Below are 57,671 nucleotides of genomic sequence, written 5' to 3' on the forward strand. Positions count from 1 at the left end.
TCAAATACGGTGTTTCAGTGACCGATGCCTGTATCGATTGGGCCACGACAGAGAACAGCCTACGAAAAATGCGCGACACTATCAAAGAAGCCTTGGTAAAAAGAGCGCAGGTATAGTATTGCCCTCTTACAAACCACAAAAAGCGGCCTTTCATGGCCGCTTTTTTGTTTACAGGCATACCGGATAAAAGTTAGCTTGCTCACAGATTGTTAAATTTATCGACACAAATACCGTTCGTCTCTGGTCTTTTCAGGGGCCGACTGTTAGATTCCACGCCGCAATGACTCTCAGGATGCAACCTCATCTCAATTTAATCCGGTCACCTTGAAAGGCTCACTATGGCACCCAGTCAACCACTCAAAACTGCAATTACCAACATCCACTCAGCGCACCATACCCTTGGCACAACCGCGGTCGTAAAAGCGGTGGAACTGGGTGAGCTGGCGTTGAGCGTGAGTACCATGTTGGGCTGCGACTATATTTTCGTCAGCCATTTTGGCCCCCATGTACTGCTAAGCCCACAGCACCTACATCGCACCATCCGCGAGCTACTCGATATGCTCGACACCTCACCCCGACAAAGCCTGATAGTTAGCGCCGATGAATTGCCCGAAGGGCAAATCACTTTCACTCGTTACGATTACGTCTGGGAAAACCGGAAAGTGGTTAGAGTAAACCCCAATCACATAACCGACCAAGAGCAGATCGATTTTATCCAAATGATGTTTGATTGCAGCTCAACCTGCTAACGCCTCTCACTGCTAGCACAGCCCGGCTTCTTGACCTACACTCTCAAAAATTAAAATAAACAGGCACTCATAAGAGCGTCTGTACTTATCGGCAATTATTCAGTCAACCTGTTGTACAACGGTGAATGCGAACAGAAATGGCGCAATCTTGCGCTGTCCCCTATCGCACATAATTATCAGTCAACTCTTGACGAGTAGTATTTATGCCCAGCTTCATCAAAAAAATTCCCAGTGTTTTCTTAGGGCTCTTTTTCTCTCTAAGCATTTCCCATTGCGCAACAGCAGAACAAAAAACAGTAGTCACCAACATGAAATCCAACGTGCAAACGGATTACATGAACGGGCTCCTAAAGTTGGCACTTTCCTACGCCAATACAAACTATGCCTATACCTCCACACCCGAAGTTTACTCGCGCCCAAGGGTAATGGAGTCAGTCAAATCTGGCAGTATTTCAGTGATGTGGGGGGGAACCTCGGAAGAGATGGAGCGCGATTTTATCCCCATCAGAATCGATGCCTACAGAGGCCTAATGAATCACCGACTCTTTTTCATACGTCAGGGTGATCAGGCGCGCTTCGACAATATCCAAACGCTGGATGATCTAAAAAAAATAAAAATGGGCCAAGGTCGCAGCTGGCAAGATGCGTCAATCCTCGAAAGTGCGGGTCTTGACGTTGTTAAAGCCACAAAAAAGCCCAGCCTCTATTATATGTTAGAGGGGGGGCGCTTTGACGCATTCCCACGTGGGGCCAACGAGGTCTGGACTGAACTCACCGCCTTTCCCAACTTGGCACTGACCGTAGAAAAGCGACTGGTCTTGATTTATCCACTGCCCACTTATTTTTTTGTAACTCCCAAAGACCCAGAGTTAGCCAGAGATATAGAAAACGGGCTCGAAGCAGCTATTAAAGACGGTGCTTTTGACCGATATTTTTATGGCAGCCCTGAAGTTCAGGAGGCACTGGAAAAGGCGGATCTACCTAATCGCCGAGCCATTCGCATCAACAACCCTTATCTCCCTAAAGCAACCCCACTGGATAGAAAAGAGCTATGGCTAGACCTGACACGCCAGGCACCAATCGAAAGCAACAATCAAGAAAATGGGATACAAAACGAGGAATTGCCCCAAGAGTAAAATCGCGCATTAGCCAAAAAGGAAACTTTTCGCGAAAAATATAATCCCATTCATGGTCGGCCCTAGGTTGTTTAGGGAGCCGATACTGCTTTTACCCCCCCATTTCCGCTATTATGAGAGCAACAAGTGGGGCATCCCCTCTAATCGTTCCTGCCACTTTCGCTCGTATGTATTTGACCTTTTGAGAAGCTCTTTATGCAAATTGCTGTTGTGAGATCGCTAAAATTTACACTACTCAGTGTTTTGATAAGCTTGTCGCTCCCAGGTTTAGCCGCTGTCGAAGAGCTCAAACCTAGCCCGGAGCAAAGTAAAGCCGTTACTGATCTGGTAGAAAAACTCAGCAAAGAGCATTACCGGGATCAAGAACTCAATGACGCCCTCTCCTCTCGTTATTTAGACGAATATTTGAAATCGCTGGACAATGCGAAAAATTTCTTTTTACAAGCGGATATTAACGAATTCGAAAAGTACCGCAAAACATTTGATGATGACTATAAAAAAGGTCAATTGGATAATAGCTTCGCCATATATAACCGCTTCAACAAGCGCATGGTTGAACGCTTGGAAAAAGTTATTAAAGAGCTGGACGATCCCAAAACAAAATTTGATTTTGATGTAGAAGAATCAATTGTAATTGATCGTGAAAAGGCGGCCTGGCCAGCTACTGCGGCCGAAGCAGACAAACTGTGGCACCAATACCTCAAGTCAAACCTGCTCAATTCAATGCTGTCAGAAAAGACGCTGGAGGAAAGCAAAACAACACTGCGCAAGCGTTACGCTAATCAACTGCGCCGCCTCAAGCAGCAAACTCCCGAAGAAGCATTTAGCGTGATGATGAACTCACTCACCACACTCTATGATCCACACACCAATTATTTATCGCCCGAAAATGCAGAGAACTTTGATATTAGTATGTCACTGGAACTACAGGGAATTGGCGCCGTATTGCAGAGCGATGAAGATTACACCAAAGTCAGTAGTTTAGTGGTGGGCGGCCCAGCGCAAAAACAAGGTCAACTAAAGCCCAACGATAAAATTGTTTCTATTGCACAGGGTATTGATGGCGAGTTTGTCGATGTAGTTGGCTGGCGCCTTGATGAAGTAGTCAAATTAATTCGCGGGCCCAAAGGCACTATTGTTCGCCTGGAAGTGATGCCTGCCGACCCAACCGCTACCGCGAACAAGCAGGTCACTATTAAACGTGAAACAGTAAAATTAGAGGATCAGGCTGCCAAAAAAGCGGTATTTGAAATTAAAAATGGTGACACCACCTTTAAACTGGGTGTTATTGATATTCCGACTTTTTATATGAATTTTGAGGCTTACCAAAAAGGCGACCCCAATTACAAAAGTACCACTCGCGACGTTTACAACTTACTTAATGAATTAAACAAAGAAAAAGTTGACGGGATTATTATCGACTTGCGCGACAATGGTGGCGGGTCTTTACCGGAAGCAGCAATGCTCACGGATCTGTTTGTTGACCCGGGCCCTGTTGTACAAATTCGCCAAAGCGATGACACAGTTTCGCGCAATTATCGCGCTTATCAGCCCGCTGTTTATCGCGCTCCTGTCGCCGTGCTGATCAACCGTTTAAGCGCCTCTGCATCGGAAATTTTTGCAGGGGCAATTCAAGATTACGGTCGTGGCATTGTGATTGGTTCAACCACCTTTGGTAAGGGTTCAGTGCAAAACCTGGTTGACTTAAAACATGGTCGCCTGAAGATAACTGAAGCCAAATTTTATCGCATCTCTGGTGACAGTACCCAGCATCGCGGCGTCATCCCTGATGTCTCACTACCGAGCCTTCTGGATCCGGATGAAATCGGCGAAAGCAGTTACGACAATGCACTGCCTTGGGATCGAATTCATCCAGCACCGCATCAAAACTATTACAACATTAGTAAATTTCTACCGCGGATTGAAACAGCGCATCAAGAGCGCTTGGCACGAGACCCTGAATTTATTTACTTGAACAAGCAAAGCGAAATATTTAAAGAAGCAGCGGCAAAAAAAGAAGTTTCTTTGCGCCTTGCAACACGTAAACAAGAACAGCAGCAGCTTGAAGAACGCATGCTGAAAATGGAGAACGAATTGCGCGCTGCGAAAGGAGAAAAACCTTACGCTGATTATGCAGCGCTCAAAGCAGACAAAGGTGGAGACGATCCGGATGCAGAACCTGAACAAGAAAATAATAAGGAAATTAATCCCAAAGAAGATCCTTACCTGATGGAAGCCGGTCACATCCTTGCCGACTTTATTGGCCAAGTTAAAGCGCCCGAATCAAAAGTCGCACAACAGTAGTATTTTTCCTAAAAAACCCCAAACACCTGAGCACTTGTGCTCGGGTGTTTTTTTAAAAGAGTTTAGTTATGAAGGCCATATCCTTTAACGTCAATAGTATTCGCATGCGTTTCCATCAGCTTGAAGCGGTGATTGCAAAGCACAATCCGGATTTCATTGGACTACAAGAAACTAAAGTTAACGACCCCGAGTTCCCATTGGAAACGATTCAATCGCTCGGCTATCACGTTGAATATTTCGGCCAGAAAACTCACTACGGTGTTGCTCTCCTTTCCAAATATCCATTCAAAGAAGTCATTAAAGGTTTTCCGGGCGGCGATCCGGATGCACAACGCCGTTTTATCGGTGGAGTATTCGACACGCCACTTGGTGAGATAACAATACTCAATGGTTATTTCCCTCAGGGGGAGAGCCGCGACCACGCCATAAAATTTCCAGCCAAACGAAAGTTTTATGGCGATTTGATCGATTACCTGAAAAATTTTGAAACACCGGATAAACAACTGATCGTCATGGGTGATATGAATATCTCGCATCAGGATATTGATATCGGGATTGGTGAAGTCAACCGCAAGCGTTGGTTAAAAACCGGTAAATGCAGTTTTTTACCTGAAGAACGTGAATGGCTGAATGAATTGCTGGCCTGGGGCTTAAAAGATAGTTTTCGCGAGCATAACCCGGAAATTTGTGACATTTTTAGCTGGTTTGATTATCGCAGCGGAGGCTTTGAGGATAACCCCAAACGCGGCCTGCGCATTGACTTGATTTTGATGACTCAAAGCCTGCTGGATAAATGTGGCGCCAGCGGAATTGATTACGATGTTCGAGGAATGGAAAAACCTTCAGATCACTGCCCTATCTGGGTTGAACTGAAGGTTTAAGCTTTAGAGCGATAAATCAAAAATTGTGGTTAGAACAAGCTATCAATAACACCGTGATGGCAAGAAATGACATTCACCGTGCAATAACCCTATGAATACCCGGTTTCATAACCACACATTGTTGGTAAATGAAGCTTCAATATTTCCGCCAGCCGGCGTGTTGCCGGTCCGGCGAAATCGCGATCCGCAAAGGTCAAGTAAGTGGTCACCTCGCGCACCGCACCTACCTCAACCGGTAAATACTTCAAGCGCCCAGCGGCAATATCCTCATAAGTGTAAGCATCGGGTAACCAGGCATAACCAAGCCCCAACCGAATGGCATCAAGTGAGGTTTTGATATGGCTCACCGTCCAGCGCTGATCAGCCTCCTGCCAACCTTCAGTCCTGCGGCGATACTGCCCCGAATCGCGCACGATAATTTGTCGATGCTGGCGCATATCTTCATAAGTAATAGGTCGACCAAGATGCTGTAACGGGTGGTCAGGACTAGACACACCATGCATCACAACCGTGACTAATTTTTCCCCCATAAACCCCGTAGGCACTCGTCCGCCAATCGCTAAGTCAACCTGGCGCTGCAGCAACGCATCCTCGGTACCACTGAGTACTGACTCAAACACTTCCACCCGTGTATCCGGAAAATCCTCTGCAAAAATGGCCAAACACTGCAACACCCGCGCCGGAGGGATGATGATATCGGCAGCGATTTTAACCAAAGGCTCGACTTGCACAGATAAACAGCCCGCCGACTTTTCCAAGCGCTCCGCTTGTTCCAATAGTTGTTTTGCCCGCCGATATAACAGCTCACCCGCTGCCGACGCTACCGCTTTACGTCCCTGCAATTGGAAAACCTTTACTCCCAGCGCCAATTCCAATTGCGATATGGCATAAGACACTGCCGATTGGCTTTTATTGAGCAACTCAGCTGCCTTTGCATAACCGCCCGCATCGATCACCGCCAATAACGCGCGCCATTGCTCCAGAGTTACTTTATTTTCCGTGCTGACCACCCGCGCCGGGGTTTGATCTTGTGCCATAGCGACGCTCCCACTCCAATGCCATCAAATTGATTAAATAATTAGATCATAAGCAACCAAATATCGCTATTTATCATTCGCTCGTCAAATCATTAAATGGATACATGGCAATCAAGCCACCCCAACGAGGAATATGACATGGCAACTCTTTTACAGATCAATAGCAGTTTGTTCGGCGAGAATGGTAATTCCAGCCAACTTTCCCAAGAATTTGTACAACGCTGGAAAGCCCTAAATCCAACTGGTGAGGTAATCCTGCGCGATTTCGCCAAGGAAACTATTCCTCATCTGGATGCAACTCGGGTACAAGCACTCTTTACCCCTGAAGCAGACCGCACGACGGAACAACAAGCAGTCGTCGACTACTCGGACAAAATTATTGCCGAGATTCAAGCGGCAGATGTGATTGTGATAGGTGTACCACTCTATAATTTTGGTGTGCCTTCAACGTTGAAAGCCTACTTCGACCACATAGCTCGTGCGGGCGTCACCTTCAAGTACACCGAAACCGGCCCCGTTGGCCTGTTAAATGACAAACCTGTTTACATCATTGCTGCTCGCGGTGGAGTTCATCAAGGTCTGCCCAGCGATACCCAAAGCCAGTTCCTGACCAACTTCCTGAGCTTTGTAGGGCTAAAAGATGTACGTTTCATTTACGCAGAGGGTCTGAACATGGGCCAAAAAGATCAAGCCTTTAGCGCCGCTAAAGCAGCAATTAGCGAAGAGGTTGCGGCTTAAGCCGCCCTCCCAAACCTTAACGAGGAAAATATTATGCAACGCCAGTTACAACAAATCCTTCAAGGGCGCGAGACCAGTGATGGTGCTGGTGTTCGCATTAAACGCAGCCTTGGGCAGCATCAACATGCGCGCTTTGATCCCTTCCTGATGCTCGATGAATTTGGTAGCAGCAGTGCAGATGATTACATCGCCGGGTTCCCTGCTCATCCACACCGCGGATTTGAGACAGTGACCTACATGCTTGAGGGCCACATGTTGCATGAAGACCACATGGGCAACAGAGGCCATTTACGCAGCGGTGATGTGCAATGGATGACCGCCGGGCGCGGCATTATCCACTCCGAAATGCCACAGCAGGAACATGGCTTGATGCGCGGTTTTCAGCTCTGGTTGAATTTACCCGCTGCGGAAAAAATGAAACCAGCACACTACCGTGATATTCCGGCCGCCGATATTCCACAAGCAAACTTACCGGGTGGCGGACGCATCAAGGTGATCGCCAACACAGCAGTGATCAATGACAAAATTGTCAGCGGCCCCATTCAAGGGTTAAGCACTGAAGCAATTTATTGGGATGTACATCTACCCCAGCATGCAGAGTTCAATCATGCCATTCCAAGCGAGCACAATACTTTCATCTACGTGTATGAAGGCGATGTTGCAATCGGTGAAGATAGACGTAAGCTCACGCAAGGCAATGCAGGTCTGTTAAGCAAAGGGGATGAACTGAAAGTACAAGCACTCGGCGCAGACACCCGCTTTTTGGTGATTTCAGGTAAACCCATCAAAGAGCCGATTGTGCAGTACGGCCCGTTTGTGATGAATACTACGGATGAAATTGAACAAGCTATTCAGGATTATCGCGCGGGAACCCTGGCTAGCTGAATGAAATAATGTATCGATAACGGCTATTGCAGGCGCTATCGATACAGCAAATTAATAATCTAAAACCATGGTTTGATAACGGCGACGCCCCAGTGGCCTCGCTTGATGCGCGGCTAACCTGGCTTGCGCATAATGTTCCGCCACGGCTATTGCCGCACAATTAATAATATCCAAATTACCTGCATAGGTTGGCAAATAGTCGCCAACGCCCTCCACAGTCAAATCGATTTGCACACCACCATCAATGCTTATGGGTTCGGACTGCAATTTATATCCGGGCACATAGGCCTGCACTTTTTTTTCCATGTCCAACAATGCACAACGCAAAGCGACCATATCAATCGCATCCGCATAGGCACACAAGGTATTTAACATAGGTTTTTGCGTATGCGCTTCGTCACTGATCAACTCAATATCAATCGTGTTAATACCAGTGTATTTATATAAACCAGCGCGGGTATTGCGATAATACTCATCGATATTGGCAAGAGTACCAGGGCCGATAGAATCAGGAGAGACAACAGACTTCAAGCTGAGGCGACTAATATTGGGAATCAAGCTGGCTAGCACATAGGCAAGAGGAATGGATGATTGGCCGCCACAGGAAATCATACTGATATTTTTATTTTCCAACGCTTCACTCATACCCAACGCAGGTACACAGCACTCACCTATTTGAGACGGCGTTAAATCGACAGCAAATATTCCCAACTGATCAAAAATTTGTGCGTGCTCTATATGGTGCGCGGCTGATGTGGCATCAAAAACAATATCACAGCGGCAAGACTGATCAAAAAAAACACTAACACCTTTATCGGAGACAGGTACACCTAACTTAACTGCATGTTGCATTCCTGCCGATTGTAAATTTCTGCCCGCAAATATTACACATTCCATATAGGGTGATCGCTGAACTTTTATCAGTAAATCTGTCCCGATCTTACCTGTTCCCAAAATACCTACCCGCAACCGACCACTCGGTTTAGCGACGGCAGCTTTTCCACCCGTAAAAAAATCGCCTTTTAATAATGATGTAATGAACTGCATAATCAAATCCTTAAGAATTATTGCATTAACCGACCAACTATCGGCGACCACTAAAGCGCAGCAAAGATTCCACAATAGCGTCATGTTGAGAACATCAAGGATTAATTTTCGCGAACCATCTCGCATTAATTTAAAAAGTAAATATAGAAAAATAAAATAGAGCTACGAATATAAATATTACAATTTGAAAAATACTTAATAGAAAACAGCATCAAAATCATAAAATAAATTAGAACACCAATTTAGATGCCACAATTTTTTTATCCCGCGCTAAAAACCTATCATCACACTCTGCAAATGTTCATAATCGCGCGCCCACTGATAAAGAGTGAAGCCACAATATTAATAACGAATTTAAGATAGCCTTAGCACTGCATTCGCACCTGTACTTTGACCTGAGGTATTGTCGAAGTGAAATATGTTTTTTGACAATTACGAACCAAAGGAGAATCAAGTGGTAAAACAGCCCAAGTATTATTTCGAGACCATTCTAGGAATTAATGCGCCATGGTCGATACAGGACGTAAGTATTGATGAGAAGAATAAAATAATTAAAATCGATATTGCCTATCAGCTGGAAAAATCAAAATTTTCTTTCTTTGCAAAACCCAGTGAAACAACATCACAAAAAATTCAACATACCAATAATGTTAAGCGTTGGACACATACCCGGCTAGGACAATATGGCTGCCAAATTAACTCTGCTTACTTTGACCCCACTATTACAACCTTGGGTGTAAGTAGAGATAGCCTGTTACAACCTGGATTTTTGGGGGATGCCAACCGGAACTATAGTCATCAGCTGCGGCAACAAATTGCGCTAGCTCATACCCGAGGTTTGGCTGCTGAAGCAATTTCACAAATGCTGCTGATTGAACCATCATTGGTTGATGAAGTGCTATCGGATATAGAGAAAACACCAGAATCCTATCGTATGGCAATGGTCTTACCCACCGAAGTAGATCCCATTTGGGAAAACATGGTCTACGATAAATTTCACCTAAAAACCCAGTCCTTTCCGCTGCGACTAATGCTATCAAAATTAAAGCTCAGTATTATCGACCCCAATACCCATGTTCAAATAAGCGATGCAGTGAACGAACTGCGCAAGTTTTTTATTGCGCATATAAATCACTTGGAATCTGAAGTTGGGCAAATATGCGCGCTATCCAATAAAAAACACACCATAGATGAAAGACAAACAACAACTACAAAATTGGTTTTGCCTTCACTGAAAAATAGCATTTGGCTGAAGTTGGTAAGCGGAAAGGTAGATCTAAAATCTACAAACATGCCATTGAATCTATTTTTGGTTCGGTTGCGACACGCGTTCACCCATATGGATGATAATAATAGTCGTATTACAGCACTTAATTCATTGCGGGAATTCTTTCGTAAGAACGCAAGAACATTGAAAAAAGAGTTGATATTAATGAATCAACTCATGAATACACCTGAGGAAAATCAGTTTACGCTACCGGATGAAAACAGTGGTATTTGGCAACGAATTCTTAAAGACGACACGTTTATTCCCAGCTCACACATAGCTTACAAATTATTGCTGGCTAATCTTCGCTCCCAGTTGCTGATGAACCCTGACCCGGTCGTTGAATTAACGGCTGCGCGCCGCGTAAGGGATTTCATCAAACACAACCAGCGCTTCATGCAACAAGAATTGCGCATGGTCATAAATAATAGCCACGCACATTAATTCGATTCCCAAGGAGATAGATATGGCACAAGAGGCCGACATCAGTATTCGCAGCGAGCTTATCGACCGCGTGCAACTTATCGAAAAAATTAACAAAGGGGAGTATTTGGTTATTGCAGCAGATGAATCAGTATTGACTGATCTTCCTTCGGGCAATTGGATTGCAGGGACTATTCCTTACTTCATGACCGCAGAGGGTGGCACTGCAGATCGCAACAATATGTTTGTGCATACCATAGACGGTGTGCAGTCCTCTAACGCGCCGCGCATTACCCTTTATGATGGCAATTCCATCTCACGCATAGCACAAGAGGCGCCGGAGCATGGCTTCACCATTGTGATATTGCCAGCCATGTCAGAAATACATTTAGCTTACGCACAAAATTCACCGGACTACACCAATATGTATTTTTCACCCATTATTGGTTGGATTTCTGGCGTGCACCTGGACGATATTGGCAGCCGTAACGCAAAGGTAGGGTTTGGCCCGGCGCGTGGCATGCTCTTTGATCAGCAAGCGGTTGCAATGCATATTCCATTGCCGGTTAATCAACTTGCCAACATTAATATTGTCAATCTGTTTACCCAGGGTAACGGCCCTGAAATCAAATTCAAACATACCGGTTTTAGCGCTACTGATTGCACCATCAACGGTGAGCCAGCAAATTTGGCCGATTACATCAAGCATGCAAAAATTGATACTCGCCTACCACTGGTAGCAAATTATTCCGGCGTGATGGTAAATGTCAGTATCCAACAGGTTAATGAAGCAAATAATAAAGTTGAGCTTTATGCACCGGTGTTTGCAGATATTAGCTATCGTTTTGCCAAGCCGGTGGATAATTACATTGAAAGTTTTAACAAAGAATTATCGGCATCTGCCAGTGAGGGAATTTCATTTTCCTGCAACTGTATTCTGAACTATCTTTACTCGGAACTGGAGGGAAAAAAGACCCGGGATTTAACTGGCCCGATTACCTTCGGTGAAGTTGCCTATCAATTGTTAAACCAAACTCTGGTGTATTTAAGTATAAGCGGCGGTTCACGCTAAGTAGATAAAAACAATAAAACCCAACAACCATTAACAATCAATAAATAACAGCCAATAAATAATAAAAAGAAAAATACACGAGCAATAAAAAAGGCGGGCACTCAGGTGCCCGCCTTTTCTTATACTCGGCAGCAACAATCATCGCCCGGCGCCATACGCCTGAATATATTGCTGTAAAGTTTTTTCATTGCGGCGAATAAAATCAATATCCGCCTGTGGAACTGCCAATACAGCAGGGTCAGCTTTTTCTTTTAATTGCTTGGCTTGATCTTCCGTCACTTTACCCAAATCGCCAAACAAAAAGTAAGCGGCAATTGCATTACCTAACTTGGTGCTTAACCGCATATATTCACCCACTGATTTCCAACCGTACTGTCGAACTATGCTATCAGCCTGCCCCAACAAATTCTCCTCACGCAGCACCAATTCAATGTACTGATCCTGCTCTATCGAAGAGAGAGCTTCAAATGTTTTAAATGATTCTGGAGTGAGGTGGCGAGCATCAATAGCCTGTATCAGTGGTGCCATATCGCGGTTGCTTTTCATCCAGCGATTAACCGATTGCACATTCAGGTTATTGTTGTCGGGCAACAATTGCGCATGGCTTGACATCGCCACCAATACTATTAAAAAAACACTCAGAAACTGAGTTATACATTTCATTGTGTTTACCGCCTTATCAAGAAACACGCAAGCTAATGGCGGCGGTCAGCGACCAAATCCAAAAGAAAAAGAATACTAAAAATGGGGTAAGAATACCCAATGACAAACCTGCCACCCCCTTCCCTTCATAAAAGGGAAAAAACACAAAGAGTGTGATCAGGGTAGGAATCAAGGCAATCACGAAGCTACGCGCAAATATACTGCTCGCATAAATCGGCAACAAAAACAAAAACCCCCACAAACCACCCCATACAATGCGTGGGTACATCCAATGCGGGGAGAGAGAACCTGCAAGCCGTACATTTAACGATTGGGTAATGCCGTAATAACTAAATAGCCACATAACCACACACATGACCAACCCACCCAAACAACCTGCCCCAAATACCGTTAATGTATTTCTCATAAAAGCTCACTCGCACAATGACTGATGTATAACGACAGCGAAGGTCCAAACCCGACATAACACCTGACAGGAATAGCCCCCTCTATTTAGTGGACGACAGTGTAGCACCGCAAATTAACACTTGGTTACACGAAGTCTGCAGTTTGAGCTGTTACAATAGCGGCTCAGTTTTTAGTCAGCTCTTCTTATTTATTACCGGCGATTGCATTATGTTTCGTTTTTTTGAAAGCCTGATAAAGCCCTTCCCTCCGCAAGAACCCACTAGCCCACCCAAAACGCTCTATGCATTTTGCCGGCACTACAGCCGGGGCGCGGAGTTTTATTTGATTGCCATGGCCGTATTTACCGGGCTCATTGCGATTTTAGAAGTCTCGCTGTTCGGCTTCCTTGGCAATTTAGTGGATTCGCTTAATCAGCACACACCGGCTGTTTTTTGGGCGGAATCCCGGCAGGAATTAATCTGGATGGCGGTTATCCTGTTAATCGGTTTACCCGTTTCAGTATTAATGCACTCATTAATCATGCACCAAACTTTGCTGGGTAATTTTCCCATGCGCATTCGTTGGCAAGCACACCGCTACCTGCTGGGACAGAGCTATCAGTTTTATCAAAATGAATTTGCGGGCCGTGTTGCAACCAAAGTGATGCAAACGGCGCTGGCAGTACGCGAAACTATTATGAAGCTACTGGATGTACTGCTTTATGTAATGGTGTACTTCAGCAGCATTCTGGTATTAGCCTTTTCGCTGGATTGGCGCCTAGCGCTCCCCTTAATTGTTTGGTTTTTTGCGTACTGTGGCCTGCTCTATTACTTTTTGCCACGCCTCTCTCAAATTTCTACTGCGCAAGCACATGCACGCTCGGATATGACAGGCCGCCTGGTGGATACCTATACCAATATTTCTACGGTGAAATTATTCTCCCACTCCAATCGCGAGGCCGATTACGCCAAAAAAGGCATGGAATATTTTTTAACAACAGTTCACCCACAAATGCGCCTTGCCACCCTACTCGGCACCAGCGTATGGGTTATTAGTGTGATCCTTATTTTCTCCATTGCTGCCACCTCGCTTTGGCTATGGTCAAACGCAGCGATTACAACCGGAGCCATTGCTGCGGCCATTGGTTTGGTATTGCGTTTAAACGGTATGGCGCAATGGATTATGTGGGAAGTGTCTGCACTATTTGAAAACATTGGCACCGCGCGCGATGGCTTAAACACCTTGTCCATTCCCCGCGAAGTGCAGGACAAACCCAATGCCAAGCCGTTACTTATCCAACACAGTGCAATTGACTTTAAATCGGTAAACTTTAACTACGGCAAACACGAAGGTTTGCTGAATAACTTTAACCTGCACATTAATGCCGGTGAAAAAATTGGCCTGGTTGGTCGCTCCGGCGCGGGCAAATCCACTCTGGTGAATTTATTGCTGCGGTTTTACGATGTGGACAGCGGCAGCATATTAATCGACCAACAAAATATCGCCGAAGTGAAACAAGAAAGTTTACGCGCACAAATTGGTATGGTGACGCAGGACACCTCGCTCCTGCACCGCTCTATTCGCGACAACCTGCTCTACGGTAAACCAGACGCTACCGAAGCAGAAATGGTTCAAGCAGCACAGCAAGCGGAAGCGCATGATTTTATTATGGGTCTCAGCGATAACGAAGGCCGCACCGGCTATGACGCCCATGTGGGCGAGCGCGGTGTAAAACTATCAGGTGGGCAGCGCCAGCGCATTGCTATAGCGCGGGTGCTCATTAAAAACGCACCCATTTTGATTATGGATGAAGCTACATCAGCACTCGACTCCGAGGTGGAAGCCGCCATCCAAACCAATTTAACCACGCTAATGCAAGGCAAGACTGTAATCGCAATCGCGCACCGTTTATCCACCATCGCGGCGCTGGATCGTTTAATCGTGTTGGATAAAGGCCAAATTATTGAACAGGGAACCCACAATGAATTGATTGCATTAGGCGGTGTGTATGCGCATTTGTGGGCACATCAGTCAGGCGGATTCCTGGGAGAGTTCTAGCACGTTTTTGAAATCATTTTCATTGTGATAAATGTGGCGGGTTGCTGCGCGAACCCGCCCTACTTACACACACAGCTACTTCTTGGCGAAATGTAAATCCCATATCACCAACAAAATTCCAATCAAAAAACCCACGTGGGCTAATACCGCACCCACCGCAAATAACCAACCCAAAAATACCGGGCCACCATCATCAGGGCCAAACAAACTGTACAGCATGATCGGCGCTGCACTTGCCAGCACCAACATCAAACTTAACGCAATTATTTTTATACCGCGCGGCGATTTACTATGCAGCACCATGCGGATGGGATTCCACATAGCCCTTACCACATCAAATCGTCAGGAATGACGTAGTCTTTATAGGGATCATCTTCATCCACTTTATTGTCTTGCTTGGTATTGGCAACCACCACAAATTTATCATCGCGCTGTGCTATTTTGTCAGCAACGATACGCGGCACCAGCTCGTAACCTTCACCCAATTTCACTACCGCTAATAAACCCCGCGCAATTTGCTCCAGCACCAAAGGCGATACCCGCATTTTCTTGATGAGTTTACCATCGGTAAAGTTGTACTCCACATCGCCATTACCCGCACCTTTAGATTGGCGATGATTTTCGATCAGCTGTTTAATTTGCGCAGCAATGGCTTTTTGTTGCAACTCCAAATCGCGCTGGCGATTTAATTCGCGGTCGCGCTCGATTTTTTCCAACCGCGCCTGCTCGGCCGATTGTTTTACTTCATCTACCACTTCTTCGCTGGAGCGGCGCGCCACATTGGTTTCTTTGCGTTTTTCTTTGTTGGCCTGTTTGGCTTTTTTGGCATCAATCAAACCGGCTTTTAATAGTTGGTCTTGCAAGGAGGCCATAATAAATTCTGCTCAAAAAGTTAAGTTGTTGGATAGACATTTGCCGGGTAATGCGCCCTCACCCACGCAGCACGTTTGGCAATCGCACGGCGTTTTTCATCGCTCTGCGCGTCCAGGTGTTTTACCTGTAACGCGAGGCGCGGATGCTTGACGAATTTTTCGCGATGCTTGGCGAGAAATTCCCAGTACAGCGTGGTAAAGGGGCAAGCATTTTCCGTTTCAGCAGCATCGGGCTGGTAAACACAGCCATCGCAATAATTGCTCATTTTGGCAATGTAGCGACCAGTGGCAATGTAGGGCTTGGACGCCATTATGCCACCATCGGCGTACTGGCTCATCCCCAATACATTGGGCAATTCCACCCATTCCACCGCATCCACATACATAGCGAGATACCAAGCGTGAATTTGCTGCGGTTGCACCTGCCACAGCTGGGCAAATAAACCGGTCACCATTAACCGCTGGATGTGGTGCCCATAGCCGTGATCCAATACTTGTTTGATGCTCTGCGCCAAGCAGTTCATGTCCACCGCACCGGTCCAGTAAAAATCCGGTAGGTTGTGCTGGGCGTCCAGCGCATTCATGGTTTGCCACTGCGGCATCAAGCTCCAATAAAGTCCGCGCACGTACTCGCGCCAGCCGAGAATCTGACGAATAAAACCCTCCACGGCATTTAAAGGCACAGCTCCTTTTTGATAGGCGCGCTCGGCGGCGGTGATCACCTCCAGAGGCGAGAGCAGTTTGAGATTAAGTGCCGCCGATAAGCGCGAGTGGTAGAGCCAGGGTTCGTTAGTCCACATGGCATCCTGATATTCACCAAACAGCGGCAGATTTTTGTCGATAAAAAAGTCCAACAATTGCAGCGCCTGGTTGCGATTAACCGGCCAGCCAAAACTGATTAAATTACCAGGATTATTGGGGAAGAATCGCTCAATTGTCGCGATGGCACTCTGGGTCACGGCATCAGCCGGAAATACTAATGCGGCATCCAGCAAGCCAGGGCCTTGCGCCGAAAAGGACCCGCGATTGTCTTTATCGTAATTCCACTCGCCGCCTTCGGGCTGATCACCGCGCATTAAAATGCCGGTGCGCTTGCGCAATTGGCGATACCAATATTCCATACGCCACTGTTTTTTACCTTTTTGCCAAGCGGTAAATTCGCCGGGTTGGGCGATGAAATGATTATCCGCCATCAGCTCCAACGGCAGATGGTGTTCGGCGCAAAAGCGCCGGAAGGCTTGCAGCACCCGATAATCCCCCGGCAACACCAAGCGCAGTTGTGCAGGCTGATAATGCGCCAGCGTTGCTGCAAGCGCAGCGGAAAAATCGCGTAGGCAAAGCTCATCCAGCGAAAGGTAATGCAGCGGTAATTTTTCATCACGCAGGCTTTGTGCAAAGTGCCGCATGGCCGCCAGAAACATCACACTGCGCTGTTTATTGGAGGGAACATGGGTACTTTCGCCCTGCACCTCTGCCATCCACAACAAATCATGTCCGGAATCAAAATCATCAAACAACGCGCTATCGCGATTGAGTTGGTCGCCCAAAATCACACACAGGCGGCGAATATTTGCAGGGGGTTTATCGCTTGTGGGCGCAGTTTTTGTAGCAGGCTTAGTCATTGATTGGTTTTGTCCTTGGTTTTTCGCGCGGAACTAGCGCAAGCTTTGGAACAATATTTAACCTCTTGCCACACCCGCTCCCATTTCTTGCGCCAGCTAAAAGGGCGCTGGCAGTGAACGCAGATTTTCTCGGGTAAATGTTGTTTTTTCATAATGTCATCTAAACGTGCCAGAGCGTTTTGCTAATACGAAAGCGCCGCCTGCTGGTATCATTCGCGCCTTATTTATCCTCGTGTAAACCTGACTATGCCAACCAACACCATCAAACGCTGGGACATATTTTGCCGTGTGATCGACAATTTTGGTGATATTGGCGTGTGCTGGCGCTTGGCGCGCCAGTTGGCGGCGGAGCATCAACAGCAGGTACGTTTATGGGTGGATGATATTGCATCGCTAAAGCGCATCTGGCCAGAGACCAATATGCAAGAACATCAGCAGCTGGAAGGTGTAGAAGTGCGCATCTGGCATGCGGCGTTTGATGCATCAACTCAGCCCGCCGACGTAGTAATTGAAGCCTTTGCCTGTGATATTCCAGACACTTACCTACAAACAATGGCGAAACTCAAGGCCAGCGGCAAAGCGCCGGTTTGGATCAATCTGGAATACCTGAGCGCTGAGCCTTGGGTAGCAGAATGCCATGGCATGGCCTCCGTTCACCCAGCCACAGGCTTGCGCAAAACCTTTTTCTTTCCTGGCTTCAGTGCGCCTACTGGCGGTTTGTTGCGGGAGCAAAACCTGCTTAGCCAGCGCGATGCATTTTTTCGGTCGCAGTGGCTTAATCAGATGAACATAGACCCAGCCCCCAACAGTCTGCTGATCTCCCTGTTTGCTTACGAGAATCCCGCCATTGGTGGTTTACTAGCCGCGTGGAAGCAGTCATCACAACCAATCCACTGCTTGGTACCAGAAGGGAAAATTCTCAGCAGTATTAATCAACACTTGGGTAAAACCCTGGTCTGTGGCGATATTTATCAATCCGGCAGCCTGACAGTGCAAGTCATCCCTTTTCTCACCCAGACCGAATACGACAAGTTGCTCTGGGCCTGCGACATTAACTTTGTCAGGGGTGAGGATTCTTTCATCCGCGCCCAGTGGGCCGGAAAACCGGTGGTATGGCATATCTATGTGCAAGATGACGATGCACATCTGGTCAAATTACAGGCATTTTTAGCCGTCTATGTACCCAAAGATCAGGCGCTCAGGTCGGCCATAACCCAATTCTGGCTCGATTGGAATGAAGCCGGACATACCGATAGCAGCTGGATCACCTTGATAAACCTGCTGCCCGCATGGCAGGAGCACTGCAAAACCTGGACTCAGGCACTGAGCGAAACACCGGATTTAGCACAACAACTATGCAACCATTGCCTGGCAATGCCGGGCTAAAAAAGCACTACAGAAAAACACCAAAGAACTGTATAGTAGCGCGCCGATTTCAAACCCGGGACCTCTGGGGGCTTAAGGCCCGCGCGCTCTGCGAACCAAGGCTTCCCTCCTATTCGTTAACCATTGCAAACTGGGATTTACCATGAAAAATGCTCAAGAATGCCGCGCAGGCAACGTTCTGATGATCGACGGCTCACCCTGGGTTGTTCAAAAAGCGGAATACAACAAATCCGGCCGTAACTCTGCCGTAGTTAAAATGAAATTGAAAAACCTGCTGAGCGGCATCAACACCGAAACAGTTTACCGTGCAGACGACAAATTCGACGACATTCAACTGGATCGTAAAGAGGTAACCTACTCCTACTACGCCGACCCAATGTACGTATTTATGGACCCAGAGTTCAATCAATACGAAGTAACTGCTGAAGAATTGGGCGACCTGTTGCCCTGGATGGAAGACGGCATGGAAGATGTATGTGATGCGGTGTTCTACGACGGTAAAGTAATCTCCGTAACTCCACCTAACGCCATCACTCGCGAAGTGGCTTACACCGAACCTGCAGTACGTGGCGACACCTCAGGTAAAGTGATGAAGACCGCCAAACTCAACAACGGCACCGAACTGCAAGTGGCGGCGTTTGTTGAAATCGGTCAAAAGATTATCATCGACACCCGTACTGGCGAATACAAGTCTCGCGCTTAATCGCAGAGCTGTATCGCAGTTAAAAAATGGCGCCCTTGTGGCGCCATTTTTATTGGTGTGTGGTATTGAACTATTTTTGTTGTTGAATCTCTATCCATTTGTGTTTTTACTGACATCGGGATTTTAGTGTTAACAACAATAGGAAATATCATGCACACAATATCTTCACTCAAACTTTTACTTTCCCTTTCCCTCGCCTCACTAATTTCGTCTGCCCATGCCGATAGCTTGCACGACCTGCAACAAGCACTAAAAAAGTTTGAACAAAATTCACCGTTCAGTGCACAAGTGACTGCCAACGTGAAAAACCAAAACAAAGAAGGCGACGATCACAATATCAAAGAAGGCCTTGCCCAATTTGCGGTAGAACAAAACCCAGCGGGGTTACACATCCGCTATTCACCGGAACTACTCAGCAATATCGACCGGGAAACTGAAGCCAAAAAACAAAACCCACAAGCATCAACCCCCACAACCGAAGCGATGAATCGTTTCAACTATTCGGAAATCAGCATACTACTCAACCCCGTACGCGATATCGGAGACGATTTAAGCAAAGCACAATTAGTGAAGGAAGAACACGTCATCTACAACGGAAAATCCGCGCGTTTACTTCACCTACAAATTCCGCTTGAAAACCTGAGCGAAGAAGAGCGCAAAAATCTCAAAAAATACCGTACCGACCTGCAGTTCTGGATTGACGAAAATGGCACCCCGCTCGCGAGCCGCTCAACCGGAAAAGGCTCTGGTCGTTTTGCGCTAGTCATCGGATTTGAATTTCATTTTGATGTTGAAAAAACCTATATCACCCAAGGCAACCGATTATTGGTTGCAAAGCTTTCATCGACATCCGGCAGCAGTGGTGCCGGTATGGATACTAACGAAGCGATCACGGCAAGTTTGAAATTGCTGAATTAACCCAAGTGCACGTGGAATTATTTTTAGATGATAGTGGTCAATTTTTTATTTTCGCAGCGCCCAAAAGAGTCGAGGCAACAACAACGCCAATAAAATCACCCCAAATAATACCGCCTCAAAATAACTGGAACGCACCTGCATAAACACATGCACCCAGGCAAGAATTGCAATTAAGTAAATACTTTTATGCAGTCGTATCCAGTTATTCCCCAAGCGTCGCATCATTGATTTAGTTGAAGTAATTCCCAACACAACCAACAAAATAACAGCAGGGATAGTAACCAGAATATAAGGCCGCTCGACCAATTCTTTTCCGAAGCGAGAAAAGTCCGACCCTAAAATAAAAACCAGAAAAGCAAGTACATGCAAAACGGCATAAAAAAGTGTAAATAGGCCCAACATACGCCGATGGGTTTGCAACCAGCGGAGGTGAAAATTTTTGAAATTGATAAAACGCCGCAGCGGGGTTACGGCAAGGGTGATAAACAAAAAATAGATTGTCCACTCACCCGTAAACAACACAATGGTTTTAGCTGGATCTGCACCCAGCTGATTTGTCAGTGTTTTATAAACAATAAATACCAGTGGAATCAATGAGAGGAAAAAAATCAGAACTCGTCGCCACAATACAGGCATAACAATCACTCTCAATAAAATTTACGCAAATCCATATCTTTATACAGATGCGCCACCTGCTCCGCGTAACCATTAAACAATTGCGTAGGAATAATGTTCGGGCGCAATAAACCGCTCGGCAAACGTCGCTCTTCCGCTTGACTCCAGCGTGGATGACTCACTGAAGGGTTTACGTTAGCGTAAAAACCGTACTCATCAGGCGCGAGCATACTCCAGGTGGTTTTAGGTTGCTTTTCGGTGAACTCGATTTTCACAATGGATTTGATGTATTTGAAACCATATTTCCACGGCACTACCAAACGCAGCGGCGCACCGTTTTGATTAGGCAACACCTTGCCATACAAACCCACCGCCAAGGTGGTTAAGGGGTGCATGGCTTCATCCATGCGTAAACCTTCGCGGTATGGCCAATCGATGGTGCTAAAACGGCTTTTTTGCCCGGGCATTTCTGAGGGACGCTCAAGCGTGGTGAACGCCACATATTTTGCTTTACTGGTTGGCTCAGCGCGCTTAATTAAATCGGCCAGAGAGAATCCAACCCAGGGAACCACCATCGACCAGGCCTCGACACAGCGCAAGCGATAAACCCGCTCTTCCAGTGCAATACCTTTTAATAAATCTTCCAGTGCAAAGGTGCCGGGCTTGCCAACCTCACCCGCTATTTCAACTGTCCAGGGATTTGTCGTTAACACATGGGCTTTTGCGGCGGGATCCGTTTTTTCGTAGCCGTACTCATAAAAATTGTTGTAACCAGTAATGTGCTCGTAAGGCGTAAGCGCATCAGTGATAACTTCCTTATTCGAACTTGCTCCAGCGATTTGTTGTTTTAGCCAATCAGGCCCTTTTACTTCTGCCTCAGTCACCTGACCAGGTGCCGCTAGAATACCCGGCGCGGCGGCCATACCAACACCCAGTGCAGCAACACTCATCGCACCGCGCATAAAATCGCGGCGCGCGTTATAGATTGCTTCAGGGGTAATTTCGGAAGATGGGATATCGCTTGGTCGCTTGATAATCATATTGACCTCGGTAATGCGGAAGGATTTGCTCTATAGACTCACGGCAGACACATTTGTTACTTGAGCAGCGCAAAAACATAATTTCTGCCGTTGTGGTCGCACACAAAATAGCGATCACCCAAGGTGTCACAGTCTGTGATGCTCAACGCCGGAGGCACACTAACTGACTCGCTGACGGCCATCGCTGCCTTATCTTTCTTAAGAAAGCCAAACATAGTTTCAAAACGTTGCGCGAAATCCAATCCTTTGGTTTGTAAATCTTGATAAAGATAGGCGAACTTTCGATAAGTCATGGTCACTGCACACAGGCCAATTTCACACATTTTGTCGATGTATTTTTCGTAGCTCGCCGCTAGCGTCACTGAACTACCTTTCACGTTCGGCAACGCCATAGTGTTATAGGCGTCTAGCGCACCAGCCGCGAGACGGTGATTGGCTTTATTCCCTAATAGTTCGTAGTTGGTGTCAACACAGCGAATGTGACGCCCTTGTAATTCACACGCTGACGAATTCATAGGGCTTGATTCGATCAAATTATTACGTGCAGAAACAACACGTGGTTCACCGATAGAAGAACGAACGGAAGTAGGCGCAAGGGTTGGGGCTAGATTGGCAGGCAATAGCGCTGGGGATAATTTTTTTACCGGTGCGGGTAACTTGATTGCATTGCGTTCTGCCGGGCGTTTTAACAGCGAAAACTGAACCTGTTCGTTATTCTTTTTAAATTGATGAAACGGCGGTAAATTTTTAAGTTGTGCTTTGGCTTGCAACTGACAATAGACTTGCTCGTAATAGGTTTCGGCCGAGGCAAAACAAAAGGTGTCCGCCTTGGCGCCACTAGTCAGTAACCATAAAAAAATGATACTGAAACAATAATGACGCATGGGCATTCACCTTTTTATCTATTAATGCGTAATCAACCAACATTGGTGGATTTTAGGGTTGCGTTTAAAATCCTCATCAATCGTTTGTGCGCTGATATCCTTAATAGTGAAACCGCTGAGTGCATCGGCATCCAATTTAAAACTGCGCAGATTGTTAGAGAAAATCAGCGTACCGCCCTCTGCGAGTGAACGCATGGCATTGTTGATCATACCCACATGATCGCGCTGCACATCCAAAACATCCTCCATCCGTTTTGAGTTGGAAAAACTGGGCGGGTCGAGCAGAATCAAATCAAATTGCTGATCGTTATCTTCCAGCCACTGCAAACAATCTGCCTGCTCCAAACGGTTGCGCGACTCACTTAAACCATTTAACGCATAATTCTTACGCGCCCAGTTCAAGTAAGTGTTAGACATATCCACACTCACGGTATAACGCGCGCCCGCCATGGCGGCGTGTACACTTGCGGTTGCGGTGTAGCAAAACAGGTTCAGGAAACGTTTGTCTTTAGCCATATTCGCAATCATCAAACGCACGGGGCGGTGATCGAGGAACAAACCGGTATCCAAATACTGCCACATATTGATGTGCAGTTTGGCCTGCCCTTCCTGCACACTAAACACATCACCTGTCGGGCGCTCACTGATTTTTTCGTACTGACTGGTGCCCTTATTGCGGCGGCGTTGTTTGTAGCTGATATTTGCGGCGGGAATATCCAGCACAAATGGTACGGCCATTTCAATTTCAGCAAAACGCTGTGCGGCGCGGTCTTCATCGACCGATTTGGGCGCCGCGTATTCCTGTACATGGGCGTAAAGTTGCGGCGCGTGATAGGGCTGGGTTTGACCGCGATAAATATCAATGGCAGCCGAATATTCCGGCATATCTGCATCATATAAACGGTAGCAACTGATATCGTTTTTCTTCGCCCACTTTTCCAATTGTTTGAGGTTTTTTTGCAGGCGATTCACCAGCATCTGCGCGCCATTAGACAAGGCAGCAGCTTGCTCTTTTTTGTTTTCGATTTTGACGCGCAGTTCTGCTTCTTTGCGCTCTGTATCATCTTTACTAAAACGCGCATCCTGTTCAACACGGCTTTGCACAAACGCCTCGCTGCTGATGCTAAACATCAACAGTTCGCTGGGGATGGTGCCATTAAAGAATTTGTATTTTTTATCGGCGCGCAAACCCATTTGTTTGCCCAGTTCAGGGTTACCGGTAAACACACCCGCACGCCAACCTTGGAATTCATTGCGCAACCGCTCGCCCAAGTGAGCATACAATAATTTTAGCGATTCAATTTCACCCAAGCGCTCACCGTAAGGCGGGTTGCTAAGCACCAAACCAAATTCCATTGTTTTATTGTGCGTCGGTTTAACAAAATCGGCCAATTCTTTGCGGCTCACACGCAACCAGTGATCCAACTCGGCGCTGACAATATTTTCTTCTGCCGCGCGAATCACTTTTATATCGGCGTCATAGCCGCGAATTTCCGGTAAATTTTCACGCGCGAGGCCGATTTTTTTGCGCTCGAACGCTTCATCTCGCAAAGTTAGCCAGATGTCATTGCGATGATTCAACCAGCGCTCAAAACCAAAACTGCCGCGCAACAAGCCGGGCGCAATATCCGCTGCTATTAACGCCGCTTCAATCAAAATTGTTCCAGAGCCACACATAGGGTCCAGCAGCGCACCACCTTGCGCGGCAATCTCTGGCCAACCGGCGCGAATCAAAATACCCGCCGCCAGGTTTTCCTTCATAGGCGCACTGCCCTGCTTAATGCGATAACCGCGGCGGTGCAGACTGTCGCCCGACAAATCGATACTGACAATTACTTTGCTCTTGGATAGACGCACATTTACCCGCAAATCCGGGTCGCGTTTGGCGACGGAGGGGCGCTCGCCGCTGAAATCGCGCAGACAATCGACAATCGCATCTTTTACTTTTACCGCGCCAAACTGGGTATTACGGATCGCATCGTTAGTGCCAATAAAATCCACTAACAGGCTACCACTCGGGCTTAAATGCTCCTCCCAGCGCAACTCACGTACACCGTCATAGAGTTCTTCCTGACTATTGGCCTCGAAACTTGCAAGCGGTAGTAACACCTTATTGGCCAAACGCGACCAGAGGCAGACCCGGTACGCCAGCTCTATATCGCCAGAAAAATAGATGCCCGCAACCGTCTCGCGCAGGTCTTCTGCGCCAAGGGTTTGCAGCTCGGTATAGAGCAAGCCTTCCAGCCCTTTGGGGCAGGTAGCGAAATATTGATATGTCATTAATGTTTCCAATATGAACTTTTCTGAACCACACCTGACTAAACAAAGGTGTTTGTCATTAAGTTGTCAAATACATTTGCTAGGCCGATATGCCATATAGAACGGCCTATGTATAAAAATTTAATCGTTCACGACGCAGGTTAAATCTGGTGTACTCACCCAACCTGTTAACGCTAAGGAGAATCCAAGAACCAGTCAGACCGGCAAGTGAAAGACCGCAACACCGCTTTCGTCGATAACTAAAACCTATCGATAATCCACAACTTAGAGGTGCTATAACTGATGAAACGTCAAAAACGTGACCAAACAGAACGCGCATTTGTAAAAGGGTATCAAGCAGGTATTGATGGGCGTTCAAAAAGTCTTTGCCCCCATGAAACAGGCCAAGCTCGCCAACAATGGCTTAATGGCTGGCGCGAGTCGCGCATTGATCAATGGGATGGCTACAGCCGTTTGGCACAGGTTCAAAAAGTTAACAACATTCAACCCATGGCCATGAGTGGCTAATGTTTAACTCGCCTTATTGGCATCGAACACAGTCCTACAAATTTTTTACCCAATCATGTTAAATGAATAAGCCCGCTATTGCGGGCTTTGTTCTATTCAGGGCATTAATTGTCGATTTATAACACAGCAGTTTGACCAGCCCTACCAACTTACAGACCTTTTTGATAACTGGCGATTCCTTGCGCGGCGCGTGCAATCAGCGCAGGGCCTTCGTAAATAAAGCCACTGTAAATTTGTACCAGGCTGGCTCCAGCGCGGATTTTATCGGCGGCACTCGCACCATCCAAAATCCCGCCTACGCCAATAATTGGCAACTTCCCGCCCAGGCAAGCATTGAGGGTTTTGATCACATAAGTGCTCTTATCGCGCACAGGCAAACCACTCAGACCACCGGCTTCATTGCCATTTTCATACTCTTCCACACCCACACGGGTGATGGTGGTATTAGTAGCGATAACGCCATCCATACCTTCTTGCAACAGAATACCAGCAACTTGGTGGATTTCGCCTTCATCCATATCCGGTGCGATTTTTACCGCGATAGGTACATAGCGACCAGTTGCCTTGTGCAATACGCTCTGTTCCGTTTTGAGTGGCGCTAACAATTGCGACAGCGAGTCGCCAAATTGCAAGTTGCGCAGACCGGGAGTATTGGGTGAAGAAATATTCACAGTGATGTAATCAGCGTAATCATAGACTTTACGCAGGCAGGTCAAATAATCATCTACCGCATTTTCAACGGGCGTTACCGCGTTTTTACCGATGTTAATGCCGAGGATCCCGTTATAACGGCGTTTTTTAACCTGCGCGACCAAGTGGTCAACGCCTTTATTGTTAAACCCCATGCGATTAATAATCGCTTGGGCTTCAGGAATGCGAAACAAACGCGGTTGCGGATTGCCGGGCTGCGGGCGCGGAGTAATAGTGCCAATCTCCACAAAACCAAAACCTAAAGCGCCAAGCGCATTGAAATAATCACCATTTTTATCCAAGCCTGCGGCAAGCCCAACCGGGTTGTCAAAGCTTAGCCCCATAACCTGCACCGGGTTGCTAGGCACCTTGCTGGTAAACAGGCTCAAGAGACGCAAGCGCTCAGCGGCACCGAGCATATCCAGGCTGAGTTCATGGGAGGTTTCGGCGTCGAAGCGGAATAATACATCGCGAATATGCTGATACATGGCAGGCTCTTGGCAGATCAATAAAGGGAGTCAAAACAGGGCGCAAGGATACTGGATTACAGCCCTCAAATCACCCCAAACCTTGAGTTTATCCACCCAGACGCTGGATGGATTGAAAGCGATTATCCTCATCAAAATTAATTTGAAATGTGCCGCGCACCCCATTGTGCAACACAAACGGCCGCAAAATACCCGCCGGAAAACGAATACTGCGGCCATCTATACTCTGGGCAAAAACGGTTTTGGCGCTGCCTTCATACAAGCGCTGAAATTCTTCGGCTGAAATAGCCAAGCTGACTACAATACTTTTCAAGAAAACCCCACAACAAAAAAACAAATACGACAAAACGAAAAGCCATTCTAATCAGATTTTAAATTGCAGGGTATTTTCCAATAGACGATCCGCCCCCTGACGCAGATTCAAACTGTAACCGAGGGTTTTCTGCACCTGATCCAATATATTTTCCGACGAATCGCCCAACTCACGGGTACTGCGCGACATTTGTTCTGCCACTGCCGCTTGTTGTTCGGCAGCGGTAGCGATTTGGGTATTTAAATCGCGCAACATTTCCACACTGTGCACTATTTGTTGCAGCGACTCACCGGCACTGGCGGCACTTTGCACCGAACTCTGGGCGCCGTCAAAACTCTGCAAAATAATATCCACCGCTTTACCCGCACGCTGCTGTAATTTCTCAATCACAGCGCGGATTTCCGCTGTTGATTCCTGGGTGCGTTTTGCCAGCGAACGCACCTCATCGGCCACCACTGCAAACCCTCTACCCTGCTCACCTGCGCGCGCCGCTTCTATCGCCGCATTCAGTGCAAGCAAATTCGTCTGCTCGGCAATACTGCGAATTACCTCCAGCACCGCACTGATGTCCGCCACATCGCGTTGTAATTCAGTGATGATTGTTTTGGCTTCACCCACATCACTTCCCAAACGGTTGATGACCGCTATAGCCTCATTCACGCGTGCGCGCCCTTCAATTGCCGTATCGCGTGCAATATCGGTAGCGGAGCTGGCCTCCACGCAGGTGCGGGCCACTTCGCGCACAGTAGCCGCCATTTCAGTGGCCGCCGACGCAGACTGTTGGGTCTGGTTGTTCTGCTGATCCAACTCACCTTTAGTGACGTCTGTTACGGCTTGTAGCTCAACCGATAGTTTATTAACTTGATCTGCCGACCCTTGGATATTATTGATCAAGCGCGATACCTGATTCACCATCGCGGCCAGATTATCAGCAACTTCACCGATGACATCCTTGCTGCTCACCTGCAAGGTCTCAGAAAAATTACCGTTTTTGAGGGATTGTGTCAGGCTGTTTACGGAGTGCACGCTGGCATTGAGTGCAGCAAGAATTCCCATCGCAACATAACACCCCAGAATCACGCTCCCCAAGGCGACTGCTAACAGCAGTAGCCGCGTATCGGCAGCCTGCGCACGTGCGGTTGTTGCACTGCGCATCAACTGCTCGCTGGCAAGCACGTCCACTGCGGCCAGCGCATCAATCACTGTTGTTGCCTGCGCAAAAAACACGCTATTAGTGACAACGGGCGATGCAGGTGCGAGCGCATCTTGTAGCAGCATAGAATCAAAAAGAGCAGCGGATTTATTGAATTTATCGACTGATGTTGAAAAATAATTGGCGAGGGTTTGATCCTGATTTAACAACTGGATTTGCTGCTCAAAACTGGTCAATGCGCGCTTTACGCCAAAATGCAACCCAACCAATGTTGCGCGCTCCTCAGATGTAATTACCTGATCGGTCAAGGCACCGGCACCACGCCCCCGCAACTGCCCGAGCAATTCCTGGAGTTCAGGAATTTGAAACAGGGTTAATTGCGATAGGTAATAATTGTCGCGCGTGGATTGCAGTTCAATATCAAAATAATCTACCAGTAATTTAATATCAGCCTGCACGCGCGCGACTAACTGCGTGTGCCCGATAAAACTTTTTGCAGCATCTTTCTCGATAGCCGCCAATTTTAGTGCGCGCCAGGATTGCTCTATTTCTGATAATGCAGAATTAAATGCGGTAGTTTCATCAATACGCTTGATTACCAGTGCAAAGTCCTGATCCAGCTTTTGCTCAAGCTGCTCCAGAACCGGTGCTTTATCGCTTGCGCCTGCCAGATACTGCGCCATAAGGCCGCGATGTTGCGCCAACCCAAGAGCGATAGGTTTTACCGCGAGTATCAATTCCACACCGGTTTGGGTGCGCTCCGCCGCCGCAACCGTACGATTATTTTGCAACCATTGCTGGCTTAACAACCACACAAATGGCAACAGAAAAATAAGCACAATGGTGAGCAATTTGCTGGAGAAAGACATTTTATTTGCCAGCTGAACGGCTGGCGCAAAGAGACTGGACATAGCTATTCCCTGATAACAGTTAACAATAAAATAAACAGCGGGCATACCGCACCGCCGAGTTAATCACGCACAATTATCCAGCGTCTCGCAGTGCTGGGTAGCTTGTGCCAAGTCCAACAGGTCACGCAGCGCGACTGCAATCATCGCAAAATCGGTTCCATTGGCGGCCTGTAATTCATTGACCATGGATTTCCAACGCGCAATTAATAATTGATGCTGCGCACTCCAGCGCTCAATAAGCTGCTCCAAATCCATCGTATCTTCCATCAACCTTACTAACGCCACACTCAGATTGCGCAACTGTGATTCCAGGTCGCCCAGGTAGGTTTCGCGTGCCATGGCCTGCCAAAAATTATCCACCGGCAAATTGGAAATCTGTGCAGAAAACCAAGGCAAACTTAAATAATTTCCCAATGCAAAATACACTTTAGCCAAACTTTCCACGGGCTGATTGGCAATGCGCGCGGCCTCTATCACACTTAAACCGGAATAGAGATCGGCTGGGTGCGCCACACGTTTAATAAGCGTTTCCGGTAAACCCAGCGCACGCAAATGGTCTGTAGCGGCCAACCATTCCTGCAATGTCTCACCATTAAGTAAATGCACTAAATTTTCATTGATATGCATCATACCCGGGGTAAATAGCTGCACTTCGGTTGCAGGGTTTAAATAACTGCGGCGATTGCGCAAAAACCAGCGTGTCGCGCGGCGAATTTTGCGCATCATGCCGTTAATCATTTGCAACTGCAGTGCAGATGAAATACTGATTGAAGTTCGCTCAAGCGCGATTAAAAACTCGGGCATAGCGTAAATATCACGAGCGATTACATAGGCTTTAGCAATATCGTCTACACTCGCACCTGTAGATTCCATCAAGCGCTGCGCAAAACTAATGCCCATGGTATTTACCATATCATTGGCAATTTGCGTGGCGACTATTTCATGGCGCAAACGGTGATTGCGCAACGCCATGGGAAATAACTGCGAGATTTTTTGTGGGAACGCCGTTTCAATAAATGCCGCCATGTAATCATCGTCGGCAATTGCGGCTTGCGCGAGATCCTCCTTTAATACGGCCTTGGCGTAAGAAATGAGGATCGCCAACTCGGGGCGGGTTAAGCCTTTACCTTGTGTTTGTCGTTCCAATAAATTCTCATCACTCGGCAAAAACTCCAATTTGCGATTTAACCGCCCCTGCTGTTGCAAAGCATTCATCATCCGGCGATATTCCGCGCTGCGCGCCAGTGCATCCGACTGCGCCACACTTATTGCTTGCGCTTGACGGCGATTGTTATAGAGCACTAGCTGGGCTACGTTATCGGTCATATCTACCAATAATTGGTTGCGCTGTTTTTGGGTGAGATCACCATTAACGACAATTTCATTTAATAAAATTTTGATATTGACCTCGTGGTCCGAACAATCCACACCACCGGCATTATCAATAAAATCCGTATTGCAGGCGCCACCCTGCAAACAGTATTCGATACGACCGCGCTGAGTCATACCCAAATTACCGCCTTCACCAAATACTTTGCAGCGCAATTGTTCGCCATTAACGCGCAAACTGTCATTGGCCTTATCACCCACCTCGGCATGGGTTTCAGCCGCTGCTTTGACATAAGTGCCTATGCCACCATTCCAAATTAAATCTACCGGCGCCTGCAATAACTGATGAATAAATTCGGTGGGTGTGAGGCTGGTCGCATCGATTGCAAAACGCGCGCGTATTTGCGGGGTGAGCACAATCACTTTTGCGCTACGCTCAAATACGCCACCGCCTTCGCTGATTAAATGTTTAGCGTAATCACTCCAGCTACTTTTAGGCAGTGCAAACAACCGTTGACGCTCGGCAAAACTGGCGGCAGGGTCAGGTTCGGGGTCGATAAAAATATGCTGATGGTTAAACGCGGCCACCAACTTCAAGGCTGATGAAAGCAACATACCATTGCCAAATACATCGCCCGCCATATCGCCAACACCTAACACCGTAATGGGTTGGCTTTGCACATCAATTTCTTTTTCCAAAAAGTGGCGCTGCACGGAAATCCACGCACCGCGTGCGGTAATACCCATACCTTTGTGGTCATAACCCTGACTGCCACCTGAGGCAAAGGCATCCCCCAACCAATGGTTATATTCCTGAGAAATTGCATTGGCGATATCAGAAAAACTGGCGGTACCTTTGTCCGCCGCTACCACCAGGTAAGGATCATTATCGTCGTAACGCACTACATTATTGGGCGTTACCACACTGCCATCAATTAAATTATCGGTAAGGTCTAATAAGCCGCGAATAAACCATTGGTAACACGCTATCGCTTCTTGTTGTTGCTGTTCGCGCGTGGCATTGGCAGGCATTTTTTTGCACACAAATCCGCCCTTGGCACCGCTCGGAACAATTACCGCATTTTTAACCTGCTGGGCTTTTACCAAGCCCAACACTTCGGTGCGATAATCCTGCAGGCGATCTGACCAGCGCAAACCACCGCGCGCTACTTTACTGGTGCGCAAATGCACACCTTCCATGCGGGTTGCGTACACAAAAATTTCAAACAATGGTCGCGGCTCGGGAACTTCTGCCAAACCTCGCGGCGAAAATTTAATGGAGAGATAAGGTTTATAAGCACCGAGTTCATCGCACTGATAAAAATTGGTGCGCAAACTATTATCGATTAGCGCCATAAAACGACGAATGATGCGATCGTCGTTCAGGTTTTGTACCTGATCCAAATCGCCAACAATGCGCGAGCGAACTGCGTCGATTTGTGCGGCTGTAGATTCACCCTGCACAAGCGGATCAAATTTGTGGTGAAACAATTCAACCAGCTGGCGCGTTAGATCGGCTTGATTCACCAGCGCCGTCGCCATGTAATTAATACTGAAAGGAAATAAGGTTTGATGCATATAATTGGCATAGGCGCGCAGCATCACCACTGAGCGCCAGTGCAAACCTACACTACCCACCAAGGTATTAAACGCATCGTTATCGGCATCGCCCTGCCAAATAGCAATAAAAGCATCGGCAAGTACGGTTTTTAGCGCTGAAAATTCCAGAGTAGATTCTGCTTGATGCGCGAGTTTGAAATCATGCACCCACACCACCTGACCAGAGGTGCTACGAATATCATGAGCACTTTCACTGATAACCCTGAAACCCAAATTCTCCAACACCGGAATAACATCGGACAGTGCCAATGTGGTTGTGGGGTGAAAAATTTTGAACTGTAAACTTGCGCCCTGCTCCTGACCACGCAGCTGGTAAATACTGAGCGCGATAGGTACAACATTTGTGCTGCTGCGCGGTATCTGCTCCAGCAAGGATTGAATTGTGTGAATATCCTGCACAGCGGTGCGCGCATCATATTGCTCCTGATACGCCGACGAAAAAGCATCGCGAAACTCGCGCAACAGTTGGGCACTGGCCTCTTCGCCATGAGCTTCCTGCAGTGCGCCCAGTAAAAAATCTTCCCAAGAGCGGGTGATATTCACAATGCCGGCTTGCAGTGCCGCGACATCCACCTGTAGCGGCACATTTTTATCCAATTTAAATACCAGATAAACCCGAGCCAAAATGGATTCAGAAAAATAGGTGGTAAATTCGCATTCGTGAGAGCCTATGGCCTTGCCAATAAGCTCCTGAATGGCCAAACGAATTTTGGTAGAAAAATAATCGCGCGGCACATAGATAATAAAGTTAATAAATTTGCCAAAGGGATCGCGTCGCATAAATAAGCGCACCATGGAGCGCTCATTAATTCGCGCGACACCCATCAAGGTTTCGTATAGCTCGGCACTGCTGCTCAAAAATATTTCGTTGCGCGGAAAGGTATCCAATAGCTGACGAAAATTTTTGCCATCGTGACTGGATTCCAATAACCCGCTGCGCGCAAACACCTGGGCAACCTTGGTGCTAATCAGTGGGATATTGGCCGGGTTCATCAAATACACTGCTGAAGTGTAGAGCCCGAGAAAACGCGCCTCGCCAATCACTTCACCCTGGGCATTGAAGCGTTTGATGATTACATAATCCGAATAGGCATAACGATGCACGCGTGCGCGCAACGAGGATTTGGAAAACACAATGGGCTGCGGCACCAAATGAAAGCGCGCCATACCTTCGTTGAATAAATCCATCGCGAGGGTTGATGGTGGTGTATCGCGCAGGGCAAAAATCCCCAGTCGCTGGGCGGGAATTTCGCGCAGTGTTTTTTTGCCCTCCAGCTCACAAAATTCGTACTCGGAATAGCCGAGAAACGTGAACTTATCCTCTGTGAGCCAGCGCAAGAAGGCTTTGGTTTCCTGTACATGGGCAACGCAGGCGGCATCCTGCATAAAGTTCAAATTCTGTTCTGCGGCCAATGCGGCGGCGCGCATGGGTTGGTAATCCCTGACCACCTGTTCCACCTCAGCTAATACACTGCGCAAACCGCTGGTGATGGCCGCCAGTTCTTGTGCGTCACTGTGCGCACTGATCTCCATCACTATCAATGCTTCATGATTTTCCGTGGCAGCTACACCATTGCGCGCCTGCACGCTGACTAACTGCTGGCCGTCGCGCTCTACTTTCAACACGGTGCTTTTGATGGTGTAAATGGGAATGCCACGGCGATTTACCTCAATTCGCAGCGAATCCACCAAAAACGGCATGTCGCGCTGTAAAACGACCAACACCGTATGGGAACTGACCCAGCCATCCTCGGCCAGGCTTGGGTTAAACAGCCGTATTTTGGGCTGGCGGCGATCGTACAGCGCCATAAACTGCCACCACTGGTACACGCTGCCAAACACATCGCTCAGTCGCTTGCCGAGCAATTCATCAAGCGGATAGTGGTTGAAAAACATGCTGGCAAAATCGCCAAATACTGGCTGTTCTGCGGCAGGTAGCTGCTCGTTGGCATAGCGCGTAAATTCATCCAAAAATTCGGCTGGCTTATGCTGGCTCACCAAAGTACTGTTCATGGCATATGCTCCTGTTTGTGCCGCGACTGAATTCTTTAAGCCTAGTCGAAAAATCACTGTAAACACTTGAAATTACAGGGAACCGACACCAGTAAGAGCAGTCTATTTAGCACTTTTGTGGCGCTGTCGCGCGTGCTCGTAACGCCCTCAGCAATGACTAACCCTTAATCGCCCTCTCGATTACAACACAAGGTCTTCAATTCCAATGCAGGCATATCAACAATTACAGTCTCTGAACACCTGGCTTAACGATCAAATCATCGGACAGGAACATTTGACCCAGCGCCTATTAATTGCGCTACTTGCCGATGGCCACTTGTTAGTTGAAGGCGCGCCCGGCCTTGCCAAAACCAAGGCGATTAAAACCCTGGCTCAGGCTATTGAAGGCAACTTTCATCGCATTCAGTTCACTCCGGATTTATTGCCGTCCGATGTTACCGGTACCGATATCTACCGCCCGGAGCAGCATCGCTTTGAATTCCAGCCCGGCCCGATTTTTCACAATTTAGTACTCGCCGATGAAATCAACCGCGCGCCCGCCAAGGTGCAATCGGCACTGTTGGAAGCTATGGCTGAGCGGCAAGTGAGTGTCGGCAGCAAAACCTACCCACTGCCCGGTTTGTTTATGGTGATGGCAACACAAAACCCCATCGAGCAAGAAGGCACCTATCCGCTACCCGAAGCACAACTCGACCGTTTCTTATTACATGTGGTGGTGGATTACCCCAGCATTGATGCCGAGCGCCGTATTTTAAAATTGGCCCGCAATGAAGCCGCCGCGGTAAGCAGTGAACAACCGACGCAAATTTCCCAGGCAACCATCGAAGCCGCACGCAAAGAAATTCTGGCGATTCACATGGCCGAAAGTGTTGAGGACTACATCGTCCATTTGATCAACGCCACCCGCCGCCCCGCACAATACTCGGCGGAATTGGCCGGGCTGATAGAATACGGTGCCAGCCCCCGTGCCACTATCGCGCTGGACCGCTGCGCCCGAGCACACGCCTGGCTGGAAGGCCGCGACTTTGTCAGCCCCGACGATGTGCAAGCCGTGGCCCACGATGTACTGCGCCATCGCCTGATTTTAAGTTTTGAAGCCGAGGCAACCGGCACCACACCCGATCAGGCTATCAACCAACTACTTGCTGCCGTACCTTTGAGCTAATTGTTATGCGCAACCAACAGCAAGTTAAAAATGAGCAGCAGGAATTGAATCCGCGCGGTGCTTACACCGAATTAGCATCGTTATTGCGCTGCCGTTTTTCCGCACAAGATCTAAAACTCTTCGCCCACAGGCCGGCACGCAGTTTATTGTCGGGCGGTGAACGCACCCGATTTCGCGGGCGCGGGATGGATTTTGAAGAAGTGCGCCTGTATCAACCGGGCGATGATATTCGCTCCATTGATTGGCGAGTCACCGCGCGTACCCAAGTCGCCCACACCAAAATTTTTCGCGAAGAGCGCGAGCGCCCGGTATTTATGCTGGTGGATCAACGCTCGCCACTTTTTTTTGGCAGCACGCGCTGTTTTAAATCCGTACTCGCGGCGCACATTGCCGCCCTGCTCGGTTGGGCGGCGCTGGCCAACGGTGATCGTTTAGGCGCGTTGGTATTTGGTGATTACGACCAGCGCGATGTACGCCCGCGCCGCAGCAAACATGCGGTGCTGGAATTATTGCATCAGCTGCAGGACTACAATCACCGCCTTGTATCGCCGCTCATGCCCGAACCTGGCACGCTAGCCAATGGCCAACCGCAACAAGCAAACCGCCTGCAAGACATGTTGGCCGATGCACGACGTATCGCCAAACCCGGTTGTGCACTGTTTATCATCAGCGACTTTCACGATATGAATGAAAGCGCCGAGCAACAGTTGTTTGAGCTGGCTCGCCATACCGATGTCACCCTGATTCATATTTACGATCAACTCGAACGACAATTGATCAGCAACTCAGCGCTCACCATTAGCAATGGCCGTGAACGGTTGCAATTAGCCGCAAACGAAAAAGCATTTCAGCAAGCCTATAAAAATCAATTTGATCAACACCTGAACTTGCTCACAACCATCTGCAAACGCCTGCGTATTCCACTGCTAAGTTTTGCTACGCAAGACGATGTTCAGGATGGCTTGCGCAAAGCATTCGGACGTAAAAAATAAATTCACTGAAAAAGAACAATAGTTACTTATGCAACCGCCACCTATGCAAGCAACACCTTCACCACTGGATCAATTAGCCGACATTCATTTGCCCGACAGCCTAAGCTGGTGGCCACTCGCACCCGGCTGGTGGGTTCTAATCGCATTATTCATCATTGCCATTATTGGCTTTTTTATCTGGCGCACGCGTAAACAACAAAACTATTACCGCACTGTTGCCCAGCAAGAACTCGCCGCCATTTATACGCAGCATCAGCAATCACAAGACACCGCTGCTTATTTGCACTCGCTCAGCGTATTGTTGCGCCGCACCGCAATCACCGCTTACCCACAGAGTTTTAACGCCAGCATTAAAGGTGCAGAGTGGTTGAGTTGGTTGGATGCGGTTTGCCCGGCGCTCAACCAAAAATTTTCCAGCGAGCTCGGGCAAAGTTTATTAACCAGTGCGTACCAGAAAAATCCGCAGGTGGATGCCACCGGCTTGTACCAGCTCAGTGAGCAGTGGATAAAACTGCATTGCAATCATCGTCAAAAACTTCCCAGCCTACAAAAAGCCACCACACAAAAAGCTAGCGCAACAGCGGAGGCCAACCATGTTTGAAATGCATTGGCCTTGGTTACTTTTGTTGGCTCCCCTGCCCTTGGTGATGGTATTTATACCCGCTAAAAAACGCATTGAAGCGGCGCTGCGGGTACCCTTTTATCAACACGCCAGCCAACTCGAACAACACAGTAAACTCGGTATTAATAAACGCCCGGCAAAATTATTGGCGCTGTGGCTGATTTGGATTTGTTGTTTATTTGCAGCGACCAATCCCCAGTGGGTTGGCGAGCCAACCAGCATGCCCTCTAGCGGACGCGATTTATTAATGGCGGTGGATATTTCCGGCAGTATGGAACAGACCGACATGGCCATTGCCGGTCGTCGCGTAACGCGCTTGATGGCGGTGAAAAAAGTAATTGGTGATTTTGTGGTGCGCCGCAATAGCGACCGCATGGGGTTAATTTTGTTTGGCGCCCAAGCTTATTTACAAGCGCCGCTAACTTATGATCGCAAAACCGTTAATCAATTATTGCAAGAGGCACAAATTGGTTTTGCCGGGCGCGAAACTGCGATTGGCGATGCAATTGGTCTCGCGGTAAAACGCCTGCGCGATCGCCCGGATGCCAGCCGTGTACTGGTGCTCTTAACCGATGGCGCCAATACTGCCGGACAACTTTCACCCGACAAAGCCACCGAACTGGCGCAGCAAGCAAAAATTAAAATTTACACCATCGCGTTTGGCGCTGAATCAATGGAGGTGCCAGGCATTTTCGGTTCGCGTACAGTTAATCCATCGCGGGACTTGGATGAGCCAACCATGGTTAACATCGCCGAAAAAACCGGCGGCAAATATTTCCGCGCTCGCAATTTAGAGGAGTTAGACAATATTCATCGCGAGCTGGACCGCCTTGAACCCATTGAAATGGAAACGGAAACATTTCGCCCGGTGCAAACCCTATTTTACTGGCCACTGGCTATCGCTTTTCTGCTGAGCCTCTTGCTCGCCTGCCTGCATATTTGGCAAGGCCGTGCAGCGCGTGTGGAGCATGCATAATGACTATTGAATCACTCCTTGCACAGTTTCATTTTTTGCGCCCTTGGTGGTTAGGTGCACTGCTGCCCGTGGTAATTATCGCCCTATTGCTCTGGTATCAAAAACACAACGCCAAACAATGGCAGCAAATAGTTGCACCTGAACTTTTACATTATTTATTGGATGGTCAAACCACGCGTATTAAACCCTGGCAATTATTGGCATTATTGTTTGCGTGGGTTGTAAGCTGTATTGCACTCGCGGGCCCCAGCTGGGAAAAGCGCCCGGTGGCAGTGGAACAAAATCAGCAAGCGCTGGTGATTATGTTAGATCTCTCCCCATCCATGATGAGCGAAGATTTAAAACCCTCGCGTTTGGTGCGCGCCCGTTTAAAAATTGCCGACATGTTACGCCAGCGGGAAGATGGTCAAACCGCCTTGTTAGTCTATGCGGGTGATGTGCATGTAGTGACGCCACTCACCGACGACACCGAAACCATTAACAATATTATTCCCGCACTGCACCCCAACATCATGCCAGCGCAAGGCAGCAATACCGAAGCGGCCGTCAACCGCGCACTGCAATTATTAAAAGACTCATCAATTACGCAAGGCGATTTATTGTTAATCACCGACGGCGTGGATGAGGATGCGCAATACACAGTGCGCGATATTATGAATCGCGAACCGCAATATCGTTTGTCGATTCTCGGTGTAGGTGGTGATACTCCCACACCCATTCCCAGCAGCAAAGGTGGTTTTGTGCGCGACAACGCACGCAACATAGTCACCACCAAGCTTAACAGCGACGAATTGCAACAATTGGCGAGTGATAGTCGTGGCCGCTATCGCACACTAGCGAATACCAGTCGTGATATTGATTACCTGCTCGATTTCCCCGCGCCGGCACAAGCAGAAACACAACGCGTTGAACGTGAGTTTGATAGCTGGTATGACCGTGGCCACTGGCTGGTATTACTGCTGCTCCCCATAGTGCTGTACAGTTTCCGACGCGGTGTGCTGTTGAGTTTATTGTTAGTTCCACTAATTGGCTTAACACCCAACACCAGTTATGCCATGAGCTGGGACGATTTATGGAAAAATAAAAACCAACAAGCCCGTGAACAATTACAACAAGAACAAGCCGCCGCCGCGGCACAAACCTTTACCGACCCGGAATGGAAAGCCAGCGCCCAATATAAAGCAGGCGATTACGCGGCAGCCGCCAAAACCTTTGCCGACTTTAATACTGACCGCGGGCATTACAACCGTGGCAATGCACTGGCAAAAGCAAATCAATTAGCCGAAGCATTAAAGGCTTATGACCAAGCACTGAAATTAAATCCCGATTTGGAAGATGCCAAAAAAAATCGTCAGCTAGTGGAAGAAGCACTGAAGCAACAACAAGAACAACAAGAACAACAAGAACAACAAGAACAACAAGAACAACAAGAACAAAATCAGGATCAAAATAAAGAGCAAAACAACGAGCAAAAGAAGGATCAGCAACAGCAGGAAAATAGCGATCAGCAGCAGGATCAACAAAATAATCAGCAGCAAAGTGATCAGCAACAGGATCAGTCGCAAGAAAACCAAGCGGACAATGAACAGCAAAATCAACAAAATCAACAAAATCAACAAAATCAACAAAATCAACAAAATCAACAAAATCAGCAGAACGAACAACAATCTTCAGCTGATCAGGACGAGCAACAAGAAAACGCTGAGCCTGAACAATCCGATGAAGAAAAATCTGACGAGCAAAAGGCCGCCGAGGCTGCTCAGCGTGAGCAAGAGGAACAGCAAGCAGCGGAAGCCCAGCAACAAATAGCTGAACCTACTGAGGATGATTTAACCGATGAAGAACGTCAGGCCATGGAGCAATGGTTGCGCCGTGTGCCGGATGATCCGGGCGGTTTGCTGCGCAACAAATTCAATTACGAACATTACAAACGCAATCAGGAAATTATGAATGGTGATTGGACACCGCCTGAAAACGGGGCTGAAAATCGCTGGTAATTTTTAACGTATCACTTTCCAGCCAGCAACCAAAATACAAAATGCGTATTGCTCTCCATAGCGACGGAACAGAATGATGAAAGAATCCAGCTTTAGCATGAAAAAATGTGCACGCCAATTAGTGGGCTTTATATTGATGATCACCGGACTCAATGTTTACGCAGGCAACCTCACCGCCAGCGTCGACCGCGATACACTAGGGCTGGAAGAAACCTTCACGCTGGTATTGCGCTACGACGAACAAATCAATGCCACGCCGGACTATGAGTTGCTGCAAAAAGATTTTGATATTCTCAATACCCAAAGCGGCACCCAGATGAGCATTATCAACGGCAATATGGAAGCCTCCACCGAATGGAAAATTGCACTTGCACCCAAACGCATCGGCACCCTACTTATTCCTTCGTTCACCATTGATGGTGCCATTAGCGATGCAATCCCCATCACCGTGGAAGGAAAAAGCCGTACACCCAAAAATAACGACAGCCAGGTCAATGTAGAAATTGAAACCAGTAAAGACAGCGCCTATGTGCAGGAGCAAATTATTGTCACCTTGCGCCTCTATACTACGGTGGGTTTGAGCGGAATCGATTTACAACCGCTGCAAGTAAAAGATGCACTGGTAATGCAACTGGATGAAAAACAATATCAAACCAAAATCAATGGCCGCCCTGGCGCCGTAGTAGAAACACGCTACGCAATTTTCCCGCAACAAAGCGGTGAACTGATAATTCCCGGGGTGCTTTATCAAGTATCGCTTGATTCAGGGCAGCGTGATTTGTGGGATAGATTCTATGGCAACAGTCAAAGTAATATCCTGCGTTTGCGCACCGAAGAACAACGCCTGACGATAAACCCCGCACCAGCCGCGTATAGCCAAAACTGGTTGCCGGCAACCAAGGTGGAATTAGTTGAACACTGGAGTGCCAGCATTGATTCACTCAAAGTGGGCGAACCAATTACGCGCACTATTACAATCAAAGCGGATGGTTTAACAGCCGGACAAATCGCACCGCTACAATTACCGAATGTGGATGGACTCACTTTTTACAGTGATCAGGCACAAACGGACGACCAAAAAAATGCTCAGGGAATGATAGGCTCGCGTATAGAAACCATTGCGATAGTTCCCACCAAAGCCGGCCGCTTTACGCTCCCGGAAACCACTGTGTCATGGTGGGACACCAATAAACAAACACAACAAACTGCAACGCTTCCAGCAGTAACACTCAATGTAGGCAGCGGCGCTATGTCACCCAACAATATGGCACCGCCTGTCGATACACAGGCTGAAGATGAACAAACAAACAGTATTCCGCTTAATACCGACCTGAGCAGTATTGCTGCCGAGAATCCAGTAGTCACAACAAAAACACCGGCTTGGCTTTATGCGTCTAATTTAATCACCTTGTTGGCTGCGTTATTTTTTGCGTGGCGTTTTTGGACCGCGAAGCGGGAATTAACACAACGGCAGGATAACAAGCAGCACCTACTGACGCGTGAACATGAATCGGAAGCCGCCGCTTGGGCAGACGTGAAACGCGCACTGGGTGATAAAAACCTGCCGTTATTGCGTAAAGCCATTCTTAGTTGGAGCCAGATTTATTGGAACGATAAAACTTTAACCAGTTTGCACGGTGTCGCCCTACGCGCCAAAACACAGCCACTCACCGACGTATTACAACAATTAGACAGCGCTATTTTTAGTAACACAGCCAGCACACTGGACAGTGAAAACCTGTTGCAGTTAATGGCCAACCTCCGCCGCCGCAAATACAAAAAAACGGCTACCGGTGAAACCCTGCAGCCGCTATATAAACATTAAAAAATGAAAGTGACGCTCCGGCGCTCACTTTCAATATCTATCCCCGATCATATTCAAGCCGCTCAATTTGTCGATCAAATTGGTTAAGCACATGCTCAATACAGCGGGTCGCCAATTTAAAATAATCTGCGGCCTGAATGCTGGGGCGATCTACCACCAGCTGGGTTTCAATGCAATGTAATAAATGGTGTATTTCGCTCCGCGATTGTTCCGGCCAGGTTGCATCAACACTGGAGGCAATTTTATTGCGCAGGTGATTCAACTGAATACGCAACACACTTGAGCACTGCCCTTTCGCTGCCACGCCTGTTCCCAACGCACGCGCCTGCCCGATGTATTCGGCAATGGATAACAGGTAGCGCCAATCGGTATCCATCGCATCACCGGTAACTTTAGTCAGGTGGTGCACGTCAGCAACGTCATCAATCAGATAGAGCAAGTTGGCGATAAGAATATTGTGCTGCTTAAAATTTTTATCCGCATCGCCCTGCATATAAAGCACACTCAGCCGCGACCAATGATCGACCAGACTGGACCATTTAACATTACTGCGCATCCATTCGCCGGACGAATCTACGTCAGACATAGTGCGTTTTATATTCTGCTCAAGGGATTCAATATCCTGCTGGGCCGCGGCATTACCATTGATAAACCCTGTGGTTAAACCCCGGTGTTGCTGAATGTAAGTAAGCAAACCACGCAACAGTTTTATGTAGGCAATACCCTGCACAAATAATTTACTAGCTTGATTACGCCTGTGCTGTAGGGAAACCATTAAAAATAATAAGAAACCTGCAGGAACCGCCAGTAGCACAATGGTGAGCAAGAGAGGAGTTTCCATTATTTTTACTCCGCTTGGTGGGTCAATTTATGTAAGTGGTCTGCAATCTCCGCCGCTTGACCGGCGCGAAAACTATTTTGATTGGCTAGGTCGGCAACAGTCTCTATATGTTTTGAAATTTCGCGCGCGGCAATACTCTGTTGACCGGCAGCAACTGCAATCTCATCAATTAAACTGAATACAACATCCGTGGTGGTAAGAATAGATTTTAATGAAGCATCGGCACTGGCAACTTCTTGCAACGAGTTATCGGTTTTTTCCACCACACTTTTCATACTGCCCAATACCTGCTGCATACTCTCTTGTACGCGGGCAATATTGGTTGCAATTTCTGCCGCAGAACCATGACTGCGAACTGCCAGTGCACGAACTTCATCGGCTACTACTGCAAAACCGCGCCCATGCTCACCTGCACGCGCCGCTTCAATCGCCGCATTCAATGCCAATAAATTGGTTTGCCCGGCAATATCACCAATGATTTTGGACATTGAGGTAACGTTTTGCATGAGCGCATCCAACTGACTCACACGCACTTCGGTTTCGCGCGCGAGGCTCGCTACGTCATTCACTTCACGGCTTGCACCCGCGAGGGACTGCCCTCCCTGCTTACTTAAATCGCAGGCGCTAGTTGCCGCATCACGCGCGGCAGAAATTCGGCTACTAATGTCATCAATACTGTGGCTGATCTCGGTAATTGCCGCCGCACTGGAGGTAGTGGCATTGGATTGATAGGCCGCACTTTTGGAAACTTCTTTTGCGTTAGTGGCGAGTTCCAACGAGGAGTGACCCATTTCTTTTACTGCATCTTTATATTCTGCATTGCGTCGTTGACGCGCTTTAAAAACCTCGATAAACGTATCGTGCAAACCGTGTAATGGGCCAGTCACTAATTGATTCCAGTCAACAGTTTGATCGCGATCGACAGCGGACAAATACTGTTTTATTCCCGCAATATCTTTGTTGACCCCACCCACAATACCCAGAATCAAAACCACGATGAGTAGTAGCGGCACAATCAACCAAAGGCTCACACTATTTAGCGCGATTGCTCCGGCTACCAACAGCAGATTGCCGAATATCGCCACCAATAAAACCCACGATTTAACTGAGGCAACCGCCTGCCCCAAGAAACGCACCATCACTTACCTCCACACCACAAAACCAACAACTCGTTAACCGAACCACAACCTATCGCCCAAAAGTAGTGCAAAGAGCTTTTTTAGAAAATTGAAATTACCGCCTGCACTCGCCCTCTAACGGGGCAACAAAACCACTTGCGCACCAAAAACTATACATTCGAAAGCTAGGTGCCAGAACCAAAGCCCTATTTCAAAATCATAAGATGCGTACTTCAACATTCATGCCATATCTGAGGTACAAGAAGATCAGGCAAAAAAATGGCCGCTCAGTGAGCGGCCATTTTTAGTTCAATAATTGAAAGGAGTTACTAGTGTTGTTTAGCGCACGCCGCTATACCAAGCTTTTGCTTACCACCTCAAATACATCCTTGGAGAGATTGGGTTCTGCCAAGATTCGCTCTAATTCTGCTTTCATCAGTGCCTGGCGAGCCCGGTTATATTTTTTCCACTTGGTTAAGGGGGTTAACAAGCGCGCTGCAATTTGTGGGTTTTGTTTATTCAGGTGGATAATTTGATCTGCCAAAAATTGATAACCCGCACCCTCGCCTGCATGAAAGTTAATCGCATTGGCATTACAGAAACTGGCAATTAACGCGCGAATTTTGTTCGGGTTTTTCCCATCAAACCCCGCGTGTGTTTGCAGGGCTTTGACTTTGGCAAGCGTGTTGGGCAATGCGCAACTGGCCTGCACACTCAACCACTGGTTAACCACTAAAGACTCGTGCTGCCAGCGCTGATAAAAATCGGCCAGCGCCTGTTCCGCCAACTGCTGCCCAAGCGGGGCCTCACTGTTGACCAATTGCGTCAATGCCGCCATCACATCGGTCATATTGTTGCTGGTGCGATACTGCAGCTCACAGGCGTGAATCAGATTTTCATCATTGAGCAACATTAAATAAGCCAGCGCGACATTTTTTAAACTCCGCGCCGCAATCGCATCGGCTGTTGCACTGTAGCTTTGCTGATGATCGTAGGCTTGATAAATACGTTCAAAATCTTCGCGCAATTCTCGCGCCAGTGCTTTGCGCACGGCGGCGCGACTGAAATGAATCGCCTCAACATCAACTACATCAGCCAACTCACTTAAATACGCTTCCGTTGGCAAGCTGAGCATATAAGCGACCATTGCCTGATCAAGACTTTCATCCTGTAATACGCTGCGATAAGCCGCGACCAAATCTGCATCTACCACCCAACCCGATAAATCACCGCCCTGCTGGTAGTGCTGCATAGCAGCATAAATGGCTTGCAAGCCCAACTGCTGACTCGCTTCCCAGCGATTAAAACCATCGCTGTCGCGGCTCATGAGTAATACCAAATCGGCACGGCTGTATTGGTAATGCATTTTTACCGGGGCGGAAAAACCACGCAGCAAACTGGGCACCGGTTTTTCCTGAACACGCTGAAATACAAACGTTTGTTCTGTATCCCTCAGCTCGATAACTTTGTGTGTATTATCGCCCGTTTCAAAATCTGGCTCGGCATCTTTTACATAAAGCGGTAAATCCCCCGCACTGCCCAATAAGCCCATTGCAATCGGGATATGGAACGGCAGCTTGTGTGCACACTCGGGCGTGGCAGGGCAAGATTGGGTGATGGTCAATGAGTATTCTTGCGCATCTTCGTCGTAATGATCGCGAATTTCCAAACGCGGTGTGCCCGCTTGTGAGTACCAGCGTTTGAATTGGGTTAAGTCGCGACCAGAAGCATCGGCGAGCGCCGCAACAAAATCTTCCGTAGTGACTGCCTGTCCATCGTGACGTTCAAAATATAAATCTGTGCCTTTGCGGAAATTTTCTTTGCCGAGCAAGGTGGCGAGCATACGGATAATTTCTGCGCCTTTTTCGTACACAGTCATGGTATAAAAATTAGAAATTTCGATATAGGACTCAGGGCGAATCGGATGCGCCATGGGGCCTGCATCTTCCGCAAATTGCAAGGTGCGCAATAGGCTAACGTCTTCGACACGTTTCACAGTACGCGAACCCATATCGGCGGAAAATTCCGAATCGCGATACACGGTAAAACCTTCTTTTAAACTCAATTGAAACCAGTCGCGACAGGTGACGCGGTTACCGCTCCAATTGTGGAAATATTCGTGGGCCACTACACCCTCTACGCGCTGAAAGCCGCCATCGGTCGTGGTTTCCGGTTTGGCGAGCACACAGGAGGTGTTGAAAATATTCAGACCTTTATTTTCCATCGCGCCCATATTGAAATCGTCCACCGCGACAATCATAAAAATATTCAGATCATATTCGCGGCCGTAAACTTCTTCATCCCAACGCATGGAATTTTTAAGCGAGGTCATGGCGTGGTCGCACTTGTCCAGGTCTTTGGGTTCTACAAATATTTTCAGTGCGACATTGCGCCCCGAACAAGTGGTGAAACCATCCTCGATATGCGCTAAATCACCTGCCACGAGTGCAAATAAATAAGCCGGTTTTTTAAAGGGATCATGCCAGGTGGCATAGTGTCGATTATTTTCCAGTTCGCCCTGATCGATTAAATTACCGTTGGATAACAGCACCGGAAATTTTTTATCCGCCACTACCGTAGTGGTGAATTCGCTCATTACATCGGGGCGATCGAGGTAATAGGTGATTTTGCGAAAACCCTCCGCTTCGCACTGGGTGCAATACATAGTGCGCGAGCGATACAAACCCTCCAGTGAGGTATTGGCCTCCGGTTTTATTTTGGTGATGGTTAATAATTTGAATTCGGCAGGCGTATTAAAAAGCGTGAGGCTCTCCTCGCCAAATTCATAATCACCCTCACCCAAGACTTTTCCATCCAGCGCGATAGAAACTAACTCCACATCAGCACCATGCAACTTGAGTTGAGTTGCAGGGGCAATTGCTGCAGGGTTGCGATACAAATCTAACATAGCGCTGACAATCGTTTCACCTTCATAAATTTCAAAACGCAGATCCGTCGTTCTGATTAAATAATCAGGTACCCGATAATCCTTGAGATAAATCGTTTTAGGTTGTTGGTTTTGAGCGGGAAGCGATTGTTCAACAGCAGTCATAATAAATTCCTGAGTCGCAGAAAGATGAAGGAGTTATTCAACCCACTTGATGGGTTTATCGGTGCGGGCATGATCGTGATCATGGTCGTCATCACCACAAAAGGTATGTGGCTCAGGTGGAATGTAACCCGTGTGCTGCTCTGGCGGTAAATTTTTGTGTTCGTAGGCAATCACTGCCTGCATACACAATTGTCTCTGCTCGGCAGAGAGGCGATTACCATCTGCCCATTTACCCAGCTCTACCGCGCGTTTTAAATTTTGATAAATTTCTGGCGTAAGGCTGGACAGTAATTGGTGTAAATCCATAAGAAGACTCGTACAAAAAATTAACGAAGAAAATAACGACCCGTGAATAGCGCATAAACCGCACCAGCAACCAAACCACCGAGATGCGCCGCATTAGCGACAGAACCGGCAATAAAATAATCAACCACGCCGGTCATGCACAACACCAGCCACACCAACATAAAACCAATCAATGCGGGCGATACAGCAACCAACGGATGAGGGTTTAAACGTTGGCGCACAGCAATAAAACCTACCAAGGCATAGACTACGCCAGACATTCCACCAAAATTGGAAGAACCGCTCCACATATACTGTGTAAGATTAGAGGCAATACCGGTAACTACCACAAATAATAAAAAGCCCCACTTCCCTTGGAGAATTTCCAGGCGACGCCCTAAATCCCACATCCATAAACTGTTAAACAAAAAATGAAAAATACCGAAATGTAAAAAGATCGGCGTTAATAATCGCCAGAGTTCGCCACCTGACAGTGACTCGCCGATAGGAATGTACTGCGTGTCAGTAAAATCCTGAAAACTAAAATAATGCAAAAATAAATTACCGGTTTCCGTTGTCACCAGTAATCCACCTACCGCACTTAATAAAATTAACGCAAGCACTATGGGAGTATGCATCGCCTGCACCAACAGCGAAGGCTGAGCAGCACCGGCTTGGATATAGGGAGGCGTAACCAAAGGTTCAGCGGTTGTTGAGGGCAATTGCGCTCGCCCATCCTCTAGCTGTTGTAAAAAATCTTGCAGCGCAGGAATCACCGCCGCATCGGTTACGGCCAAACATTGCTGAGCATTTTCCTCAGTAATGCGATGCTCAAGGCCACGCTCGTGCAAATAACGGCTGAGGGCGGATAAGTCGTGACCCAAAGAGAAATATTTTACGGCGATCCAGTTCAAAAGCGTCTTCCAGTTATCAGGGGGCGGTCAACCATCAAGGATCTACATAGATCCAAACAAATTTATCCTGCTGTAATTGTGCCTCACCGTCCATGCGATATGCCACCAAACGGCCGAATTTAACCGCACTGTAATCCAGGCATGCGAGGTTGGGCGCTATGGGACGAGGGCTTCCGGTCAGCCAGTAGTGCCCAACAAACAGTGGTGGCTGTTGTGCATCGTAGTACACCATTTGCGAGCGATGTTCAGGTGCAATCTCCATGGTGGCGATATGCTCGGGCAGTGGGTCAGGCTGAAATAATAATTGCCCATAGGTTTTTGCGTCGGGCACCCAAAACTTGGTGCGAAACGCGCGACGAACATAACCATCGGCCGAGACCATTTCCTCGCCCTCCGGCAGTGGCAAATCCACCCCACCGGTGAGGCGTAGACGGGTGAGGTGCTCCAGGCTGCCCTTGCGGCAAGAGCGCTCCACAAATCCCCAATCAATATGTCCATCACCAAAGTCCTTACGGTGCTGGTCAATCAGGGCCTGATCCCAGCAAGCATGTACAGTGCGAAATACTTGCTGGGTCAGTGGGTGCTCAATTTCCAAAAACAGCGGCAAACTGGCGAACCAATCCATAAACGCTCGCCACTCATGGGGGTAGCGGGAAAACTGCTGCAGGGTTTCGGCGATTTGCCGGGTGGCGGCGGGGGTATGTGCGCGCAAATAGTCGTTTGCGCCCGGCGCGACGGGAGTGCAGTAGGTCATCGCGTTAAATTCGTGGTTGCCGAGAATCATCAGCGCACTGCCCTGCTCGACCATGTTGCGCACCAAGTGCAAAGCCTCGCGAATACGCGGCCCCCGGTCAACTACATCGCCAAGAAAAATGGCTTGGCGGGATGGGTGGCGATAAACACCACGCACTTTTTTGTAGCCCATCAATTCCAGCAGGCGCGCTAATGTTTGTGCACAGCCGTGAATATCGCCAATCAAGTCATAACCATAAGCTTCGCCACGAATAGCGGTTGTTGATACTGATGATGACGGACTCACGACCATACTACTCTTGCAACCATACTACTCTCGCAACAAATGCCCACCCCAGCCTAACTTGGAGCGGCAACGCTGATAGAAGTTGTAATCCAGGGGATGTAGCAACTCGAGTAACTGACTTTTTTTGCGGATACAAATTTCATCGCCCGTCTGTACTTCTACGTGCGAGCTGCCATCACAGGTCACCATCGGCTCGGCGCGATTATGTTCACCCACGCGAATGCTGATTTCACTGTTACCAGCAACAACAATCGGACGGCTGCTTAGGGTGTGGGGGTTCATGGGAACAACAACAATCGCATCCAGGGTGGGGTGCAAAATGGGGCCGCCGCCGCTGAGCGAATAGGCGGTGGAGCCGGTAGGCGTAGCGACTATTACCCCATCTGAGCGCTGGCTGGTGACAAATACACCATCCACATAAATTTCAAATTGCAGCATATGAATAAACTTGCCGGGATGCAGCACTACATCATTCAGCGCATCGGCGGTATCAATTAGTTGACCTGCACGCTTTACTTCCATGTCCAGCAGAAAACGTTTTTCCGAGGTAAATTTGCCGGAGAGCACTTCATCTACTTTATTTTCGATATCTTCCGGGGTGATGTCAGTCAAAAATCCCAGACGGCCGCGATTAACCCCAAGCAATGGGACTTGATACTGCGCCAGCGCCCGGGCACCGCGTAGCAAACTGCCATCACCACCAACCACAATGACCAGATCACACACCTGCCCAAGGGTTTCCATATCCATTATCTGCTGGGCACCAGCGACCATTCCGGCGTCGGTGATTAGCGCTGCCGTTTCTGCCTCCAATACAAAGGCTTTGTTGCGCTGCTGCAAAAATCGAATAAGCCGCTTGATGGAATAAACCGCGCGCTCGTTGTTAAGGTGGCCGATAAGGCCGATAGTCGAAAAATGAGTCATAAGTATCACTGGGAGCGCTGATGAAAATGGCAAAAAGCCGACATGTCTGTGGGCTATTATAGCCCTCATCACCGCCAAGACTTAACTTTATGCTAATTGCCCCGCTTGCAGACACCGATCCATTTCACCTACTTCGCCATCAAGCCGTGCGCGATTTGGCCTGGTGCTGCCTGAGCCCACCTTTATTGCAGGAATTACCAGGCAGCAATACACAAATCTTCCCTCTGGCAGACATAGACATCTGGCCTTGGTTGCAAGCACTGGACAAAGATCCGGGCCCACTCCTCGATGCCTTGATGCAGGTAAAAAGCACACGCCTCGGCATTTATTACGAAAGCCTTTGGCGTTTTTATTTTACCCATGCACCACACTGGCAATTGCTCGCGCATAACTTCCCCATCAACCGCGGCAAAGCGACTCTCGGCGCCTTTGATTTTTTATGTCGGCGCGGCGATGACTATTGGCATATTGAAACGGCGGTAAAATTTTATTTGTGCGACACCCACGATCCGCAACAAGCTCAAGATTGGCAACATTGGATTGGCCCCAACAGCCACGATCGTTTTGATTTGAAATTGGCGCGCTTGCGCGATCACCAATTGCCGCTGCATCAAACTCCCGAGGGGCACACTGCGCTGCAACAGCGTTTTCCCCAAGCAGATCAGTGGCGCAGCGGACTTTGCCTGCAAGGGTATTTATTTTCACCCGCGCCCGCCACCCTATCCATCAATCAATTAACCAGCGCAGAATATATCCATAGCCTGCCGCGAGCGCTGCACAGCCATGCCTCTCAAGCCTTAGGATTTTGGTGGTATTTGCGCGACTTTTTAACACTCATCGCTGCAACAAACCCCTCTAGCGACAAGTTCAGTTGGATAATTTTAGAACGCGAGCAATGGTTTTCACCGGTAGAGGTTCATGGCGCAGACTTGATAACGAATATGGAATCACTAAACCAGCAATTAATTCACCAACTCCAACAAACAAAACGGCCGCTCATGGTAGCGGCCGTTATAGAGTCATGCTTGGAGAATGATGAAAAAAATAGTATTTGGCGAGAGCAGTTACGCGGTTTTGTGGTGCCAGATGACTGGCCGCAAAACCACAGCAACCCTTAAAAGATTATTTTCCTGCAACCGCCAATCCATCGCGCAACAAATAATTTTGAGTATCAGTCAAATGGATTAGTTGCGCCTGCGGTGTAAAAAGCTGGGCACAATTATCCAGCGCCAAGGTTTTGTAACCCTGCTGCGCCAACAAATGCGCAGCAGCACGACTACGACGCCCGGTATCGCAATAAAAGAGATACGTGTTTTCTTTATTTAGCAGACGGGATTTAATCGCCAAAATATTTAGCGGCACATTAACTGCCTGCGGCAAATGACCTTCGCTGTATTCTTCCTCACTACGCACATCAACTGCTACCGCGCCCTTGGCAATAGTATTTTGCAACTCATTAAAGGCGAGCGTTGCCACCACGGGTTCTTTCAATAGGCGATAAAAATCCTGTTTGCCCAAGCGCATTAACACGCCGTCAGTGCGCATAATCACGCTGGCATTACGCGCTGCTTCATTTACCAGTGCATCCTCGCCAAAACAACGCCCCACACCGATGGTAGCCAGATGTTCGCGCTTATTATCCTGATGGCGCGTAACATCGGCTTCGCCTTCTTTGATGAAATAACACTGGTCGCCAATTTCACCTTGGCGAATAATAACGTCACCCGCGTAAACGACTTGCGGTATCAAGCGCGAAAAAATCTGCTCTACATTTAAAGGAGGAACCTTAAAAAATAAATTGGAGCGCAACACTGTCATCATCCAATCAACATCTTCATCCAGATCACGCTCGCGGGAAATATTGAGCTGTAAGTAATCCGCCACTTCACTCCAAGTGAGCAACTTATCCAATTGCTCACTGTTGATGCGCACGAGACTGCAGTCCGTTTCGGCAATTGCTGTCACCTGACGTGGTTGCTGATGAGCAATAGGAAACAGGGAGGAACGACCTTTGACACGGGTGCGCAAGCCATCACCGGCCACCAGACTTACATCGCCATGAAGTAAATAAACATGTTGCCCATCGTAATTACCCGCCACAAAAAGTGACTGCCCGGCACAGACCGTTTCCTGCGATGCGTTGCTGAGTAGTGCGAGCAGATGGCTCTCACTCATATCTTTAAGTGGCACCAGTGTGTGCGTCAAATTCAGGTCAAATTCAACTGGCGGCATTGGTATGGATTTTTGAGCCTGCATAGCAACATCCTTCATGGTGAAAGCTGATTCTCAAGGGCAATTAAAACCGCGGCGCCCTTGCAAACCACCGGTGTGAATCGCAATAAGGCGTGAGCCGCGCGGCCAATAACCTTGTTGCGCCAGGGAACTAATCCCCCAAAGCATTTTTATTGTATAAACCGGATCAAGGGGAATGCCCGTGCTACGCTCAAACCCCCGCCAAAACTCGAATAAACTCGCACTTGGTTTTTTGGCATAACCGCCGCCGTGAAAACCGGAAATTAATCGCCAGTTATCGGCAAAGTATGATTCCGCAGAAACCAACTCACGATAACAAGTGGCGATATTAGCCCCTAAGTCACCGGCACCTTTCAACACTGAAAAGCCAATTACCGGTTTTTGTCGATCCACACCAGCAGCCAAACCCGCCAAACTAGTGCCCGTACCAACGGGAATGCATACCGCAGCATAATCACCCTGTGTTTGCTGCTCAAGCGCATGGCCCAACAACTGCACTCCACGTGCACCGGCAAGATTAGCTCCGCCTTCAGGAATAAGATATGACGGCCCATAACAAGCCTGCATATCGGTCAGCCAATCCGCTTCAGTTTTTCGGTCGTACTCCGCGCGACTAACAAAAACCAGTTTCATCCCCCAGGCCTCGGCATCCATCAAGGTTGCGCTCAAGTGCGCAGGTCGCTCGCCGCGAATAACACCAATAGCGTTAATGCGATAACGATGCGCCGCAGCGGCCAATGCATGTAGATGGTTGGAATAAGCACCACCAAAACTGAGCACTTGGGAGAAGCCTTGGCTACGCGCCGCCTGCAAATTAAAAAACAACTTATAAAATTTGTTGCCCGACAATTGCGAATCCAACAAATCATCACGCCTGACCCACAACTCAATGCCCTGTTTGGAGAGCATTGCCGTTGTTGCCCGCTGTAAAGGCACTGCAAGAGCAGCATCTGCCAACTGCTGCGCGGTTTCTATCACCACCACAAATTCCTATCGCCGACTATCTGCCAACATCCCAAGAGCCACCGCCTGATGCTGCGCACAGCGATCACTCTCACCGGGGTGGAATTCTAACGGAGTTTCGATAACGGGGATGCTCCTACCGCAGGTCTTGCCACGCGCATCTACCGCGTTACAACATGGCAGTTGATGATGCGCCAACCACGCGAGATACACCGGTTCATTTACACCCACTTTAGCCGCCGCGTAGGCATTGGGGTTTTCCAGATAGACACCAATATCATCGAGCGGAATCGCAACCTCCCCCAAACCGGGTAAAAATGTCACCAGATTAACGCCAGCTTTAACTAGCCGGCCAAGCAATTGATCACCACTGTTTTTGAGCAATTGCTGGTTTTCATGCTTAAGTTGGACAAGCTCTTCTTTGAGTGTGCTTTCGTTTTGGTGACGATAAAACAACTCAACCTCGCGCATGTCCAGCATTTCACGCAGCTCGGCGGTAGCAGCGTGGATTTTGGCATCCAGCTCTAACGAGAAATTTTCCTGCAACAACTGGATTTGGCTAGATTCACCTTGCTGCGCGGCCTTGAGCTTATGCGCAAAATACTCGCGCATCCCTTCCACCTTGGTCGCCTGGATATCAAGTGTTTCCTTGAGGGTTTGATTGCGCTCCGCCAGCTCTTTGTTCTCTTGCGCCAATTGCTGCAACTTTTCCTGATAAGCCAAAACACGCTTTTGGTGTTCTTGCTGTAAGCCGTGCAGTTTTGCCTGCTTTTGATTCATCAGGGTTGCAATATGCAAGGTCTGCTCATTAGTTAGCAGCTCGATTTGCTTGGCCAACTCGGCCGTATAGTAATCGTGTAAACGCTGCTCCAAGGCTGCCTGCTCACGCGCAAGCACCTCTTCGCTCAACACCTGATTGGGCACAATTGCATCACGCGAGGATCGAGCAGCTGGCTTTTCGGCTTTAACCACAAACCCCAAGCGATTAGCTTTCACCGCATCACGAATAGCAATAAAACTATTATTGCCAACCTGCATGGAGGGATCCCAAAGGTTCTTTTGATGCCAAGCAACCGGGCATTGGCTGTAACACACCAGGCGCACCGCACCCGCGCCCATATCGGGGCCTGTCCCGGCCGAGTCCAACAATTGCTGTAAAGGGACATTCCAGCGTCGATCAACCATGCCTTGCTCATCAAAACTGATAAGGAAAAACACCAGCCCCGTTACAGCCAAGCCGCTGCCCACTTGTATATAGGCTGCCTTGACGGAAGCGCCGGCAAAATCAGGAATGGGGATAAAACCATCGAGAATCGCCTCAAATTCCGTATAAAGCAGCTCACGAGCGACGCGCTCATGATCAAACAGAAAAACGGCTTCAAAATTTGCTGTGGAGGGGTGCGGCATAGGCGGGAATCTCAAGCCTGGCTTAGGACAGCTTGAGTATAGGAAATCAGGCGCCAAAAAAAAGTGAACAACCCCCTCTCCGACTGATTTTCAGGCGGATTTGCGGCCTACTCGACGAATTTGAATAGAATAAATTAAGCCGAAAAAAAAACTAGTTATAGGTGCCAGGCTTAAAAAATAGAAAAGTGATTAAAATCGTGAAAACAGGCGGGGAAAATCAGAGGAAGTTAACCAGAGCCTTGCAGCAAAACGCTGCAGCAGCTCTTATTTAGATGTCTGAGTAATCTTCGTAAAAGTCATCATCAGCATCGTCGTACTGGATATCCAGTAAATCTTCAACATAGTCTTGCATGGGAGTATCTCCTTGGGTTTGTTTGTTATGTACGCTATTCAATGGACAAGCAGATCAATCGCTTGTTCCTGGGACTAGGCCGCACAAGAAGCAAACTACCAACGAGATGTGACAATTATATGTACAGATAAAAAGAAAAAGCCCGCAACCTGTGCGGGCTTTTTGTATAGTGGCGGACCGGACGGGGCTCGAACCCGCGACCTCCGGCGTGACAGGCCGGCATTCTAACCGACTGAACTACCGGTCCGCATGCTTCTCAAACTGAGTATTTTGCATTGATGCTCTTGTTCATGAGAGCGCAAAATGTGGTGGGCGGTACAAGACTCGAACTTGTGACCCATGCCTTGTAAGGGCATTGCTCTACCAACTGAGCTAACCGCCCCTCGTTGAGAGGTGCGCATTCTATCGAATTTGAACTTCGTGTCAAACATTTTTCAGCGAAAAATATAAAGTTTTTTTAATTTGTACAAAACAGAGGCAAAGGCGAGTAAAAAGCCAACAGACTGATTCAAACTCACCCTGTAAAAATCGCCAACCTGGAATTGCATTCGATATATTTACCGGCAGCGAGTAGATTATCAGCCCGATCAAGAGCAACAACATCAACCAATGAATATACCCAATCCATTCAGCAGCCTCTCGGCAACCGATTCCATTACCGGAATGGGTATATTGGTCATTTTTCTGATAATCCTGCAAACCTTACTGATTATAGGTTTACAGCGCAGCCGCATGAGTAATAAACGCGCACGCAATGCGCTCAAAGAATCACAGAAGGCGCTCGAACAACGTATTCGCGAACGCACTGATAGCCTGTATTTAACCAACAACCTACTTATCGATGAGGTAGCGCGGCACGAGCAAACGGGACGCCAACTGCGCGAGACAAAGCTATATTTACAAAGCATGATAAACTCAATGCCATCGATTATTATCGGTGTCACCGCCGATGCGGAAGTAACTCACTGGAACGCCGCTGCCGAAAATACCTTTGAAATTTTTTCTCACGATGCGCTGGGAAAAAAAATTACTGCGTTACTACCTCGCTTCCCCATCACACTGCAAACCATTCAGACTACGATTCGCGAAGGCGAGCCTCTATCCAGCCAACATGTGCAACAGCATGACGATGAGAAAAATCGCTATTTTGAAATAACTATTTATCCGTTGATCTCACGTACCCAACAAGGGGCAGTGATTCGGATAGATGATGTTACATTTAAAGTAACCATTGAAAACTTGATGATTCAAAATGAGAAAATGTATTCGCTCGGCGAAGTAGCAGCAGGCATAGCCCACGAAATTAATAACCCGCTCAGCGTTATTCTGCAAAATGCCCAAAATATTCAGCGCCGTACCGACCCGCAGCTGGCCATGAATCAAACACGCGCACAACAATTAAATGTTGACCTGAAAAGCCTATACAATTATTTGTCAGCCAGTGAAATTCCACAAATGATGGATTCAATCCGCGAAGCGGGCGAGCGCTCAGCCAGTATTGTGCGCAACATGCTGGAGTTTTCCCACAACTCCAAACGCATTATTGACCTGATTGATATAAAACATTTGCTTGAACAGACCATTGTACTTAACCGCAGCACTCAACATGCAAATGAAAATAATCAGATCGCTATAAACACTCAGTATGTAGAACCTCTCCCCCCCGTAAAAGCATCTGCACCGGAACTACAGCAGGTTTTATTGAATTTATTGCGCAACGCCACTCAAGCGCTTAATCAGTATAAAACTCAAAATCCGCAGATCCTTATTAAGGTCTATGTGGAAAATAATAATCTTGTGATAGAGGTTCAGGACAACGGCCCCGGCATGACAGATACTGTGCGCGAGCATGTTTTTGAGCCATTTTTTACCACCAAAGAAGTCGGCTCTGGCACAGGTCTGGGTTTGTCAGTTTCCTATTTTATTATCACTGAGCGCCATCAAGGTTCTATTGATGTTAAAACCTCCCCCGGCAAAGGCAGTAATTTTATTATTAAATTACCACTTACCAGCGCTCAATAAACAATAGGCAACCCTAGCAAGCTTAATAAAAATTAAACTGAATCATCGAGGGGAAAAATGATCAAACCATTACACTTAACCATGATTAGCCTGGGTGCCCTGATTTTTAGCGGTTGCGCTACACCGCCGCCGCCACCTATTGATGCCAATACACTTGCCTCCGCTGCCGAAAAAATTCTCTCCGAAAACATTTACTACAATGAGCTGTTCACTAGCTGCGCGGCACTGGGTGGCGAAATTGAAGTCGATGCAATAAATGTGCAGCAAAACTGGTTAAATGCTAACGCGCCATTGGTGGTAGCAGCCGATAGTTACTACAGTCAACAGCAAGCGGAAAACAGCTTTGAATACGCGGGGCTAACCCTTGCACCCACGGCCATTCGTCTGGTGCTTGATGCCAGACAAAAAGCAAAAGATGAACTTTCACTGAGCAAACGCAGCCCGGCAAACCAGCAAAAAACCTGTGCCTTCAAGCTGGCACAAATGGCACCCGCCACACTGCCGTTGAGTAACGACCCAGCGATTGCCCGTGCCCAAACAGAACTGCTAAAACACCAACCACTGGATGAAACACCGCTCAGCGCCCCGCGTTTAGCAGGTGGTATCAACGCCATTCCCGGCGGAAAAAGTTTTTTCACGATCAACAAGAGCCATCAATCCAACTGCCCTGATGCTTACACCTTAGTGATCGCCAATGACTGGCCCAAGGAAGCTTACGCTAACTTCTGCGGTGCCAAGGCAGTGGAAGTGCTGATTTGCGACTGGGGCAAATGCGACATAAAAAAGTTATAATGGCCGAAAACAAGCTCCGGCAACCCGGAGCTTGAGTCATTTTTGATGAGCCATTTATGATTCCTACCGATTTCTCCCCCGCTAGCTACCAAGATCAACTCCGCGAAAAAGTTCGTCGAATTACAGCCGATTTTTCGGCTT

General features: G+C 47.9%; 51 protein-coding genes and 2 tRNA genes (2 of these 53 cut by a window edge). 24 read left to right on the forward strand and 29 right to left on the reverse strand.

Annotated elements, in window-relative coordinates:
- The 5 genes from D0B88_RS14680 to xthA all read left to right on the forward strand — a co-directional run.
- Nucleotides 1–116, forward strand: the 3' end of a protein-coding gene (locus tag D0B88_RS14680; protein ID WP_040391798.1) for a 3-deoxy-7-phosphoheptulonate synthase. It extends 961 nt beyond the left edge of the window; only the last 116 of its 1,077 coding nucleotides appear in the window; its start codon lies beyond the left edge, outside the window; the stop codon is at nucleotides 114–116.
- Between the two features lie 222 nt (nucleotides 117–338).
- On the forward strand, nucleotides 339–749 hold the full coding sequence (locus D0B88_RS14685; protein ID WP_151058105.1) for a hypothetical protein: 411 nt from the start codon (nucleotides 339–341) through the stop codon (nucleotides 747–749).
- Between the two features lie 203 nt (nucleotides 750–952).
- Nucleotides 953–1,885, forward strand: a complete 933-nt coding sequence (locus D0B88_RS14690; protein ID WP_007641834.1) for a transporter substrate-binding domain-containing protein — start codon at nucleotides 953–955, stop codon at nucleotides 1,883–1,885.
- Nucleotides 1,886–2,080: 195 nt separating this feature from the next.
- Entirely contained in the window at nucleotides 2,081–4,189 is a 2,109-nt protein-coding gene (locus tag D0B88_RS14695) for a carboxy terminal-processing peptidase (RefSeq protein WP_007641835.1), read from the forward strand.
- 68 nt (nucleotides 4,190–4,257) lie between these two features.
- Nucleotides 4,258–5,070 (forward strand): exodeoxyribonuclease III, encoded by an 813-nt coding sequence (gene xthA, locus D0B88_RS14700; RefSeq protein ID WP_007641836.1) that lies wholly within the window; start codon nucleotides 4,258–4,260, stop codon nucleotides 5,068–5,070.
- 89 nt (nucleotides 5,071–5,159) lie between these two features.
- Here the strand turns inward: xthA and D0B88_RS14705 are convergent, their stop codons facing one another.
- Nucleotides 5,160–6,107 (reverse strand): LysR family transcriptional regulator, encoded by a 948-nt coding sequence (locus tag D0B88_RS14705; RefSeq protein WP_007641838.1) that lies wholly within the window; start codon nucleotides 6,105–6,107, stop codon nucleotides 5,160–5,162.
- Nucleotides 6,108–6,245: 138 nt separating this feature from the next.
- On the opposite strand from D0B88_RS14705, the gene D0B88_RS14710 reads away from it, so the two are divergent.
- Together D0B88_RS14710 and D0B88_RS14715 are read left to right on the forward strand one after the other, a co-directional pair.
- Nucleotides 6,246–6,845: an FMN-dependent NADH-azoreductase gene (locus D0B88_RS14710; protein WP_191966450.1), complete on the forward strand. Its 600-nt coding sequence runs from the start codon at nucleotides 6,246–6,248 to the stop codon at nucleotides 6,843–6,845.
- Between the two features lie 33 nt (nucleotides 6,846–6,878).
- Nucleotides 6,879–7,730, forward strand: a complete 852-nt coding sequence (locus D0B88_RS14715; protein WP_007641840.1) for a pirin family protein — start codon at nucleotides 6,879–6,881, stop codon at nucleotides 7,728–7,730.
- 51 nt (nucleotides 7,731–7,781) lie between these two features.
- On the opposite strand, the gene D0B88_RS14720 is transcribed toward D0B88_RS14715, so the two are convergent.
- On the reverse strand, nucleotides 7,782–8,777 hold the full coding sequence (locus D0B88_RS14720; protein WP_225318383.1) for an acetylating acetaldehyde dehydrogenase: 996 nt from the start codon (nucleotides 8,775–8,777) through the stop codon (nucleotides 7,782–7,784).
- A gap of 454 nt (nucleotides 8,778–9,231) precedes the next feature.
- On the opposite strand from D0B88_RS14720, the gene D0B88_RS14725 reads away from it, so the two are divergent.
- Both D0B88_RS14725 and D0B88_RS14730 read left to right on the forward strand, forming a co-directional pair.
- The gene (locus tag D0B88_RS14725; protein ID WP_225318384.1) at nucleotides 9,232–10,488 is read left to right on the forward strand and encodes a hypothetical protein; all 1,257 of its coding nucleotides are present in this window, start codon (nucleotides 9,232–9,234) and stop codon (nucleotides 10,486–10,488) included.
- A 22-nt stretch (nucleotides 10,489–10,510) separates the two neighbouring features.
- On the forward strand, nucleotides 10,511–11,539 hold the full coding sequence (locus D0B88_RS14730) for a hypothetical protein (protein ID WP_151058111.1): 1,029 nt from the start codon (nucleotides 10,511–10,513) through the stop codon (nucleotides 11,537–11,539).
- Between the two features lie 138 nt (nucleotides 11,540–11,677).
- On the opposite strand, the gene D0B88_RS14735 is transcribed toward D0B88_RS14730, so the two are convergent.
- Complete coding sequence (locus D0B88_RS14735; RefSeq protein WP_040391800.1) at nucleotides 11,678–12,202, reverse strand: hypothetical protein; 525 nt, start codon at nucleotides 12,200–12,202, stop codon at nucleotides 11,678–11,680.
- A 16-nt stretch (nucleotides 12,203–12,218) separates the two neighbouring features.
- Nucleotides 12,219–12,608, reverse strand: coding sequence for a hypothetical protein (locus D0B88_RS14740; RefSeq protein WP_040391801.1), 390 nt, complete (start codon nucleotides 12,606–12,608; stop codon nucleotides 12,219–12,221).
- Between the two features lie 209 nt (nucleotides 12,609–12,817).
- Here D0B88_RS14740 and D0B88_RS14745 point away from each other — a divergent pair, with 209 nt between their 5' ends.
- Nucleotides 12,818–14,647, forward strand: a complete 1,830-nt coding sequence (locus D0B88_RS14745; protein ID WP_151058113.1) for an ABC transporter ATP-binding protein — start codon at nucleotides 12,818–12,820, stop codon at nucleotides 14,645–14,647.
- Between the two features lie 75 nt (nucleotides 14,648–14,722).
- On the opposite strand, the gene D0B88_RS14750 is transcribed toward D0B88_RS14745, so the two are convergent.
- From D0B88_RS14750 to D0B88_RS14765, 4 genes are read right to left on the reverse strand one after another with little or no spacing between them, the layout of a single operon-like run.
- Nucleotides 14,723–14,968, reverse strand: coding sequence for a hypothetical protein (locus D0B88_RS14750; protein ID WP_007641849.1), 246 nt, complete (start codon nucleotides 14,966–14,968; stop codon nucleotides 14,723–14,725).
- 5 nt (nucleotides 14,969–14,973) lie between these two features.
- Entirely contained in the window at nucleotides 14,974–15,519 is a 546-nt protein-coding gene (locus tag D0B88_RS14755; RefSeq protein WP_151058117.1) for a DUF2058 domain-containing protein, read from the reverse strand.
- Between the two features lie 20 nt (nucleotides 15,520–15,539).
- Nucleotides 15,540–17,141 carry a cryptochrome/photolyase family protein gene (locus D0B88_RS14760; RefSeq protein ID WP_151058119.1) on the reverse strand — a complete coding sequence of 534 codons (1,602 nt, stop codon included), beginning with the start codon at nucleotides 17,139–17,141 and terminating at the stop codon, nucleotides 15,540–15,542.
- On the reverse strand, nucleotides 17,138–17,293 hold the full coding sequence (locus D0B88_RS14765; RefSeq protein ID WP_007641854.1) for a DUF2256 domain-containing protein: 156 nt from the start codon (nucleotides 17,291–17,293) through the stop codon (nucleotides 17,138–17,140). The genes D0B88_RS14760 and D0B88_RS14765 overlap by 4 nt, the downstream gene beginning before the upstream one ends.
- A 94-nt stretch (nucleotides 17,294–17,387) precedes the next feature.
- On the opposite strand from D0B88_RS14765, the gene earP reads away from it, so the two are divergent.
- From earP to D0B88_RS14780, 3 genes are all read left to right on the forward strand, one after another.
- Entirely contained in the window at nucleotides 17,388–18,527 is a 1,140-nt protein-coding gene (earP, locus tag D0B88_RS14770; RefSeq protein ID WP_007641855.1) for an elongation factor P maturation arginine rhamnosyltransferase EarP, read from the forward strand.
- A 142-nt stretch (nucleotides 18,528–18,669) separates the two neighbouring features.
- On the forward strand, nucleotides 18,670–19,230 hold the full coding sequence (gene efp / locus D0B88_RS14775; protein WP_007641857.1) for an elongation factor P: 561 nt from the start codon (nucleotides 18,670–18,672) through the stop codon (nucleotides 19,228–19,230).
- 150 nt (nucleotides 19,231–19,380) lie between these two features.
- A complete protein-coding gene (locus D0B88_RS14780) occupies nucleotides 19,381–20,148 on the forward strand; it encodes a hypothetical protein (protein WP_151058121.1) in 768 nt (255 codons plus the stop codon).
- Between the two features lie 45 nt (nucleotides 20,149–20,193).
- Here D0B88_RS14780 and D0B88_RS14785 read toward each other — a convergent pair whose 3' ends face one another.
- The 4 genes from D0B88_RS14785 to rlmKL are packed head-to-tail and all read right to left on the reverse strand — an operon-like array spanning nucleotide 20,194 to nucleotide 24,967.
- Nucleotides 20,194–20,784: a sulfite oxidase heme-binding subunit YedZ gene (locus tag D0B88_RS14785; protein WP_225318385.1), complete on the reverse strand. Its 591-nt coding sequence runs from the start codon at nucleotides 20,782–20,784 to the stop codon at nucleotides 20,194–20,196.
- A gap of 11 nt (nucleotides 20,785–20,795) precedes the next feature.
- Complete coding sequence (msrP, locus tag D0B88_RS14790) at nucleotides 20,796–21,803, reverse strand: protein-methionine-sulfoxide reductase catalytic subunit MsrP (RefSeq protein WP_151058123.1); 1,008 nt, start codon at nucleotides 21,801–21,803, stop codon at nucleotides 20,796–20,798.
- Nucleotides 21,804–21,859: 56 nt separating this feature from the next.
- Nucleotides 21,860–22,687, reverse strand: coding sequence for a hypothetical protein (locus D0B88_RS14795; protein WP_040391802.1), 828 nt, complete (start codon nucleotides 22,685–22,687; stop codon nucleotides 21,860–21,862).
- Nucleotides 22,688–22,708: 21 nt separating this feature from the next.
- Nucleotides 22,709–24,967 (reverse strand): bifunctional 23S rRNA (guanine(2069)-N(7))-methyltransferase RlmK/23S rRNA (guanine(2445)-N(2))-methyltransferase RlmL, encoded by a 2,259-nt coding sequence (rlmKL, locus tag D0B88_RS14800; RefSeq protein WP_151058125.1) that lies wholly within the window; start codon nucleotides 24,965–24,967, stop codon nucleotides 22,709–22,711.
- Between the two features lie 282 nt (nucleotides 24,968–25,249).
- On the opposite strand from rlmKL, the gene rmf reads away from it, so the two are divergent.
- The gene (gene rmf / locus D0B88_RS14805; protein ID WP_007641871.1) at nucleotides 25,250–25,474 is read left to right on the forward strand and encodes a ribosome modulation factor; all 225 of its coding nucleotides are present in this window, start codon (nucleotides 25,250–25,252) and stop codon (nucleotides 25,472–25,474) included.
- Nucleotides 25,475–25,623: 149 nt separating this feature from the next.
- On the opposite strand, the gene D0B88_RS14810 is transcribed toward rmf, so the two are convergent.
- The 4 genes from D0B88_RS14810 to D0B88_RS14825 form a co-directional block, all read right to left on the reverse strand.
- Nucleotides 25,624–26,652: a quinone-dependent dihydroorotate dehydrogenase gene (locus D0B88_RS14810; RefSeq protein WP_151058127.1), complete on the reverse strand. Its 1,029-nt coding sequence runs from the start codon at nucleotides 26,650–26,652 to the stop codon at nucleotides 25,624–25,626.
- A gap of 88 nt (nucleotides 26,653–26,740) precedes the next feature.
- Nucleotides 26,741–26,965 carry a DUF2835 domain-containing protein gene (locus D0B88_RS14815; protein ID WP_007641873.1) on the reverse strand — a complete coding sequence of 75 codons (225 nt, stop codon included), beginning with the start codon at nucleotides 26,963–26,965 and terminating at the stop codon, nucleotides 26,741–26,743.
- Between the two features lie 51 nt (nucleotides 26,966–27,016).
- Nucleotides 27,017–29,029 (reverse strand): methyl-accepting chemotaxis protein, encoded by a 2,013-nt coding sequence (locus D0B88_RS14820; protein WP_191966451.1) that lies wholly within the window; start codon nucleotides 29,027–29,029, stop codon nucleotides 27,017–27,019.
- A gap of 63 nt (nucleotides 29,030–29,092) precedes the next feature.
- Nucleotides 29,093–33,991 carry an NAD-glutamate dehydrogenase gene (locus tag D0B88_RS14825; protein WP_151058131.1) on the reverse strand — a complete coding sequence of 1,633 codons (4,899 nt, stop codon included), beginning with the start codon at nucleotides 33,989–33,991 and terminating at the stop codon, nucleotides 29,093–29,095.
- 205 nt (nucleotides 33,992–34,196) lie between these two features.
- Between D0B88_RS14825 and D0B88_RS14830 the strand changes: the two genes are divergently transcribed.
- The 6 genes from D0B88_RS14830 to D0B88_RS14855 all read left to right on the forward strand — a co-directional run bounded on the left by D0B88_RS14830 (nucleotide 34,197) and on the right by D0B88_RS14855 (nucleotide 41,568).
- Nucleotides 34,197–35,156: a MoxR family ATPase gene (locus tag D0B88_RS14830; RefSeq protein WP_151058133.1), complete on the forward strand. Its 960-nt coding sequence runs from the start codon at nucleotides 34,197–34,199 to the stop codon at nucleotides 35,154–35,156.
- A gap of 5 nt (nucleotides 35,157–35,161) precedes the next feature.
- Nucleotides 35,162–36,148, forward strand: a complete 987-nt coding sequence (locus tag D0B88_RS14835) for a DUF58 domain-containing protein (RefSeq protein WP_151058135.1) — start codon at nucleotides 35,162–35,164, stop codon at nucleotides 36,146–36,148.
- Between the two features lie 28 nt (nucleotides 36,149–36,176).
- On the forward strand, nucleotides 36,177–36,749 hold the full coding sequence (locus tag D0B88_RS14840; RefSeq protein ID WP_151058137.1) for a DUF4381 domain-containing protein: 573 nt from the start codon (nucleotides 36,177–36,179) through the stop codon (nucleotides 36,747–36,749).
- The gene (locus D0B88_RS14845; RefSeq protein WP_151058139.1) at nucleotides 36,742–37,746 is read left to right on the forward strand and encodes a VWA domain-containing protein; all 1,005 of its coding nucleotides are present in this window, start codon (nucleotides 36,742–36,744) and stop codon (nucleotides 37,744–37,746) included. The genes D0B88_RS14840 and D0B88_RS14845 overlap by 8 nt, the downstream gene beginning before the upstream one ends.
- Nucleotides 37,746–39,743, forward strand: a complete 1,998-nt coding sequence (locus tag D0B88_RS14850; RefSeq protein WP_151058141.1) for a VWA domain-containing protein — start codon at nucleotides 37,746–37,748, stop codon at nucleotides 39,741–39,743. The genes D0B88_RS14845 and D0B88_RS14850 overlap by 1 nt, the downstream gene beginning before the upstream one ends.
- Before the next feature lie 73 nt (nucleotides 39,744–39,816).
- Nucleotides 39,817–41,568: a BatD family protein gene (locus tag D0B88_RS14855; RefSeq protein WP_151058143.1), complete on the forward strand. Its 1,752-nt coding sequence runs from the start codon at nucleotides 39,817–39,819 to the stop codon at nucleotides 41,566–41,568.
- 37 nt (nucleotides 41,569–41,605) lie between these two features.
- Here D0B88_RS14855 and D0B88_RS14860 read toward each other — a convergent pair whose 3' ends face one another.
- The 7 genes from D0B88_RS14860 to D0B88_RS14890 form a co-directional block, all read right to left on the reverse strand.
- On the reverse strand, nucleotides 41,606–42,409 hold the full coding sequence (locus D0B88_RS14860) for a nitrate- and nitrite sensing domain-containing protein (RefSeq protein ID WP_151058145.1): 804 nt from the start codon (nucleotides 42,407–42,409) through the stop codon (nucleotides 41,606–41,608).
- Between the two features lie 5 nt (nucleotides 42,410–42,414).
- A complete protein-coding gene (locus tag D0B88_RS14865) occupies nucleotides 42,415–43,548 on the reverse strand; it encodes a methyl-accepting chemotaxis protein (protein ID WP_151058147.1) in 1,134 nt (377 codons plus the stop codon).
- Nucleotides 43,549–43,879: 331 nt separating this feature from the next.
- Nucleotides 43,880–46,579, reverse strand: a complete 2,700-nt coding sequence (gene pepN, locus D0B88_RS14870) for an aminopeptidase N (protein WP_151058149.1) — start codon at nucleotides 46,577–46,579, stop codon at nucleotides 43,880–43,882.
- Between the two features lie 33 nt (nucleotides 46,580–46,612).
- Nucleotides 46,613–46,885, reverse strand: coding sequence for a YeaC family protein (locus D0B88_RS14875; RefSeq protein WP_151058151.1), 273 nt, complete (start codon nucleotides 46,883–46,885; stop codon nucleotides 46,613–46,615).
- Between the two features lie 20 nt (nucleotides 46,886–46,905).
- On the reverse strand, nucleotides 46,906–47,778 hold the full coding sequence (locus D0B88_RS14880; protein ID WP_151058153.1) for a rhomboid family intramembrane serine protease: 873 nt from the start codon (nucleotides 47,776–47,778) through the stop codon (nucleotides 46,906–46,908).
- A 34-nt stretch (nucleotides 47,779–47,812) separates the two neighbouring features.
- Nucleotides 47,813–48,823: a metallophosphoesterase gene (locus tag D0B88_RS14885; protein WP_151058155.1), complete on the reverse strand. Its 1,011-nt coding sequence runs from the start codon at nucleotides 48,821–48,823 to the stop codon at nucleotides 47,813–47,815.
- 18 nt (nucleotides 48,824–48,841) lie between these two features.
- Nucleotides 48,842–49,741, reverse strand: coding sequence for an NAD(+) kinase (locus tag D0B88_RS14890; RefSeq protein ID WP_007641897.1), 900 nt, complete (start codon nucleotides 49,739–49,741; stop codon nucleotides 48,842–48,844).
- An 89-nt stretch (nucleotides 49,742–49,830) separates the two neighbouring features.
- Here D0B88_RS14890 and D0B88_RS14895 point away from each other — a divergent pair, with 89 nt between their 5' ends.
- The gene (locus tag D0B88_RS14895) at nucleotides 49,831–50,859 is read left to right on the forward strand and encodes a DUF1853 family protein (protein ID WP_151058157.1); all 1,029 of its coding nucleotides are present in this window, start codon (nucleotides 49,831–49,833) and stop codon (nucleotides 50,857–50,859) included.
- Nucleotides 50,860–50,863: 4 nt separating this feature from the next.
- Here the strand turns inward: D0B88_RS14895 and D0B88_RS14900 are convergent, their stop codons facing one another.
- The 6 genes from D0B88_RS14900 to D0B88_RS14920 form a co-directional block, all read right to left on the reverse strand.
- Nucleotides 50,864–51,997 carry a cyclic nucleotide-binding domain-containing protein gene (locus D0B88_RS14900; protein ID WP_225318386.1) on the reverse strand — a complete coding sequence of 378 codons (1,134 nt, stop codon included), beginning with the start codon at nucleotides 51,995–51,997 and terminating at the stop codon, nucleotides 50,864–50,866.
- 30 nt (nucleotides 51,998–52,027) lie between these two features.
- Nucleotides 52,028–52,975 carry a 1-aminocyclopropane-1-carboxylate deaminase/D-cysteine desulfhydrase gene (locus D0B88_RS14905; RefSeq protein ID WP_225318387.1) on the reverse strand — a complete coding sequence of 316 codons (948 nt, stop codon included), beginning with the start codon at nucleotides 52,973–52,975 and terminating at the stop codon, nucleotides 52,028–52,030.
- Nucleotides 52,976–52,984: 9 nt separating this feature from the next.
- The gene (locus tag D0B88_RS14910; protein ID WP_151058163.1) at nucleotides 52,985–54,364 is read right to left on the reverse strand and encodes a hypothetical protein; all 1,380 of its coding nucleotides are present in this window, start codon (nucleotides 54,362–54,364) and stop codon (nucleotides 52,985–52,987) included.
- Nucleotides 54,365–54,632: 268 nt separating this feature from the next.
- Nucleotides 54,633–54,758, reverse strand: coding sequence for a hypothetical protein (locus D0B88_RS19235; RefSeq protein ID WP_255477784.1), 126 nt, complete (start codon nucleotides 54,756–54,758; stop codon nucleotides 54,633–54,635).
- A gap of 128 nt (nucleotides 54,759–54,886) precedes the next feature.
- A tRNA-Asp gene (locus D0B88_RS14915) sits at nucleotides 54,887–54,963 on the reverse strand.
- A gap of 59 nt (nucleotides 54,964–55,022) precedes the next feature.
- Nucleotides 55,023–55,098 (reverse strand) — tRNA-Val (locus D0B88_RS14920).
- Nucleotides 55,099–55,325: 227 nt separating this feature from the next.
- Here D0B88_RS14920 and D0B88_RS14925 point away from each other — a divergent pair.
- The 3 genes in view from D0B88_RS14925 to trmA are tightly spaced (at most 57 nt apart) and all read left to right on the forward strand, a layout consistent with a single transcriptional unit that may run on beyond the window.
- Nucleotides 55,326–56,738: a nitrogen regulation protein NR(II) gene (locus tag D0B88_RS14925; RefSeq protein WP_151058164.1), complete on the forward strand. Its 1,413-nt coding sequence runs from the start codon at nucleotides 55,326–55,328 to the stop codon at nucleotides 56,736–56,738.
- 57 nt (nucleotides 56,739–56,795) lie between these two features.
- Nucleotides 56,796–57,530, forward strand: coding sequence for a hypothetical protein (locus D0B88_RS14930; RefSeq protein WP_151058166.1), 735 nt, complete (start codon nucleotides 56,796–56,798; stop codon nucleotides 57,528–57,530).
- 56 nt (nucleotides 57,531–57,586) lie between these two features.
- Nucleotides 57,587–57,671 carry the start of a tRNA (uridine(54)-C5)-methyltransferase TrmA gene (trmA, locus tag D0B88_RS14935; RefSeq protein ID WP_151058168.1) on the forward strand. 1,004 nt of this gene lie beyond the right edge of the window, so the window shows 85 of its 1,089 coding nt (coding positions 1–85); the start codon lies at nucleotides 57,587–57,589; its stop codon lies off the right edge, out of view.

The sequence above is a fragment of the Cellvibrio sp. KY-YJ-3 genome (genome assembly GCF_008806955.1).
Taxonomy (GTDB): Bacteria; Pseudomonadota; Gammaproteobacteria; order Pseudomonadales; family Cellvibrionaceae; genus Cellvibrio.

Excerpts from the sequence above, each read along its gene's own strand:
- D0B88_RS14690 (WP_007641834.1), top strand. The coding sequence starts at position 953 with ATGCCCAGCTTCATCAAAAAAATTCCCAGTGTTTTCTTAGGGCTCTTT.
- D0B88_RS14910 (WP_151058163.1), bottom strand. The coding sequence starts at position 54,364 with ATGCCGCACCCCTCCACAGCAAATTTTGAAGCCGTTTTTCTGTTTGAT.
- D0B88_RS14785 (WP_225318385.1), bottom strand. The coding sequence starts at position 20,784 with ATGCCTGTATTGTGGCGACGAGTTCTGATTTTTTTCCTCTCATTGATT.
- rlmKL (WP_151058125.1), bottom strand. The coding sequence starts at position 24,967 with ATGACATATCAATATTTCGCTACCTGCCCCAAAGGGCTGGAAGGCTTG.
- D0B88_RS14925 (WP_151058164.1), top strand. The coding sequence starts at position 55,326 with ATGAATATACCCAATCCATTCAGCAGCCTCTCGGCAACCGATTCCATT.
- D0B88_RS14685 (WP_151058105.1), top strand. The coding sequence starts at position 339 with ATGGCACCCAGTCAACCACTCAAAACTGCAATTACCAACATCCACTCA.
- D0B88_RS14865 (WP_151058147.1), bottom strand. The coding sequence starts at position 43,548 with ATGGTGCGTTTCTTGGGGCAGGCGGTTGCCTCAGTTAAATCGTGGGTT.
- D0B88_RS14755 (WP_151058117.1), bottom strand. The coding sequence starts at position 15,519 with ATGGCCTCCTTGCAAGACCAACTATTAAAAGCCGGTTTGATTGATGCC.
- D0B88_RS14710 (WP_191966450.1), top strand. The coding sequence starts at position 6,246 with ATGGCAACTCTTTTACAGATCAATAGCAGTTTGTTCGGCGAGAATGGT.
- pepN (WP_151058149.1), bottom strand. The coding sequence starts at position 46,579 with ATGACTGCTGTTGAACAATCGCTTCCCGCTCAAAACCAACAACCTAAA.
- D0B88_RS14780 (WP_151058121.1), top strand. The coding sequence starts at position 19,381 with ATGCACACAATATCTTCACTCAAACTTTTACTTTCCCTTTCCCTCGCC.
- xthA (WP_007641836.1), top strand. The coding sequence starts at position 4,258 with ATGAAGGCCATATCCTTTAACGTCAATAGTATTCGCATGCGTTTCCAT.
- D0B88_RS14750 (WP_007641849.1), bottom strand. The coding sequence starts at position 14,968 with ATGTGGAATCCCATCCGCATGGTGCTGCATAGTAAATCGCCGCGCGGT.
- D0B88_RS14695 (WP_007641835.1), top strand. The coding sequence starts at position 2,081 with ATGCAAATTGCTGTTGTGAGATCGCTAAAATTTACACTACTCAGTGTT.
- D0B88_RS14875 (WP_151058151.1), bottom strand. The coding sequence starts at position 46,885 with ATGGATTTACACCAATTACTGTCCAGCCTTACGCCAGAAATTTATCAA.
- D0B88_RS14845 (WP_151058139.1), top strand. The coding sequence starts at position 36,742 with ATGTTTGAAATGCATTGGCCTTGGTTACTTTTGTTGGCTCCCCTGCCC.
- D0B88_RS14745 (WP_151058113.1), top strand. The coding sequence starts at position 12,818 with ATGTTTCGTTTTTTTGAAAGCCTGATAAAGCCCTTCCCTCCGCAAGAA.
- D0B88_RS14885 (WP_151058155.1), bottom strand. The coding sequence starts at position 48,823 with ATGGTCGTGAGTCCGTCATCATCAGTATCAACAACCGCTATTCGTGGC.
- D0B88_RS14895 (WP_151058157.1), top strand. The coding sequence starts at position 49,831 with ATGCTAATTGCCCCGCTTGCAGACACCGATCCATTTCACCTACTTCGC.
- D0B88_RS14705 (WP_007641838.1), bottom strand. The coding sequence starts at position 6,107 with ATGGCACAAGATCAAACCCCGGCGCGGGTGGTCAGCACGGAAAATAAA.
- D0B88_RS14850 (WP_151058141.1), top strand. The coding sequence starts at position 37,746 with ATGACTATTGAATCACTCCTTGCACAGTTTCATTTTTTGCGCCCTTGG.
- D0B88_RS14765 (WP_007641854.1), bottom strand. The coding sequence starts at position 17,293 with ATGAAAAAACAACATTTACCCGAGAAAATCTGCGTTCACTGCCAGCGC.
- D0B88_RS14825 (WP_151058131.1), bottom strand. The coding sequence starts at position 33,991 with ATGAACAGTACTTTGGTGAGCCAGCATAAGCCAGCCGAATTTTTGGAT.
- D0B88_RS14715 (WP_007641840.1), top strand. The coding sequence starts at position 6,879 with ATGCAACGCCAGTTACAACAAATCCTTCAAGGGCGCGAGACCAGTGAT.
- D0B88_RS14795 (WP_040391802.1), bottom strand. The coding sequence starts at position 22,687 with ATGCGTCATTATTGTTTCAGTATCATTTTTTTATGGTTACTGACTAGT.
- D0B88_RS14730 (WP_151058111.1), top strand. The coding sequence starts at position 10,511 with ATGGCACAAGAGGCCGACATCAGTATTCGCAGCGAGCTTATCGACCGC.
- earP (WP_007641855.1), top strand. The coding sequence starts at position 17,388 with ATGCCAACCAACACCATCAAACGCTGGGACATATTTTGCCGTGTGATC.
- D0B88_RS14720 (WP_225318383.1), bottom strand. The coding sequence starts at position 8,777 with ATGCAGTTCATTACATCATTATTAAAAGGCGATTTTTTTACGGGTGGA.
- D0B88_RS14810 (WP_151058127.1), bottom strand. The coding sequence starts at position 26,652 with ATGTATCAGCATATTCGCGATGTATTATTCCGCTTCGACGCCGAAACC.
- D0B88_RS14930 (WP_151058166.1), top strand. The coding sequence starts at position 56,796 with ATGATCAAACCATTACACTTAACCATGATTAGCCTGGGTGCCCTGATT.
- D0B88_RS14835 (WP_151058135.1), top strand. The coding sequence starts at position 35,162 with ATGCGCAACCAACAGCAAGTTAAAAATGAGCAGCAGGAATTGAATCCG.
- D0B88_RS14820 (WP_191966451.1), bottom strand. The coding sequence starts at position 29,029 with ATGTCCAGTCTCTTTGCGCCAGCCGTTCAGCTGGCAAATAAAATGTCT.
- rmf (WP_007641871.1), top strand. The coding sequence starts at position 25,250 with ATGAAACGTCAAAAACGTGACCAAACAGAACGCGCATTTGTAAAAGGG.
- msrP (WP_151058123.1), bottom strand. The coding sequence starts at position 21,803 with ATGATTATCAAGCGACCAAGCGATATCCCATCTTCCGAAATTACCCCT.
- D0B88_RS14830 (WP_151058133.1), top strand. The coding sequence starts at position 34,197 with ATGCAGGCATATCAACAATTACAGTCTCTGAACACCTGGCTTAACGAT.
- D0B88_RS14890 (WP_007641897.1), bottom strand. The coding sequence starts at position 49,741 with ATGACTCATTTTTCGACTATCGGCCTTATCGGCCACCTTAACAACGAG.
- D0B88_RS14860 (WP_151058145.1), bottom strand. The coding sequence starts at position 42,409 with ATGGAAACTCCTCTCTTGCTCACCATTGTGCTACTGGCGGTTCCTGCA.
- D0B88_RS14735 (WP_040391800.1), bottom strand. The coding sequence starts at position 12,202 with ATGAAATGTATAACTCAGTTTCTGAGTGTTTTTTTAATAGTATTGGTG.
- D0B88_RS14840 (WP_151058137.1), top strand. The coding sequence starts at position 36,177 with ATGCAACCGCCACCTATGCAAGCAACACCTTCACCACTGGATCAATTA.
- D0B88_RS14740 (WP_040391801.1), bottom strand. The coding sequence starts at position 12,608 with ATGAGAAATACATTAACGGTATTTGGGGCAGGTTGTTTGGGTGGGTTG.
- D0B88_RS14855 (WP_151058143.1), top strand. The coding sequence starts at position 39,817 with ATGATGAAAGAATCCAGCTTTAGCATGAAAAAATGTGCACGCCAATTA.
- D0B88_RS14900 (WP_225318386.1), bottom strand. The coding sequence starts at position 51,997 with ATGCAGGCTCAAAAATCCATACCAATGCCGCCAGTTGAATTTGACCTG.
- D0B88_RS14760 (WP_151058119.1), bottom strand. The coding sequence starts at position 17,141 with ATGACTAAGCCTGCTACAAAAACTGCGCCCACAAGCGATAAACCCCCT.
- efp (WP_007641857.1), top strand. The coding sequence starts at position 18,670 with ATGAAAAATGCTCAAGAATGCCGCGCAGGCAACGTTCTGATGATCGAC.